General features: G+C 66.4%; 58 protein-coding genes (2 of these 58 running past the window's edge). 27 read left to right on the top strand and 31 right to left on the bottom strand.

The annotated features are described in order from the left end of the window. The 4 genes from lnt to trmB all read left to right on the top strand — a co-directional run. Positions 1-124: the final stretch of an apolipoprotein N-acyltransferase gene (gene lnt, locus AC1DDA_RS21225; protein WP_476797253.1), read on the top strand. Its footprint begins 1469 nt before the window's first position; 124 of the gene's 1593 nt are visible here — the last part of the coding sequence; its start codon lies beyond the left edge, outside the window; it ends in the stop codon at positions 122-124. A 129-nt stretch (positions 125-253) separates the two neighbouring features. Further along, a complete protein-coding gene (locus AC1DDA_RS21220) occupies positions 254-667 on the top strand; it encodes a helix-turn-helix domain-containing protein (RefSeq protein WP_441473720.1) in 414 nt (137 codons plus the stop codon). Between the two features lie 156 nt (positions 668-823). Next, positions 824-2029: a methionine adenosyltransferase gene (metK, locus tag AC1DDA_RS21215; RefSeq protein WP_441510071.1), complete on the top strand. Its 1206-nt coding sequence runs from the start codon at positions 824-826 to the stop codon at positions 2027-2029. A gap of 214 nt (positions 2030-2243) precedes the next feature. Then, entirely contained in the window at positions 2244-2939 is a 696-nt protein-coding gene (gene trmB, locus AC1DDA_RS21210; protein ID WP_441510070.1) for a tRNA (guanine(46)-N(7))-methyltransferase TrmB, read from the top strand. Here trmB and AC1DDA_RS21205 read toward each other — a convergent pair. Beyond that, positions 2914-4002: a DUF2336 domain-containing protein gene (locus tag AC1DDA_RS21205; RefSeq protein WP_476797252.1), complete on the bottom strand. Its 1089-nt coding sequence runs from the start codon at positions 4000-4002 to the stop codon at positions 2914-2916. The genes trmB and AC1DDA_RS21205 overlap by 26 nt on opposite strands. Before the next feature lie 217 nt (positions 4003-4219). Between AC1DDA_RS21205 and rimP the strand changes: the two genes are divergently transcribed. The 6 genes from rimP to truB all read left to right on the top strand — a co-directional run bounded on the left by rimP (position 4220) and on the right by truB (position 11562). Next, positions 4220-4915, top strand: coding sequence for a ribosome maturation factor RimP (rimP, locus tag AC1DDA_RS21200; protein ID WP_476797251.1), 696 nt, complete (start codon positions 4220-4222; stop codon positions 4913-4915). Positions 4916-4920: 5 nt separating this feature from the next. After that, the gene (gene nusA / locus AC1DDA_RS21195; RefSeq protein WP_441510067.1) at positions 4921-6513 is read left to right on the top strand and encodes a transcription termination factor NusA; all 1593 of its coding nucleotides are present in this window, start codon (positions 4921-4923) and stop codon (positions 6511-6513) included. A gap of 14 nt (positions 6514-6527) precedes the next feature. Further along, a complete protein-coding gene (locus tag AC1DDA_RS21190; RefSeq protein WP_476797250.1) occupies positions 6528-7220 on the top strand; it encodes an RNA-binding protein in 693 nt (230 codons plus the stop codon). After that, complete coding sequence (gene infB, locus AC1DDA_RS21185) at positions 7217-10042, top strand: translation initiation factor IF-2 (protein WP_476797249.1); 2826 nt, start codon at positions 7217-7219, stop codon at positions 10040-10042. The genes AC1DDA_RS21190 and infB overlap by 4 nt, the downstream gene beginning before the upstream one ends. Positions 10043-10178: 136 nt before the next feature. Continuing rightward, positions 10179-10622, top strand: coding sequence for a 30S ribosome-binding factor RbfA (gene rbfA / locus AC1DDA_RS21180; protein WP_441510064.1), 444 nt, complete (start codon positions 10179-10181; stop codon positions 10620-10622). Further along, positions 10612-11562, top strand: coding sequence for a tRNA pseudouridine(55) synthase TruB (truB, locus tag AC1DDA_RS21175; protein WP_476797269.1), 951 nt, complete (start codon positions 10612-10614; stop codon positions 11560-11562). The genes rbfA and truB overlap by 11 nt, the downstream gene beginning before the upstream one ends. A gap of 129 nt (positions 11563-11691) precedes the next feature. On the opposite strand, the gene hemA is transcribed toward truB, so the two are convergent. The 5 genes from hemA to AC1DDA_RS21150 form a co-directional block, all read right to left on the bottom strand. After that, positions 11692-12903 (bottom strand): 5-aminolevulinate synthase, encoded by a 1212-nt coding sequence (gene hemA, locus AC1DDA_RS21170; protein ID WP_476797248.1) that lies wholly within the window; start codon positions 12901-12903, stop codon positions 11692-11694. An 81-nt stretch (positions 12904-12984) separates the two neighbouring features. Continuing rightward, positions 12985-14244, bottom strand: coding sequence for an allantoate amidohydrolase (locus AC1DDA_RS21165; RefSeq protein WP_476797247.1), 1260 nt, complete (start codon positions 14242-14244; stop codon positions 12985-12987). Positions 14245-14304: 60 nt separating this feature from the next. Continuing rightward, entirely contained in the window at positions 14305-14820 is a 516-nt protein-coding gene (locus AC1DDA_RS21160) for an invasion associated locus B family protein (protein WP_476797246.1), read from the bottom strand. A gap of 222 nt (positions 14821-15042) precedes the next feature. Continuing rightward, the gene (locus AC1DDA_RS21155) at positions 15043-15789 is read right to left on the bottom strand and encodes an SDR family NAD(P)-dependent oxidoreductase (RefSeq protein WP_476797245.1); all 747 of its coding nucleotides are present in this window, start codon (positions 15787-15789) and stop codon (positions 15043-15045) included. Positions 15790-15963: 174 nt separating this feature from the next. Further along, positions 15964-17076 (bottom strand): AbrB family transcriptional regulator, encoded by a 1113-nt coding sequence (locus AC1DDA_RS21150; protein ID WP_476797244.1) that lies wholly within the window; start codon positions 17074-17076, stop codon positions 15964-15966. Between the two features lie 214 nt (positions 17077-17290). On the opposite strand from AC1DDA_RS21150, the gene AC1DDA_RS21145 reads away from it, so the two are divergent. Together AC1DDA_RS21145 and AC1DDA_RS21140 are read left to right on the top strand one after the other, a co-directional pair. Then, positions 17291-18355: a DMT family transporter gene (locus AC1DDA_RS21145; protein WP_476797243.1), complete on the top strand. Its 1065-nt coding sequence runs from the start codon at positions 17291-17293 to the stop codon at positions 18353-18355. 143 nt (positions 18356-18498) lie between these two features. Further along, positions 18499-19542 carry a GMP reductase gene (locus AC1DDA_RS21140; RefSeq protein WP_476797242.1) on the top strand — a complete coding sequence of 348 codons (1044 nt, stop codon included), beginning with the start codon at positions 18499-18501 and terminating at the stop codon, positions 19540-19542. 10 nt (positions 19543-19552) lie between these two features. On the opposite strand, the gene AC1DDA_RS21135 is transcribed toward AC1DDA_RS21140, so the two are convergent. Continuing rightward, complete coding sequence (locus tag AC1DDA_RS21135) at positions 19553-19687, bottom strand: hypothetical protein (protein ID WP_476797241.1); 135 nt, start codon at positions 19685-19687, stop codon at positions 19553-19555. A gap of 207 nt (positions 19688-19894) precedes the next feature. Here AC1DDA_RS21135 and AC1DDA_RS21130 point away from each other — a divergent pair, with 207 nt between their 5' ends. The 3 genes from AC1DDA_RS21130 to AC1DDA_RS21120 all read left to right on the top strand — a co-directional run bounded on the left by AC1DDA_RS21130 (position 19895) and on the right by AC1DDA_RS21120 (position 23263). Then, entirely contained in the window at positions 19895-20926 is a 1032-nt protein-coding gene (locus tag AC1DDA_RS21130) for an amino acid ABC transporter substrate-binding protein (protein ID WP_476797240.1), read from the top strand. A gap of 133 nt (positions 20927-21059) precedes the next feature. Continuing rightward, complete coding sequence (locus AC1DDA_RS21125; RefSeq protein WP_476797239.1) at positions 21060-22223, top strand: amino acid ABC transporter permease; 1164 nt, start codon at positions 21060-21062, stop codon at positions 22221-22223. Continuing rightward, complete coding sequence (locus tag AC1DDA_RS21120; protein WP_476797238.1) at positions 22220-23263, top strand: amino acid ABC transporter permease; 1044 nt, start codon at positions 22220-22222, stop codon at positions 23261-23263. Before AC1DDA_RS21125 ends, AC1DDA_RS21120 begins: the two co-directional genes overlap by 4 nt. 77 nt (positions 23264-23340) lie before the next feature. Here the strand turns inward: AC1DDA_RS21120 and AC1DDA_RS21115 are convergent, their stop codons facing one another. After that, on the bottom strand, positions 23341-23889 hold the full coding sequence (locus AC1DDA_RS21115) for a GcrA family cell cycle regulator (protein WP_441510052.1): 549 nt from the start codon (positions 23887-23889) through the stop codon (positions 23341-23343). A 542-nt stretch (positions 23890-24431) separates the two neighbouring features. On the opposite strand from AC1DDA_RS21115, the gene AC1DDA_RS21110 reads away from it, so the two are divergent. The 3 genes from AC1DDA_RS21110 to AC1DDA_RS21100 are packed head-to-tail and all read left to right on the top strand — an operon-like array spanning position 24432 to position 27612. Continuing rightward, positions 24432-25652 carry an acetylornithine transaminase gene (locus tag AC1DDA_RS21110; RefSeq protein WP_476797237.1) on the top strand — a complete coding sequence of 407 codons (1221 nt, stop codon included), beginning with the start codon at positions 24432-24434 and terminating at the stop codon, positions 25650-25652. A gap of 38 nt (positions 25653-25690) precedes the next feature. Continuing rightward, entirely contained in the window at positions 25691-26611 is a 921-nt protein-coding gene (gene argF, locus AC1DDA_RS21105) for an ornithine carbamoyltransferase (RefSeq protein ID WP_476780179.1), read from the top strand. Beyond that, positions 26611-27612 (top strand): Hsp33 family molecular chaperone, encoded by a 1002-nt coding sequence (locus tag AC1DDA_RS21100; protein ID WP_476797236.1) that lies wholly within the window; start codon positions 26611-26613, stop codon positions 27610-27612. The genes argF and AC1DDA_RS21100 overlap by 1 nt, the downstream gene beginning before the upstream one ends. Positions 27613-27727: 115 nt before the next feature. On the opposite strand, the gene argE is transcribed toward AC1DDA_RS21100, so the two are convergent. Both argE and apaG read right to left on the bottom strand, forming a co-directional pair. Then, positions 27728-28906: an acetylornithine deacetylase gene (gene argE / locus AC1DDA_RS21095; protein WP_476797235.1), complete on the bottom strand. Its 1179-nt coding sequence runs from the start codon at positions 28904-28906 to the stop codon at positions 27728-27730. Then, positions 28903-29295 (bottom strand): Co2+/Mg2+ efflux protein ApaG, encoded by a 393-nt coding sequence (apaG, locus tag AC1DDA_RS21090; RefSeq protein WP_476797234.1) that lies wholly within the window; start codon positions 29293-29295, stop codon positions 28903-28905. Before apaG ends, argE begins: the two co-directional genes overlap by 4 nt. Before the next feature lie 198 nt (positions 29296-29493). On the opposite strand from apaG, the gene AC1DDA_RS21085 reads away from it, so the two are divergent. The 5 genes from AC1DDA_RS21085 to rfbA all read left to right on the top strand — a co-directional run bounded on the left by AC1DDA_RS21085 (position 29494) and on the right by rfbA (position 34088). Then, positions 29494-30582 (top strand): 2'-deoxycytidine 5'-triphosphate deaminase, encoded by a 1089-nt coding sequence (locus AC1DDA_RS21085; RefSeq protein ID WP_476797233.1) that lies wholly within the window; start codon positions 29494-29496, stop codon positions 30580-30582. A gap of 107 nt (positions 30583-30689) precedes the next feature. Then, positions 30690-31745: a dTDP-glucose 4,6-dehydratase gene (gene rfbB, locus AC1DDA_RS21080; RefSeq protein WP_476797232.1), complete on the top strand. Its 1056-nt coding sequence runs from the start codon at positions 30690-30692 to the stop codon at positions 31743-31745. A gap of 16 nt (positions 31746-31761) precedes the next feature. Continuing rightward, the gene (gene rfbC / locus AC1DDA_RS21075; RefSeq protein ID WP_476797231.1) at positions 31762-32319 is read left to right on the top strand and encodes a dTDP-4-dehydrorhamnose 3,5-epimerase; all 558 of its coding nucleotides are present in this window, start codon (positions 31762-31764) and stop codon (positions 32317-32319) included. Further along, positions 32319-33212, top strand: a complete 894-nt coding sequence (gene rfbD, locus AC1DDA_RS21070; protein WP_476797230.1) for a dTDP-4-dehydrorhamnose reductase — start codon at positions 32319-32321, stop codon at positions 33210-33212. The genes rfbC and rfbD overlap by 1 nt, the downstream gene beginning before the upstream one ends. Before the next feature lie 3 nt (positions 33213-33215). Continuing rightward, positions 33216-34088 (top strand): glucose-1-phosphate thymidylyltransferase RfbA, encoded by an 873-nt coding sequence (gene rfbA / locus AC1DDA_RS21065; protein ID WP_476797229.1) that lies wholly within the window; start codon positions 33216-33218, stop codon positions 34086-34088. A gap of 64 nt (positions 34089-34152) precedes the next feature. On the opposite strand, the gene AC1DDA_RS21060 is transcribed toward rfbA, so the two are convergent. Then, the gene (locus AC1DDA_RS21060; RefSeq protein WP_476797228.1) at positions 34153-34452 is read right to left on the bottom strand and encodes a hypothetical protein; all 300 of its coding nucleotides are present in this window, start codon (positions 34450-34452) and stop codon (positions 34153-34155) included. A 35-nt stretch (positions 34453-34487) separates the two neighbouring features. On the opposite strand from AC1DDA_RS21060, the gene AC1DDA_RS21055 reads away from it, so the two are divergent. The 3 genes from AC1DDA_RS21055 to AC1DDA_RS21045 all read left to right on the top strand — a co-directional run bounded on the left by AC1DDA_RS21055 (position 34488) and on the right by AC1DDA_RS21045 (position 36976). Further along, the gene (locus AC1DDA_RS21055; RefSeq protein ID WP_476780170.1) at positions 34488-34940 is read left to right on the top strand and encodes a hypothetical protein; all 453 of its coding nucleotides are present in this window, start codon (positions 34488-34490) and stop codon (positions 34938-34940) included. Between the two features lie 76 nt (positions 34941-35016). Beyond that, positions 35017-36054: an MraY family glycosyltransferase gene (locus tag AC1DDA_RS21050; RefSeq protein ID WP_476797227.1), complete on the top strand. Its 1038-nt coding sequence runs from the start codon at positions 35017-35019 to the stop codon at positions 36052-36054. Then, on the top strand, positions 36047-36976 hold the full coding sequence (locus AC1DDA_RS21045; protein ID WP_476797226.1) for an NAD-dependent epimerase/dehydratase family protein: 930 nt from the start codon (positions 36047-36049) through the stop codon (positions 36974-36976). Before AC1DDA_RS21050 ends, AC1DDA_RS21045 begins: the two co-directional genes overlap by 8 nt. Here AC1DDA_RS21045 and AC1DDA_RS21040 read toward each other — a convergent pair. From AC1DDA_RS21040 to AC1DDA_RS21030, 3 genes are all read right to left on the bottom strand, one after another. Beyond that, positions 36900-38855, bottom strand: coding sequence for an SDR family NAD(P)-dependent oxidoreductase (locus tag AC1DDA_RS21040; protein ID WP_476797268.1), 1956 nt, complete (start codon positions 38853-38855; stop codon positions 36900-36902). The two genes, AC1DDA_RS21045 and AC1DDA_RS21040, sit on opposite strands and share 77 nt — an antisense overlap. 65 nt (positions 38856-38920) lie before the next feature. Continuing rightward, entirely contained in the window at positions 38921-39517 is a 597-nt protein-coding gene (locus AC1DDA_RS21035; protein ID WP_441510037.1) for a TetR/AcrR family transcriptional regulator, read from the bottom strand. 183 nt (positions 39518-39700) lie between these two features. Further along, positions 39701-41182 (bottom strand): cobyric acid synthase, encoded by a 1482-nt coding sequence (locus AC1DDA_RS21030; protein ID WP_476797225.1) that lies wholly within the window; start codon positions 41180-41182, stop codon positions 39701-39703. Between the two features lie 368 nt (positions 41183-41550). On the opposite strand from AC1DDA_RS21030, the gene AC1DDA_RS21025 reads away from it, so the two are divergent. Continuing rightward, complete coding sequence (locus AC1DDA_RS21025) at positions 41551-42699, top strand: aminotransferase (protein ID WP_476797224.1); 1149 nt, start codon at positions 41551-41553, stop codon at positions 42697-42699. A 16-nt stretch (positions 42700-42715) separates the two neighbouring features. On the opposite strand, the gene AC1DDA_RS21020 is transcribed toward AC1DDA_RS21025, so the two are convergent. The 17 genes from AC1DDA_RS21020 to yidC form a co-directional block, all read right to left on the bottom strand. Next, the gene (locus AC1DDA_RS21020) at positions 42716-44137 is read right to left on the bottom strand and encodes a coiled-coil domain-containing protein (RefSeq protein ID WP_476797223.1); all 1422 of its coding nucleotides are present in this window, start codon (positions 44135-44137) and stop codon (positions 42716-42718) included. 98 nt (positions 44138-44235) lie between these two features. Next, the gene (locus tag AC1DDA_RS21015) at positions 44236-44586 is read right to left on the bottom strand and encodes a RidA family protein (protein WP_476797222.1); all 351 of its coding nucleotides are present in this window, start codon (positions 44584-44586) and stop codon (positions 44236-44238) included. 115 nt (positions 44587-44701) lie between these two features. Further along, entirely contained in the window at positions 44702-45148 is a 447-nt protein-coding gene (locus AC1DDA_RS21010) for a YqaA family protein (RefSeq protein WP_476797221.1), read from the bottom strand. Between the two features lie 52 nt (positions 45149-45200). Further along, the gene (gene coaA, locus AC1DDA_RS21005) at positions 45201-46175 is read right to left on the bottom strand and encodes a type I pantothenate kinase (protein WP_476780211.1); all 975 of its coding nucleotides are present in this window, start codon (positions 46173-46175) and stop codon (positions 45201-45203) included. A 55-nt stretch (positions 46176-46230) separates the two neighbouring features. Continuing rightward, complete coding sequence (locus AC1DDA_RS21000) at positions 46231-46551, bottom strand: phosphoribosyl-ATP diphosphatase (RefSeq protein ID WP_476797220.1); 321 nt, start codon at positions 46549-46551, stop codon at positions 46231-46233. Next, a complete protein-coding gene (hisF, locus tag AC1DDA_RS20995; protein ID WP_441510030.1) occupies positions 46551-47315 on the bottom strand; it encodes an imidazole glycerol phosphate synthase subunit HisF in 765 nt (254 codons plus the stop codon). Before hisF ends, AC1DDA_RS21000 begins: the two co-directional genes overlap by 1 nt. Then, positions 47312-48067 (bottom strand): 1-(5-phosphoribosyl)-5-[(5-phosphoribosylamino)methylideneamino]imidazole-4-carboxamide isomerase, encoded by a 756-nt coding sequence (gene hisA, locus AC1DDA_RS20990; RefSeq protein WP_476797267.1) that lies wholly within the window; start codon positions 48065-48067, stop codon positions 47312-47314. Before hisA ends, hisF begins: the two co-directional genes overlap by 4 nt. Beyond that, a complete protein-coding gene (gene hisH, locus AC1DDA_RS20985; protein WP_476797219.1) occupies positions 48055-48711 on the bottom strand; it encodes an imidazole glycerol phosphate synthase subunit HisH in 657 nt (218 codons plus the stop codon). The genes hisA and hisH overlap by 13 nt, the downstream gene beginning before the upstream one ends. Next, positions 48708-49196, bottom strand: coding sequence for a DUF2628 domain-containing protein (locus AC1DDA_RS20980; protein WP_476797218.1), 489 nt, complete (start codon positions 49194-49196; stop codon positions 48708-48710). Before AC1DDA_RS20980 ends, hisH begins: the two co-directional genes overlap by 4 nt. A gap of 69 nt (positions 49197-49265) precedes the next feature. Further along, positions 49266-49853 carry an imidazoleglycerol-phosphate dehydratase HisB gene (gene hisB, locus AC1DDA_RS20975; protein WP_441510027.1) on the bottom strand — a complete coding sequence of 196 codons (588 nt, stop codon included), beginning with the start codon at positions 49851-49853 and terminating at the stop codon, positions 49266-49268. Positions 49854-50041: 188 nt separating this feature from the next. After that, complete coding sequence (locus AC1DDA_RS20970; protein ID WP_441510026.1) at positions 50042-51238, bottom strand: O-succinylhomoserine sulfhydrylase; 1197 nt, start codon at positions 51236-51238, stop codon at positions 50042-50044. 119 nt (positions 51239-51357) lie between these two features. After that, positions 51358-52098, bottom strand: a complete 741-nt coding sequence (locus tag AC1DDA_RS20965; RefSeq protein ID WP_476797217.1) for a pyrimidine 5'-nucleotidase — start codon at positions 52096-52098, stop codon at positions 51358-51360. Positions 52099-52276: 178 nt separating this feature from the next. Next, entirely contained in the window at positions 52277-53173 is an 897-nt protein-coding gene (argB, locus tag AC1DDA_RS20960; protein WP_476797216.1) for an acetylglutamate kinase, read from the bottom strand. 103 nt (positions 53174-53276) lie between these two features. Continuing rightward, positions 53277-53645, bottom strand: a complete 369-nt coding sequence (locus AC1DDA_RS20955; RefSeq protein WP_476797215.1) for a DUF423 domain-containing protein — start codon at positions 53643-53645, stop codon at positions 53277-53279. Between the two features lie 7 nt (positions 53646-53652). Further along, entirely contained in the window at positions 53653-54318 is a 666-nt protein-coding gene (yihA, locus tag AC1DDA_RS20950) for a ribosome biogenesis GTP-binding protein YihA/YsxC (protein WP_476780157.1), read from the bottom strand. A 147-nt stretch (positions 54319-54465) separates the two neighbouring features. Beyond that, the gene (locus tag AC1DDA_RS20945; protein WP_476797266.1) at positions 54466-55098 is read right to left on the bottom strand and encodes a CatB-related O-acetyltransferase; all 633 of its coding nucleotides are present in this window, start codon (positions 55096-55098) and stop codon (positions 54466-54468) included. Between the two features lie 57 nt (positions 55099-55155). Continuing rightward, positions 55156-55186: the 3' end of a membrane protein insertase YidC gene (yidC, locus tag AC1DDA_RS20940; protein ID WP_476797265.1), read on the bottom strand. 1838 nt of this gene lie beyond the right edge of the window; only the last 31 of its 1869 coding nucleotides appear in the window; the start codon falls outside the window, past its right edge; it ends in the stop codon at positions 55156-55158.

The raw sequence follows: 55186 nt of genomic DNA, 5'->3' as shown, positions 1-55186 counted from the left end.
GGGCGTATTGGATGCCCCGCTCCCGCGCAGCGGGCCGGTGACGCCCTATTCCCGGGGTGGCGATGCCATTTTTGCCGGTATGCTGCTCGTTTTTTTGATGCTTTCTCGCTTCAAAAAAAGCTGATCATCCCATTTGGAACAAATTTTGCGAGAAAGAGTGGACCGTCCGTGACGGCTATAATACACCAACGTTTCCGCGCCGACCAGGATGGCGGCTCCTGGTCATGACGACTGACGTAAGAGCAGGTTAATCATGATCAAGAAAGTCCCCAACCCGGTCGATAAGCATGTCGGTAGCCGCGTCCGCATGCGTCGAATGCTTGCCGGTATTAGCCAGGAAAAGCTGGGTGACGCACTGGGGCTGACCTTTCAGCAGGTTCAGAAATACGAGAAAGGTTCTAATCGCATCAGCGCGAGTCGTCTGCAGCAGATTGCCAAGATGCTCGACGTGCCGGTTTCCTTTTTCTTTGATGGTGCCCCCACGGGCGACATGCCGGCTGGCGGTTTCGCCGATTCCGCGGCGACGGCGTATATTTCGGACTTCCTCGCGACCAGCGAAGGCGTGCAACTCACCAAGGCCTTCACCCGCATCAAGAACGGCCGCGTCCGCAGGCGGATCATCGATCTCGTCGAAGCGCTGGCCGAGCAAGACACTGAAAATGCGTGATTCCGGGATGTTTTCGTTCGTTTTGACGAACGCGCTTTTCGATTAACGGATTTCCCCACTTGACGACGAACGCGTCCGCTGCGATGACGGCGCGTTTGTTGAGGCTGGTGTCGAGCACCAGCCTTTTCCATGTGCTGTTTCAGGGATCCTCCGACCGTGTCACGCCAGAATTATCTGTTTACCAGCGAGTCCGTCTCCGAGGGACATCCCGACAAGGTCTGTGACCGCATCTCCGACGAGATCGTCGATCTCTTCTTCAAGGAGGCGGTCAAGGCTGGCTATGAGCCGTCCAAGGTCCGCGTCGCGGCCGAAACGCTGGCGACGACCAACAGGGTCGTCATCGCCGGCGAGGTCCGCACCCATCTCGACGAGAAGCAGATCAAGTCGAAGGTGAAGTCGGCCGCCCGCAAGGCGATCCGCAACATCGGCTACGAGCAGTCCGGCTTCCACTGGAAGACCTGCAAGATCGACGTGCTGCTGCATCCGCAGTCGGCCGATATCGCGCAGGGCGTCGACGAGGCCGGCAACAAGGATGTCGGCGCCGGCGACCAGGGCATCATGTTCGGCTACGCCAGCCGCGAGACGCCTGAGCTGCTGCCCGCCCCGATCTACTACGCCCACAAGATCCTCGAGACCCTGACGCTCGCCCGCAAGAAGGGCGAGGGCGACGCCGCCAAGCTCGGCCCCGACGCCAAGAGCCAGGTCACCGTCAAATACGAGAACGGCAAGCCGGTCGGCGTGACGCAGATCGTGCTCTCGACCCAGCATCTCGACGAGACGCTGTCCTCGGCCGACGTCCGCAAGATCGTCGAGCCCTATATCCGCGAGGCCCTGCCGGAAGGCTGGATCTCGAAGGACACCGTCTGGCACATCAACCCGACCGGCAAGTTCGTGATCGGCGGCCCGGACGGCGATGCCGGCCTCACCGGCCGGAAGATCATCGTCGACACCTATGGCGGCGCGGCTCCTCATGGCGGCGGTGCCTTCTCGGGCAAGGACCCGACCAAGGTCGACCGTTCGGCGGCCTATGCGGCGCGCTACCTTGCCAAGAACGTCGTCGCGGCCAAGCTCGCCGACCGCGCCACGATCCAGCTTTCCTATGCCATCGGCGTCGCCAAGCCGCTGTCGATCTATGTCGACCTGCATGGCACCGGCAAGGTCGACGAGGCCAAACTCGAGGACATCCTCGGCAAGCTCGTCGATCTCTCGCCGAACGGCATCCGCAACCATCTCGGCCTTAACAAGCCGATCTATGCCAAGACCTCGGCCTATGGCCATTTCGGCCGCAAGGCCGGCCGCGACGGTTCCTTCTCCTGGGAGAAGACCGATCTCGTCGACGCGCTGAAGAAGGCCGTCAACTGAAACGACCTCGCCGGGTCATGAGCAAGAAGGCCGGGGTCAACCCCGGCCTTTTTCTTTGACTTGATAGATGAGGTCGCTGAAACACCGCCGTCATTCCGGGCTTGACGCGGAATCTGTCGGAGCACTCCGGAGCTCTGTGATGGATTCCGGATCTCCGCGTCGCTGCGTCCGGAATGACGGCGCTCCATCGGATAATGCGGTACGAACACGGATCATGACCCACGAACCCGACCACGACGAAAGGGCTTTCTACGGCCGCCGCAAGGGCAAGGCGCTGCGCGACGGCCAGAGCCATCTGATCGAGCACACCCTGCCGCGACTGCGGCTGCCCGAGGGCGAGATTGCCGATCTGAAGGCACTCTTTCCCGGGCCTGTCGAGGCGGTCAGGCTTGAGATCGGTTTTGGTGGCGGCGAGCATCTCCTGATGCGGATGCGGGAGAGTCCGCAGATCGGTTTCATCGGCGTCGAGCCCTTCATCAACGGGATGGCGAAGTTCCTCGCCGTCGCCGAACGGGAGGGGCTGACCAATATCCGCGTCTGGGACGACGATGCCGCGCTGCTGCTGCCGCGCTTGGCCGCAGGTGGCCTCGATGCCATCGACCTGCTCTATCCCGACCCCTGGCCGAAGCGCCGCCAGCGCAAGCGCCGCTTTGTCTCCGAGCATACTCTCGCCCTGTTTGCGCGCACGCTTCGTCCCGGCGGCCGCTTCCGCTTCGCCAGCGACATCGACGATTATGTCGGCTGGACGCTGTCGCGGCTGCTGGCCTCGCCGGATTTCGACTGGACGGACGAGCGGCCTGGCGACTGGCGCACGCCCTATCCGGGCTGGATTCGCACGCGTTACGAGGCGAAGGCGGTCCGGGAGGGCCGAATCTCCAGCTATCTCACGGCTTTGCGTCGCGCATCCTGAGGAAGCCGAGCACGCGCTGGGCGGTGCTCTGCGCGAGGTTGCGGAAGCTCTCGCGGGCACGGTCGAGGGCCGCCTGCGACTTTCCGAAATCCTTCCGCAGCGAGATCAGGGCTGCCGTCGTCTCCCACGACCAGCCGAGGCCGCGCGCGACGATCAGGATCGCTTCGCGGTCGCTGCCGAGGATGACCTGCTCGCTCGCCGGCAGGCTGAGCTGCGCCAGCACCGCGACGGCGCAGATGGCGTGCTCGGTTGCACCCTGCCGCGCGAAATCGCGCACCTTGGCCTCGTCGAGCAGCCCGGCTTCGTTGAGCTCACGGATCTCGACGAGCGCGGCGCTGATGGCGCCCAGTTCGCCGGGCATCTGGCCGCCGGCCGCGACGGCGTCGGCACCGCGTTCGACCGCACCGTCGACGTCGCCGGCAAGCGTCGGCTCCAGGCTCTCGTTCAGGCGCCGGCGGGCGGAATTCTTGGCGGCGGTCATGAGTTGCCCGACCAGCTCCGTTGGGATGTCCCGGCGTAAGCCGAGCGTCGCCTGAAGCGCGTCGTCCTGGGCCGCGCGCATCACCAGAACGCCCATGCCATGCCGCGAGAACCGCGCCGTCTGATTGGCCGCGACCGCATGGGTGACGACCCGTCCGCCGCGCAGGATCAGGAAATCGGTGACGGGTTCCCCGAGATCGGGCCGCTCCGTGATGGCGAGCATGTGGTCGCGGCCCTTGGCCGCCGACACCGCGACGAGATCCTGGTCGGTCAGCCGCGGCGACTGCACCAGGACGGAACGCGCCACGGCGATCTCGTCGAGGGCGAGCTGGCGCACGACCCCGCTCGGCGCGTTCGGCACGGGCGCGATCCGCTCCGAGAGCTCGATCCGGGCGCGCAGCTCGATGGCTCGCGACAGCCGCCCGATGACCGCGTCGAAGACGCCGACCTGCTGTTCGTCCATGTCGATCGCGGTGGCGAGGAAGAGATCCGTTAGACGTGACAGGATGACGGCGCGCTCGTCACCCGAGCCGCGCGCCATCGTCGTCTCGAGATCCCGCAGCAGCGTTGCGACCGTACTCATACTCTGTCCTCGACCGCTATCCCGTCAGCCAGACTGGCAGGCAAGGATGACCATTGGGTTATCGCCGACGCTCGGAGCTTGCATATCGGGGCGATGCGGACTAAATAGCGGCCAACAGCTCTGGTATCGGTTAACGCCGATGATCAAGAGCGGGCCGGCCGGCCCGCTCTTTTTTATTGGCCGCAACCCGCCGGAGGCAGACGGGACGGCCCGGACCATGAACGAACCAAGCGAACCGACAGCAGCGCCCGATCAGGAAGCGCGCCTCGTCGTCGAGAACGGCGTGGCTGCGCGAGTCGCCGCGATCGTCGAGCCGGCGATCGCCGATCTCGGCTATCGGCTGGTGCGCGTGCGCGTCACTGCTCAGAACGGCTGCACCGTGCAGATCATGGCCGAGCTGCCGGACGGCTCGATGACCGTCGAGGGCTGCGAGGAGATCAGTCAGGCGATCTCGCCGGCGCTGGACGTCGACGATCCCATTCAGGCGGCCTATCATCTCGAGATCTCGTCGCCGGGGATCGACCGGCCGCTGGTGCGCGCGAGCGATTTCGAGCGCTGGGCCGGCCACCTCGCCAAGATCGACACGAGCGAGCCGGTCGCGGGCCGCAAGCGCTTCCGCGGCATCCTGCGCGGCGCTTCCGGTCAGGACGCTCTGCTGACGCGGGACGACGCCAAGAGCGAGGAAGAGCGCGAGGTCGCGATTCCGATGCGGCTGATCGCCGAGGCGCGGCTGGTGCTGACCGATGCGCTCGTTACCGAATCGCTGCGTCGCGGCAAGTCCGGCCTGCCGCCGGCGATGCCGGCCGCCGATGAGATCGCAGGCCCGAAGAAGGGCCGAGGGAAATCGCTGGGACCGCGGCCGGGCAAGACCGGCAAGACGGCCCCGCAGAACAACGACACTGAAGAGGAGTGAGCGTCATGGTCGTCAGCGCCAACAGGCTCGAACTGCTGCAGATCGCCGACGCAGTCGCGCGCGAGAAGTCGATTGATCGCCAGATCGTCGTCGATGCCATGCAGGACGCCATCGCCAAGGCCGCCCGCTCGCGCTACGGCGCCGAGACCGACGTCCATGCCGAGATCAGCACCAAGACCGGCGAGCTGCGCCTGGCCCGCCACCTGCAGGTCGTCGAGACCGTCGAGAACCCGGCGGTCGAAATCACCGTCGACGAGGCCAAGCGTCACAACCCGGCCGCCCAGGTCGGCGACGTCATCGCCGATCCGCTGCCGCCCTTCGATTTCGGCCGCATCGCCGCCCAGTCGGCCAAGCAGGTCATCGTCCAGAAGGTGCGCGAAGCTGAGCGCGACCGCCAGTACGACGAGTACAAGGATCGCATCGGCGAGATCGTCAACGGCGCGGTCAAGCGCGTCGAATACGGCAACGTCTTCGTCGATCTCGGCCGTGGCGAGGCCATCATCCGCCGCGACGAGATGATCCCGCGCGAGACCTTCAAGGTCGGCGACCGGGCCCGCGCCTATGTCTACGATGTGCGCCGCGAGCCGCGCGGCCCCCAGATCTTCCTCTCGCGCACCCATCCGCAGTTCATGGCCAAGCTCTTCGGCCAGGAAGTGCCGGAAATCTATGATGGCATCGTCGAGGTGAAGGCGGTCGCCCGTGATCCGGGCTCGCGCGCCAAGATCGCGGTCATCAGCCGCGATTCCTCGATCGATCCCGTCGGCGCCTGCGTCGGTATGCGCGGTTCGCGCGTGCAGGCCGTCGTCGGCGAGCTGCAGGGCGAGAAGATCGACATCATCCCGTGGTCGCCGGACGTCGCGACCTTCGTCGTCAATGCGCTGCAGCCGGCCGAGGTCGCGAAGGTGGTGCTCGACGAGGAGGCCGACAAGATCGAGGTCGTCGTGCCGGACGAGCAGCTCTCGCTCGCCATCGGCCGCCGCGGCCAGAATGTGCGCCTGGCATCGCAGCTCACCGGCTGGGACATCGATATCTTGACCGAGCAGGAAGAGTCGGAGCGTCGCCAGAAGGAATTCGTGCAGCGCACCGAGCTGTTCATGAACGCGCTGAACGTCGACGAGACGGTCGGCCAGCTGCTGGCCTCGGAAGGCTTCCGCAATGTCGAGGAGCTCGCCTATGTCGAACTCGGAGAGCTCGCCTCGATCGAGGGCTTCGACGAGGACACCGCAGGCGAGATCCAGACCCGCGCGCAGGAACACCTCGCCGCTATCGAGGCTGAATTCGACGAGAAACGTCGGGCTCTCGGAGTCGAGGACGCCTTGCGCGAAGTCGAGGGCGTCACCACGTCCATGATGGTCGCGCTCGGCGAGAACGATGTGAAGACCGTCGAGGATCTCGCCGGTTGCGCCACTGATGATCTGGTTGGCTGGACCGAGCGCAAGGACGGCGAGTCGACTCGTCACGCCGGCTATCTCGACGGCTTCGATCTCTCGCGCCAGGATGCCGAAGCCATTATCATGGCTGCACGCATTCACGCCGGCTGGATCGAGGCGCCGGCCGAGGAGCCTGAGGCGGAAGCCGGCGAGGAGGCCGAGGCCTGAGCGGAGCCCTCGCAGTGAAAGCGGCGGCGCAGAAGGAAGGACCGGAGCGGAGCTGCGTCGTCACACGGGCCGTCAAGGCGCCTGACGACTTGATCCGCTTTGTCGCGGGGCCGGACGGCGTGCTTGTCCCGGATCTGCGACGCAAGCTGCCTGGGCGCGGCGTCTGGGCGAGCCTCAGCCGCAAGACTGTTGCCGAGGCGATCAAGCGGAAAGCCTTCGAGCGTTCGCTCAAGGCGAAGGTCGCGGTTCCGGCGGATTTGCCGGATATCGTCGACGGGCTGATGTACCGCGACACGCTGCAGGCGCTGTCGATGGCCAATAAGGCCGGGCTGGTTACCGCCGGCTTCGCCAAGGTTGAGGCGCTGATCGAAAGCGGCCGATGTCTCGCGGTGATCGCCGCGAGCGATGGCGCCGAGGACGGCAAGCGCAAGATTGGCCAGGCTGTCCGCCGGTTGGCGGCGGCGCGCGAGGCCGACGGGCTCAAGGCCCGCGAACTGCCCATCGTCGCGATTTTCGCGGCGGCGGATTTGGAATTGGCGTTGGGGCGCGCACATGTGATACATGCCGCGCTTGCTCCGGGTCCAGCGGCCGAGGGCGTCCTCTCGCGCTGGCGTCGGCTCGTCCGGTACCGGACGGACGATACCGCCGCACCCGACCAGAACGATATTGAAGACACGACCGAACCGGCAGGACCGAACGCGGAATGACCGATACCAAAAACCCGGGCGACAAGACACTCTCCGTCAACCCGCCCAAGACCCTGTCGCTGAAGCGGCCTGTCGAGCAGAGCACTGTTCGACAGAGCTTCTCGCATGGGCGTTCGAAGCAGGTCGTCGTCGAGGTTAAGCGCCGCGCCGCCGGTCACGAGGTGAAGGAACCGGTTGCGCCGCGCGCTCCGCAGGCTCCTGCCCCGCAGGCTGCTCCGCCGCGCCCCGCCCCGAGCCAGCAGGCGCCGCAGCGCCCGGCCGGCAGCATGCTGCTGCGCACCCTCTCCGACGAGGAGAAGGACGCTCGCCAGCGCGCGCTTGCCGAAGCCCGCAGCACCGAGGCCGAAGCGCGCCGCGTCGCTGAAGAGGATGCGCGCCAGCGCGCAGCCGCCATCGAGCGCGAACGCCAGGAGCGCGAAGCCGCCGCTGCGCGCCAGCGCCAGGAAGAGGACCGCCGCCGTCAGGAGGACGAGCAGAAGCGCCGCGCCGAGACCGTCGTGCGCCAGCGCGAGGAGCATGCTCCCCGCCCGCCCGCTCCCCCGGCTGCTCCGCGCGAGGCAGCCCCCCCGGCCCAGGCGCCTGCGCCGCAGCCGACCCAGTATTACGGCCGCCCGGCTCCGTCCGGCCCGCGTGAGTTCACGTCGCGTCCGCCGATGCGCGACACCGGCGCGCGCCCGCCGCGCCTGGATTCGCGCCCGCCGCGTTCCGACTCGCCGCGTCCGCCGCGCATGGATTCCTCGGCTCCGGCCGAGCCCGCGGTCGCCCGTCCGGTGCGTCAGGCTCCGTCGGCCAACACCACGCGCAATCGCTCTGACGATGTCGACGTCAAGGCCGCGTTCCGCCGTCCCGGCCTGGGCGCCGGTCCTGGCCGTGGTCCCGCTCCGGCTGCGCCCAAGACGCCCAAGACCAGCAACGACAAGCCGCGCGGCCGCCTGACGCTGTCGACGGCGACCGGGAGCGAGGACGAGCGGACACGCTCGGTCGCCTCCTTCCGCCGCCGCGTGCAGCGCATGACCGGCCACCGTGCATCGGACGCGCAAAAAGAGCGCGTGATGCGCGAGGTGATCATCCCCGAGACGATCACCATTCAGGAACTCGCGAACCGCATGACGGAGCGCGGCGTCGACGTCATCCGCCTGCTGATGAAGCAGGGCGCGATGCACAAGATCACCGACGTGATCGACGCCGACACCGCCCAGCTCATCGCCGAGGAAATGGGCCACACCGTCAAGCGTGTCGCCGAATCCGACGTCGAGGAAGGCCTGTTCGATACGCCGGACACCGATGAGACCCTGGCTTCCCGCCCGGCCGTCGTGACCATCATGGGCCATGTCGACCACGGCAAGACCTCGCTGCTCGACGCGATCCGCAAGACCAAGGTCGTCACCGGCGAGGCCGGCGGCATCACCCAGCACATCGGCGCCTATCAGGTGACGACCCCGCTGGGCAGCCAGGTCACCTTTATCGACACCCCCGGCCACGCCGCCTTCACGGCGATGCGTGCCCGCGGCGCCAAGGTGACGGACGTCGTCGTGCTCGTCGTGGCCGCCGATGACGGCGTCATGCCTCAGACGGCCGAGGCGATCCACCACGCCAAGGCTGCCGGCGTCCCGTTGATCGTCGCGATCAACAAGGTCGACAAATCCGACGCCAACCCGGACCGGGTGCGCGCCGAGCTGCTGCAATACGAGATCCAGGTCGAGACGCTCGGCGGTGAGACGCTCGAGGTCGAGGTGTCCGCAAAGACCGGTCACAACCTCGACAAGCTGCTGGAAGCGATCGCCCTCCAGGCCGAACTGCTCGATCTCAAGGCCAATCCCGATCGTCCCGCCGAAGGCACGGTCATCGAGGCCAAGCTCGATCGCGGCCGCGGCCCGGTTGCAACCGTTCTCGTCCAGCGCGGCACGCTGCGTACCGGCGATATCGTCGTTGCCGGCGCCGAATGGGGCCGCGTCCGCGCCTTGATCGCCGATACCGGCGCTCAGGTGAAGGAGGCTCCGCCCTCCATGCCGGTCGAGGTTCTCGGCTTCAACGGCACGCCCGAGGCCGGCGACCGCGTCGCGGTGGTCGAGTCCGAAGCCCGTGCCCGTGAGATCACCGAGTACCGCGAGCGTCAGCGCCGCGATCGTCAGGCGGCTCGCGGCGCCGCCTCCGGCGCCGGCCGTTCGCTCGCCGACATGATGCGCGATCTGAAGGAAGGCGCCGGCCGCAAGGAGTTCCCGCTCGTCGTCAAGGGCGACGTGCAGGGTTCTGTCGAGGCCATCGTCGGCGCTCTTGAAAAAGTCGGCAACGACGAGGTGCGCGCCCGCGTGCTGTCCTCGGGCGTCGGCGCCATCACGGAGTCGGACGTTACGCTCGCCCAGGCTTCGGGCGCGGTCGTGGTGGGCTTCAACGTGCGCGCCCACAAGGAAGCGCGCGAGGCGGCCGATCGGGCCGGTGTCGAGATCCGCTACTACAACATCATCTATAACCTCATGGATGATGTGAAGGATGCGATGTCGGGCCTGCTGGCGCCGACCCTGCGCGAGACCATGCTCGGCAACGCGACGATCCTCGAGATCTTCAACGTCTCGAAGGTCGGCAAGATCGCCGGCTGCCGCGTCACCGACGGTACGATCGAGCGCGGCGCCAATGTCCGCCTGATCCGCGACAACGTCGTGGTTCACGAGGGCAAGCTCGGCCAGCTCAAGCGTTTCAAGGACGACGCCAAGGAAGTCGTGGCCGGCCAGGAATGCGGCATGTCCTTCGAGAACTACCAGGACATGCGTGCCGGCGACGTGATCGAGTGCTATCGCGTCGAAGAGATCAAGCGCAGCCTCTGAGAATGGGATGGCTTGTCCGGGCTTGACCCGGGCAGCCTATCCCTGTTTGTCCGCGCTCCCATAGAGATGGCCGGGCCTCGCGCCCGGCCAATGACGTTGGCCCGTCCATCCGGTCCGATCCCGGAACACGAGAACCATGGCGAAACCTGCAAAACCTTCCGGTCCGTCCCAACGGCAGCTGCGCGTCGGCGAGCTCATCCGTCATGCGCTGGCGGATATGCTTTCGCGCGGAGACATCCATGACGATGTGCTGGCGAAGCACGTCGTCACCGTGCCCGAGGTGCGTCTCTCGCCGGACCTTAAGCTCGCGACCGCCTACATCATGCCGCTCGGCGGGCAGGACGTTAAGCCGGTGCTCAAGGCCCTCGAGGCCAACAAGCGCTATATCCGCGGTGAAATGGCCCATCGGGTGAACCTCAAATACGCCCCGGATATCCGCTTCCGCGCCGATGAGAGCTTCGCGGAAGCCGAGCGCATCGATGCGTTGCTCGATACCGAAGAGGTTCGCCGCGACACCCAACGCCAGCGCCTGAAGATCGACCAAGACCAAGAAGACGACGACCTTGACCATGACCACTGAGAGCAATCCCGAAGCTGCGGAGAGCCAGGAGGGCGCCACTCCGGCGCCGCGTCCGAAGAAGCGCGACGTCCATGGTTGGGTCGTGCTCGACAAGCCGATCGGCATGACCTCGACCCATGCGGTCAGCGTCGTGAAGCGGGCTTTTTCCGCCAAGAAGGCGGGCCACGCCGGTACGCTCGATCCACTGGCCTCCGGCCTGCTGCCGATCGCGCTCGGCGAGGCGACCAAGACCGTTCCCTTCGTCATGGATGGCCGCAAGGCCTATCAGTTCACCGTCTCATGGGGCTCGCAGACCGATACCGACGACACCGAGGGCCGGGTGATCGCGACCTCGGAGCAGCGCCCGGACGAGGCCGCGATCGCGGCCCTGCTGCCGCGCTTCACCGGCACGATCCTGCAGACGCCGCCCAAGTTCTCGGCCATCAAGATCGCGGGCGAGCGCGCCTATGATCTCGCCCGCGACGGCGAGGAGGTCGAGCTCCAGGCACGCCCGGTCGAGATCGACGCGCTCTCGATCGTCAGCCACGACGGCGCGACCACGACCTTCGAGGCCGAATGCGGCAAGGGCACCTATGTCCGCGCAATCGCGCGCGATCTCGGCCTCGCGCTCGGCTGCCTCGGCCATGTCGCGCATCTGCGCCGCACCCGCGTCGGCCCCTTCACGGTCGCTGAGGCAGCGAGCGTCGAGACATTGCGCGAGAGTCCGGAGAGCGCGCTTGCGGCCCTGCAACCCGTCAAGTCGGCGCTGACGCTGATCCCCGAGATCGTGATCCACCGCGATGCCGCTGCCCGCATCAAACGCGGCCAGAGCGCCCTGCTGCGCGGTGCCGGAGCGCCGATCGAGCTGAAAGCCGCTTATGCCACCTGCGCCGGCACGCTGATCGCCACCGGTTCGGTCGAGAACGGCGAATTCGTGCCGCACCGCGTCTTCAATCTCTGACATCACGAAGCGTCATGCTCGGGCCTGACCCGAGCATCTCGCCCTGGAGGAAACTCCGGGCGCCCTTCTTGTTCGGCGATTCTCGGGCCTGCGCTTCGCTCCGCCCGAGAATGACGCCTCTGGCAGCCCTCAGGCCGCGCGCTTCAGCCCGTCCCGCGCCCAGATCGCGCCGAGCGCGGCGACCAGATTGTCGATATCGGCATCGGAATGGAAGGGCGAGGGCGTGATCCTGAGCCGCTCCGTGCCGCGCGGCACGGTCGGATAGTTGATCGGCTGGACATAGATGTCGAAGCGCGCCAGCAGCTCGTCGCTGATCGACTTGCAGGCCTTCGCCTCGCCGACCATCACCGGGACGATATGGCTGGGATTGGCCAGATGCGGGATGCCGGCCGCATCGAGCTTGCCGCGCAGTGTCGCGACGCGGTCCTGCTGGCGCTCGCGCTCGGCCGAGCTCTCCTTGAGATGCCGGATCGCTGCGATGGCGCCGGCCGCCACCGCCGGGGGCAGCGAGCTGGAAAAGATGAAGCCGGAGGCGAAGCTGCGGATGAAGTCGCAGAGCGCGGCCGAACCGGTGATATAGCCGCCGATCACGCCGAAGGACTTCGCCAGCGTGCCCTGGATCAGGGTGATCCGGTCGGTCAAGCCGTCGCGCTCGGAGATGCCGCCGCCGCGCGGCCCGTAGAGCCCGACGGCATGGACTTCGTCGAGATAGGTCATCGCGCCGAATTCGTCGGCGATATCGCAGAATTCCTTGATCGGCGCGATGTCGCCATCCATCGAATAGACCGACTCGAAGGCGATCAGCTTCGGCCGGGCAGGATCGAGCGCGGCGAGCTTGCGGCGCAGATCATCCGGGTCGTTATGCGCGAAGATATGCTTCTCGACCCGCGAATGGCGGATGCCCTCGATCATCGAGGCATGGTTGAGCGCGTCGGTCAGGATGACGCAGCCGGGGAGCTTGGCCGCGAGCGTCGAGAGCGAGGCCCAGTTCGACATATAGCCGGAGTTGAACAGCAGCGCCGCTTCCTTGCCGTGCAGATCGGCGAGCTCGCGCTCCAACAGGACGTGGTAGTGATTGGTGCCGCCGATGTTGCGGGTGCCGCCGGCGCCCGCGCCGCAGCCGTCGAGCGCCTCATGCATCGCGGCCAGAACCTTCGGATGCTGCCCCATGCCGAGATAGTCGTTCGAGCACCAGACGGTGACTTCGCGCAGGCCGCTCTCGCCGTGATAGGTCGCGATCGGGAAGCGGCCGGCCTGGCGCGCCAGATCGGCGAAGACGCGATAGCGGCCCTCGCGGTGCAGCCCGTCCAGTTCGCTACGGAAGAAACTCTCGAAATCCATGGCCAGCCTCCTGCGGCGCGCCCCTCCTAGGCCTTTCCGGCCTCTCGCGGAATGGTGCGCGGTGTCGCGGCTGGAATTCTTCTACTTTGACCTTTCGGCCAGTTCCAGAAGCGTTTCGATCAAGATTTTGATGGCGATGCCGGCGTCTGCCTCGCTCATGTTCTCCAGCGGCGAATGGCTGATGCCCTTTTCGTTGCGCACGAACAGCATGGCCGCGGGCGCGATCGCCGCCATGGTCATGGCGTCATGCCCCGCTCCGGACGGAAGCTTGCGGCCGGCGATGTTGCTTCCGGATCTGGCGATGCCGGCCGCCAAAGCGTCCTGCAGGCGCGGCTCCATCGGGACGGCATCGGCCTTCGCATAGGGCACGATCTCGAGACCGACGCCGCGGCGCGACGCGATCTCGGCGAAGCGGCTGCGGATTTCGGCTTCCATCGCTGCGAGCGTCTCGTTCTTCGGCGCGCGGAAATCGATGGTGAATTCGGCCGCGCCGGGAACGACATTGGTCGCGCCGGGCTCGGGCCTGAGCACGCCGACCGTCCCGACGGAGAGTTCATGGCCGGCCGCGATCTGTTCCAGCGCCAGCGCCATCTCGGCGGCGGCCGTCAGCGCGTCCTTGCGCAGGGCCATCGGCACGGTGCCGGCATGGCCGGCCTCGCCGGTGACGCGCACGCGGGCCCGGCTCTGGGCGTTGATCGCGGTGACGATGCCGACCGGCTCGTTCTCCGCCTCCAGCACCGGGCCCTGCTCGATATGGACTTCGAGATAGGCTTGGATCGAGCCGGGCTTGCGCGCGAGCGCGGAGATGCCGCCGGGGTTTCCGCCGAAGGCGACGAGCGCATCGCCAAGCCTCACGCCCTCGCTGTCGCGCGCTTCCAGCCAGGCTGGGTCGTAGGCGCCCGCCAATGCTTCCGAAGTGGACAGATGCGTCGGGAAGCGCACGTTCTCCTCGTCGCCGAAAGCGACGATCTCGAGCGGGAAGGGCAGGCTGATACCCGCATCGCGCAACGCCTGGGCCGCGAGGATGCCGGCGACGACGCCGAGATTGCCGTCGAAGCGACCGCCATCCTTGACCGTATCGATATGCGAACCGATCAGCACGGCCGGTGCGCCGGGCACCGTGCCGTCGCGCCGCCCCTGCACCGAGCCGGCGGCATCGATGAAGGCGGTAAGCCCCGCCACCTCCATGGCGCCCTTGACCCACTCCGCCGCCTGCCGATGCGCTGGTGAAAGGTAGAGCCGAGTTAGCTTGCCGGGCTCGTCGCTGAAGCGGTTGAGGCCCGCAAGCGCGGCGAAGGCGCGGGCACCGAGCACGGCGGCGGAGGGAAGCGTCTGCGTCATGCCCCGACGTTAGTGCAGGATCCCAAAAAACGGGAACCGGTTTTTCGCAAAGGTCCTGTTCTAGCTCTGCGTCGCCCCCGCATCGCAGCGCTGCATCATGCGCGAGGCGGCCGTGACGCCCGCGAGCGAGAAGGTGTAGCTCGTGACGTTGCCCCGGGCGGAGCGCGCCTCCAGCACCATGCTGCTTCCGGCCCGCATCGCGGCGAGCAGTGCCGGCTCGCGTTCCAGCCGTTCGAGCCAGGCGTTGTTGCCCTCCGTCAGCATGCGGAAGCTGTCGTCGCCGATGGTCACGGTGACGACCGAGTTCTTGGCGAAGTCGTAGCCGGTCTGGAAACTTGATTCGGTATTGCTCTCGCGGCTGCCCGTCTGGACGAAGAAGAACACCTCGCCATGGCGCAGGCTGGAAGGTTCCTCGGTCGATGGCCTGCCCATGATGAAGCAACGCTGGTTATCGCTCTGCTCATAGGTCGCAGCGTTCCAGTCGCTGAACTGTCCGAGCGATTTGGCTGTGACGGCCTGAGCTGCCGACGCCGTCAGAAGGACGAGGGCGGCCGTTGAGAGCGCCATCTTGATCATCGCTTTATCTCCTTTTGCCCCTTCAGGGTGAAAAGAGAGCCTTACCGAGGCGTAAACATGATCAAGATATTTGTGCGTCGATCTGGCGCAGGGCTGTCCTGGGCACGTTTAGGCGCCCTTCTGGAGGCGACGCCGGCCGTTTGAGGGGTGTTTTCCACAGCCGGGCGCGGCAGCCAGAAGCCCCGCGGCCGGCTCCACGCCGGGCTGCCGACGCCGCTTCGCCTAGTAGGTCGCCCGCCCGCCCGAGAGATCGAAGACCCCGGCGGTGGTAAAGCTGTTCTCGGCCGAGGCCAGGAAGGCGACCATCGATGCGACCTCCTCCGGCAGCAGGAAGCGCCCACGCGGGATCTTGGCCAGCATGTAGCCGATATGCTCCTCGCTCATCTGGTCGAAGATGCGGGTGCGCGTGGCCGCCGGCGTGATGCAGTTCACGGCGATGTCCTTGTCGGCGAGCTCCTTGCCGAGGGACTTCGTCAGCGCGATCACCGCGGCCTTCGAGGCCGAATAGGCCGAGGCGTTGGGGTTGCCTTCCTTGCCGGCGATCGAGGCGACGAGGACGATGCGACCGTAATTGCGCTTGACCATGCCGGGGATCACCGATCKGCAGCAATGCAGCGTGCCGTCGACGTTGAGCTTCATGACGCGGGCCCAGTCCTCCAGCGGGTATTCCCAGGTCTTGTGGTTGGGGCCGGCGATACCGGCGCTGGTGACGAGGATGTCGATGCTGCCGTGCTTCGCCTCCAGCGTGTCGCTCGCCTTCTGCACGGCGGTTGCGTCCGTCACGTCCACGGCGACGCCGACGGCGCCATGGCCGATCTCGGCGGCGGCCTTCTCCGCCAGGGCGCCGTCGACATCCCAGATCGCGACCGTCGCGCCACTCGCGGCGAAGCGCTCGGCGACGGCCCGGCCAATTCCCTGGGCCCCGCCGGTAACGATAGCGACGCGGTTCTTTAAATCGATTTGGTTCATGTCCGTCAGCCTCCCCGATGTTGTTGCGGTCACCCTAGCTTCGCTGATTGGCGCCGGCCAGAGCGTGCCTCCGTTTCGGTGATTGGCGCAGACCGGGCATGCGAAACGATGAGGGCAACGGCAGAGTCATCGGAGCGGGCGCGCAGTTTGGCCGCTGCGCCGGCAGAACCGGCGCTATTCCGCCGGCGCGGTCTTCTCGCGGCGGTGGCCGATCAGTCCGAAAATCGGCCCGGCCGAGACCATCACCAGGAAGACGCGGATGATGTGATGCGCGGCGACGAAGGCCACCTCGGTATGCAGTGCGAGCGCGATCAGGCTCATCTCGGCGAGGCCGCCCGGTGAATAGGCGAGGATCAGCGGCACATGGCCGTGCACCGAGACCAGCGCTACCAGCCAGGCAAAGCTCAGCGTCAGCCCGAGCAGGATCACGGTCGAGCCCACGGAGAGCAGCAGCACGCGCAGGATGATGCGCGGCGGCGTGCCGATGAAGCGACAGCCGATGGTGACGCCGAGCACGAGCTGCGCGGCATTGACGATCTCGGCCGGCGGCACTGCTGCGCTGAGGCCGGCGACATGGACGATCGCGCTGATCAGCATCGGGCCGAGTAGGTATTTAGCCGGCAATCTCAGCCAATGGCCGGCGATAACGCCGAGGATGCCGCAGCCGATCAGCCAGAGCTCGGAGCCGAGCGGCGTCTGCGCGAAGGACGGGCCGGCGACACGGCCGCCGCCGAGGGAGACGCCGCCGATCCATTGCACGATGAAGGGCAAGGTCATCACCACCAGCAGGATGCGGGCGGAATGGATCAAGGCGATGATGCGGGCGTCGCCGCCCTTCTCCTCGCCGACCGTCACCATCTCGATGAGCCCGCCCGGCATCCCGGAAAAGAACGCCGTGACCGGGTCGAAGCCGGCAACGCGGCGGAAATAGCCGACGCAGCACAGGCCGCAGGCGACCATGAACAGCACGAGGCCGGCCAGCGTCGGCAGCCAGTTCGGCAACTGCGCGACGACATCCGGCTTGAAGGAGGCGCCGAGCATCACGCCGATCACCGCAGTCATTGGCGGCCGGATCACCGGCGGGGCTGCGACCGGAAGCTTGATCAGTGCCGCAGCGGTGCAGAACACCATCGAGCCCAGCATCCAGGGCAGGGGCAGCCGCGCCTGCACGAACAGCCAGCCGCCGAGCCCGCCGAGCGTCAGCGCCAGGGCGAAGCGGCGATAGGGAAAGCGGCTCGGCGCCAGGCCCCGAACTCCGTTCGCGAAATCTTCGAGCAGAACTTTCAAGAGCGTGCTCCGCGGCACAGAAACAGGAGCCCTCCTAGAGACTGTTGGTGCGGTTGCCCACCCCCCGGTAGGGAATGCCGGGTCCGCTCCGGCCGCGCCGCCGGCACAACCCGGTCATGTGACATTGTCATTGGCCGGATTGCCGCGCGTCATCAATGATTTGCACAGAGACAAAACGCGGAGTCGGCCTCAAGGCCGGCCGGGTCGAGGGGCGATGAGTGAGGATCGGCAAGCCGGCCGGCTAAGCCGGGCGGATGTGGAAGGCGAGGCGCCTGCCTGGCAGGAGCCGGCTGCGCCGCCGCTCTCCGGCGAGTTGGTCGCACCCGACGCGCCCGGTCCGATCGTCTTCTCCGAGGTGCCGGGAGGTCGGAGGCGGGCCCTGCGCCGGCTGCGGCATTGGTGGCGCGGCGCCAGCCCCAATCTGCGGGGCTCGGTCTTCATGATTTCCGCCTTGTTGGTCTATGCGGTGATGGTCGCCGGCATCAAGCATGTCGGCCAGGCGATCCCGCTGGTGCAGATCCTGCTGATCCGGCAGGTGATCATGACCGCGATCCTGCTTGCCTTCGCGGCCGGCAGCTTGCGCCGGGCGCTGCACACGGAGCGTCTCGGCCTGCAGATTTTCCGCAGCGTGATCACGCTGCTCTCGATGCTTTGCGGCTTCACCGCCGTGGTCAAGATTCCGCTCGCCCAGGCGACAGCGATCGGCTTCAGCCAGGTTCTCTTCGTCACCATCGCCGCGGTCCTCGTGCTGAAGGAGGCGGTCGATGGCCGGCGCTGGGCTGCGACGATCATCGGCTTCATCGGCGTGCTGATCATGCTGCGACCGAGCAGCGACGGGCTCGATGTCTACGCCCTGCTCTCGGTCGGCGGGGCGGTGTTCGGCGCCGGCATCACCGTCAGCGTCCGCAAGCTGGCGGCGAGCGAGCGCACCGACACCATCCTGCTCTATCAGGGCATCGTGCTGATCGCCCTGCTTGCGGTGCCCTGCTGGCTCTGGTGGCAGCCGCCGACGCCGAACCAGTGGTTCTGGCTGGTCATCCTCAGCGTGTTCGGCACTGCCGGGCAGTGGCTCATCACCCGCGCCTATCAGGTCGGCGAGGCGGCGGCGCTGGCACCGCTCGATTTCAGCCGCCTGCTGCTGGCGAGCTTCACCGGTTTCGTCTTCTTTGCCGAGATTCCGGCGCTCACCACCTGGATCGGCGCCGTCATCGTGATCGGGGCGACGCTCTATACCATCCGCAAGAACGCGCGCCCGCCGGTCTCGCCCGCCTCGGCCTGAGCGCCGGCCGGGCGGCTCGGGATTGCATCACCGGGGACCCGGCGCTAAATGTCAGCGCACGCCTCCTTCGCGTGCGTCGCCCGGGCACAAGCCCTCGGGATTCCCGGCTCGAGCCGGCCAGAACGCCACCAGAGGCCAATCCGATGCGCATCGAGAACGACCCGAAGCTCGACTTCCGTGACGTACTGATCCGTCCGAAGCGCTCGACGCTCGGCAGCCGCGCCGAGGTCGATGTCGAGCGCAGCTTCCACCTTGCCCATACGGGCAAGGAGTGGAAGGGCTTCCCGCTGATCGCCGCCAATATGGACGTGGTCGGTACGATGAGCATGGCGCGGGCGCTGCTGAAGCACGGCGCCATGGTCGCGCTGCACAAGCACTACAGCGCCGAAGAGCTGATCGCCTTCTTCCGTGAACCGGGATCGGCCAACGCCTTCTACTCGCTCGGCACGACCGACGCCGACCATGACAAGCTCAAGGCGGTCCACGCCCAGTCGCCGATCGGCAAGATCTGCCTCGACGTCGCCAATGGCTACACCGAGAAGTTCGTCGACACGGTCAAGGCGACGCGCGCCGCCTTCCCGGGCGCCGCGATCATGGCGGGCAACGTCGTCACCGGCGATATGACCGAGGCGCTGATCCTGGCCGGCGCCGACATCGTCAAGGTCGGCATCGGCCCCGGCTCGGTCTGCACCACCCGCAAGATGACCGGCGTCGGCTATCCCCAGCTCTCGGCGATCATCGAATGCTCGGATGCCGCGCATGGGCTGAAAGGCCTGGTCTGCGGCGATGGCGGCCTGACCGTGCCGGGTGATGTCGCCAAGGCCTTCGGCGGCGGCTCCGATTTCGTGATGATGGGCGGCATGCTCGCGGGCCATGACGAATGCGAGGGCGAGATCCGCTACGAGGAGCGCGGCGGCGAGAAGGTGCCGGTCGCGATGACCTTCTACGGCATGTCCTCCGACACCGCGATGAACAAGTACTCCGGAGGCGTCGCCAAGTACCGGGCCTCTGAGGGTAAGACCGTCGAAGTGCCCTATCGCGGCCCGGTCGAAGGTACGATGCAGGAGATCATGGGTGGCGTGCGTTCGGCGATGACCTATATCGGCGCCGTCCGCCTCAAGGAGATGTCGAAACGTACCACCTTCATCATGGTCGGTGCCCAGCTCAACACGGTGTTCGGCAACTGAGCCCTGCGGTTCAGGCCGGAATGGCCTGGGCCTTCGGCTGCTCGCGCATCAGGAACACCATCGCGCCGGCGCCCAGCGACAAGGCTACGGCGCTGAGCCAGACCGCGTCGTAGCGCGCGCTCATGTCGACGAGATAGCCGCCCATGAAGGCGCCAGCCGCCGCGCCGACCGAATGGCCGGCGGAGATCAGCCCATGGAGAGACCCATCACGCGCGGGCCTCCTGACAGCCTTCGACAGGGTTCAGGCGCCGCGCCGAAGCGAGCTCGTGCCGGGTGCTATCGCTTTCGGTGCGGCTGTTGCATAGTCCCGCTTCCAGCACAGAAGGCCGCCAATGGCTTCGGGGAGACGGATATGACCATCAGAATTTTGAGCGTGGCGGGCGTGCTTGCCGCCGGAATCTCGCTTGCGCAGGCGCAGCAGCTCGCCCCGAGCCCGACGCTGGATGCGGTCAAGGCACGCGGCAATCTCGAATGCGGCGTGCATCTCGGCCTGCCGGGATTCTCCTTCGCCAATGACAAGGGCGAGTGGACCGGTCTCGACGTCGACTACTGCAGGGCGCTTGCCGCCGCGGTGCTCGGCGATGCCACCAAGGTCAAGTACACGCCGACCTCGGTGCAGCAGCGCTGGCCGATCCTGCAATCGGGCCAGGTCGACGTGCTCTCCCGGAACTCGACCATCACCTTCTCGCGCAATGCCACGCTCGGCCTGAACTTCCAGGGCATCAACTTCTACGAGGGCCAGACCTTCGTCGTCCGCAAATCGACGGGCGTGAAGGATGCCGCCGGTCTCGACGGCGCCTCGGTCTGCGTCGCCGCCGGGTCGACCGAGGAGAAGAACGCCGCCGACTGGTTCCGCGAGCGCAACCTCAAGGTCACCATCACCAATTTTCAGAAGAACGACGACGCCATCACCGCGTATGATTCGGGCCGTTGCGATGCCTATACGGCCGGCGTCGGCGCCCTTGCCGGCCAGCGCGCCAAGCTCAAGAATCCCGACGAACACATCATCCTGACCCAGCCGATCTCGAACGATCCTCAAGGACCCGTGACGCGCTGGGGCGACGAGCGCTGGCAGCTCATCGTCCGCTGGGTGCTCAACGGCACGATCGCGGCCGAGGCGCTCGGCGTCACCTCAAAGAACGTCGATGAGATGAAGGCGAACTCCAAGAATACGGAAGTGCGCCGCCTGCTCGGCGCCGAAGGTGGTTTCGGTGCGATGATGGGCCTGTCGAACGACTGGATGTACAACGCGATCAAGCAGGTCGGGAACTACGGCGAAAGCTATGAGCGCACCGTGGGCATGGGCTCCCCGCTCAAGCTCGAGCGCGGCCAGAACCAGCTCTGGACCAAGGGCGGCCTGCTCTTCACCCCGCCCTTCCAGTGAGAGCGTCTTGAAGCACGTCATGGTCGGGCTTTGACCCGACCATCTCGGAAACCAGCCTGAGCGTCATGAGATTCCCGGGTCGGCGCTTCGCTTCGCCCGGGAATGACGCCCGCGACTCCCGATCGAGGCCGGCTTGAGCAGCTTCTTGTCCCTCATCAACGACAAGCGCGTCCGCGACTGGATCTATCAGATCGCCGTCGTCGTCTTCCTTGTCGGCATCACCGTCTTCTTCGTGCGCAATGCCTCGGAGAACATGGTCAAGGCCGGCATCGCCTCGGGTTTCGACTTCCTCTGGCGGACTTCCGGCATCGAGGTGCCCTTCGTCCTGACCGGCTATACCCAGGCCGACAACATCCTCGGCCTGTTCTGGGTCGGCGTTGCCAACACCATGCTGGTGACGGTGATTGCGATCGTGCTGGCGACGCTGCTGGGCTTCGTCGTCGGCATTGCCCGTCTCTCATCGCATTGGCTGATTTCGACCATCGCGGGCGCCTATATCGAGTTCGTCCGCAACATCCCGCTGCTGTTCTTCGTGCTGTTCTGGTATTTCGGCGTCATTGCTGCGCTGCCTGCACCGCGCCAGAGCATCAGCCTGTTCGGCGTCGCCTTCCTCAATAATCGCGGCGTGACCATCCCGCTGCCCGACGGGCTGGAGAATTTCCGCGTCGCCGGGCTCGTCATTCTCGCCTGCGTCCTCGTCTACTGGGTTTTCGCGCTCTGGGCGCGTCGGCGTCGGGAGAGCACCGGCCAGCAGGCGCCGACGCTGGCCGTTGGCCTCACCCTGCTGCTGGCCGCGCCGCTCCTGATGCTGGTTTGGGCCACACTCGCGACGCGCTGGGACGTGCCGGTCCTGCGCGGCTTCAACTATCGCGGCGGCTTTGCCGTCATCCCCGAATTCGTCGCGCTGCTCGCCGCGCTCGTCACCTATACCGCCGGCTTCATCGCCGAGATCGTCCGCGGCGGCATCCAGTCGGTCTCGCATGGCCAGACCGAGGCCGGGTCGGCGCTGGGGCTACGCCCCGGCCAGATCCTGCGCCTCGTCACGATCCCGCAGGCGCTGCGCGTGATGATCCCGCCATTGACCAACCAGTATCTCAACGTGCTGAAGAACTCCTCCTTCGGCGCGGCCATCGCCTATCCCGACGTGGTCAGCCTGTTCATGGGCTCGGCGCTCAACAACACCGGCCAGGCGATCGAGATCATCGCCATGACGCTCGCAGTCTATCTCGTCATCGGCCTTGCGGTATCGGCGATCATGAACTGGTACAACGCCCGCATCGCCCTGGTGACGCGATGAACCGCGCGTCGTCCCTTTCCCTCTGGCGCGAGCGCCTGTTCGGCACGCCCTTCACAGGCTTCGTCAGCGTGGTGCTGGCGCTCGCGATCGCCTGGGTCGCGGTGCCCATCATCCGCTGGGCGCTGGTCGATGCGACCTGGGTCGGCACGACGCGGGCCGATTGCGCGCCCGGCGGCGCCTGCTGGGTCTTCATCCGCGCCCGCTTCGGCCAGTTCATGTACGGGCTCTATCCCGTCGACCAGCGCTGGCGCGTCGATATCGCCGGCGTCGCCTTCGTGCTCGGCATCGCCTCGGTCGTCTTGGCGCCGCAGCGGCTGAAGCTCAAGCTCGGCGTCGCCATGCTCGTGCTGCTGCCGCCGCTCGGCATCTGGCTGCTCTCCGGCGGTTTCGGGCTGCGCTATATCGAGACGCGCGAATGGGGCGGGCTGATGCTCACCCTGTTCATCTCGATCTATTCGAGCCTGATCGCGATCCCGCTGGGTATCCTCTTCGCGCTCGGGCGCCAGTCGCAACTGCGCGTCATCCGCCTGATCAGCATCCTGTTCATCGAGTTCTGGCGCGGCGTTCCGATCATCGCGGTGATCTTCCTCGCCTCGCTGCTGTTGCCGCTGATCCTACCCGGGGGCATCGGCATCGATCGCCTGGCGCGCGCGGTGATCGGGCTCGGCTTCGTCATCGCGGCCTATATGGCGGAGGCGGTGCGCGGCGGCCTGCAGGCGCTGCCGAAGGGCCAGCGCGAGGCCGCAACGGCGCTCGGCCTGAACTACTGGAAGGCGACCGGCCTGATCGTCCTGCCGCAGGCGCTGCGCATCTCACTGCCGGCGATGACCAATGAATTCATCGCGCTGATCAAGAACACCACGCTGGTGCTGGTGGTCTCGATCCTCGACCTGCTCGGCATCGCCCAGGCCTCGCTCGCCGATCCCAACTGGGTCGGCATGAACATGGAGGCCTACGCCTTTTCGGGTGCGATCTACTGGCTGATCTGCTTCGCGCTGTCGCGCTTGAGCCGTTCGCTGGAGAACAAGCGCCGGCTCTGATGGGGGCTTTCTGAACCACGCAACAAAAAACCGGCCCGAAGGCCGGTTTTCTTTTTCTCGGAGATGGTTCTCCTGGATCAGGCCCGCACCTTGCTCCGGTCGCGCCGGCGGTCGGCGGCGGGCTGGTAGGCGATGCGCGAGTGGTAGCTGCAATAGGGCATGCCGGTCTGCGAGCGCCCGCCGCAGAAGCGGAAATCCGGGCTCGTCGGGTCGCCCATCGGCCAGCGGCACATATACTCGCGCAGCTCCATGATGGTGACGCGCTCGGAGAACGGGATTACGACATCCTCGGAAGGCAAAGGCGCAGCCTCTGCCTCGATCTCGGCCTCGGGCGCGAATACCGGCGCCAGGGCGTGGGCGCCGCGCGTGGCATGGGTCGCCGGGGTCGCCATCGGGTGGCTGGGCGAGCGCGGCGGCGCCTTGCGGGGGGCGGCATTGCGCGGTGCGGCCGGCTGGGCCGCACTCTTGGCACGGCCCGAAAGGCCGAGACGGTGAACCTTTCCGATCACCGCGTTGCGTGTGACATTGCCCAGCTCGGCGGCGATCTGGCTGGCGCTCAGCCCGTCGCTCCAGAGCTTCTTGAGCAATTCGACGCGTTCGTCAGTCCATGCTCCGGCTTCGTTCATCCGCATCACCTGTCTTGTCCGGCCAGCCCTTGCGGGGCCAGCCTTTAAGGGCGCTTCGTGACGGAATCCGGGATCAACGACCTTGCCACAGGGGCAATGCCGTTGCTGCCGCAACAGACGGTACAGGGGACGCCGCACGAAATGTCGTATCTGACAAGACCGACCATACAAGCTGCGGTGACTCGCGAACAAGAGTCGGCGAATCCGAAAACAGCTTTTCCCCAGACGATTCGCGATTGCGCCGTCAAGCGAATCCTTTCGGCAACACTGTAGCCGCCGCTTTGAATTGACAGTCCGGGCCGCCTTAAGCATATTTATCCACAAGGTGACGCCGCCCCGTTCGGGCGGCGCTTATGTTTGCGGAATCAAGGCCCGGACGATGCGGATGACGGCGCGACGAGAGTTCAGGAGTTGGGTGCGACGATAACGTCGTAACCGGGTCTTACCGTGGCTGCGCGCCTGCAGCATCCATCCCGGATCGTCGTTCTCAATTCAGCGCCAATCCGTTCTCACCCCGTCCCCTTCGCGAGGATCTTCGCCCCATGGCCCCCGCCCCTGCTTCCGCCAGCCAATCCGTGCTCGTGCCGACCTATGCCCGCGCGCCCGTCGCCTTCGAGCGCGGCGAAGGCCCCTGGGCGATCACGGCTGACGGCACCCGCTATCTCGATTTCGGCGCCGGCATCGCCGTCAACGCGCTCGGCCATGCGCATCCGCATCTGGTCAAGACATTGACCGAGCAGGCCGGCAAGATCTGGCACACCTCGAACCTCTATGGCGCGCCCGAGGGCGAGCGGCTGGCCCGCCGTCTCTGCGAGGCGACCTTCGCCGAGCGTGTCTTCTTCACCAATTCGGGCGCCGAGGCGAACGAGTGTGCCATCAAGATGGCGCGGAAATACCATGCCGCGAAGGGCCACCCCGAGCGCTATCACATCATCACCTTCGAAGGCGCCTTCCACGGCCGGACGCTGGCGACCATCGCTGCCGGCGGCCAGCAGAAATACATCGACGGCTTCGGCCCGAAGGTCGACGGCTTCGACCAGGTGCCCTTCGACGACGAGAAGGCCTTGCGGGCCGCGATCACGCCGGAGACCGCCGCGCTGATGATCGAGCCGATCCAGGGCGAGGGAGGGCTGCGCTCCGTGCCGCCCCGCTTTCTCAAGCTGCTGCGCGAGCTCTGCGACGAAAACGGCCTGCTGCTGATCTTCGACGAGATCCAGACCGGCGTCGGCCGCACCGGCAAGTTCTTCGCTCATGAGATGTACGGCGTCACGCCCGACATCATGTCGATCGCAAAGGGCATCGGCGGCGGCTTCCCGATGGGCGCCTGCCTTGCGACGGAGGAAGCCGCCTCCGGCATGACGCTCGGCACCCACGGCACCACCTTCGGCGGCAACCCGCTCGCCATGGCGGTCGGCAACGCCATGCTCGACGTGGTGCTGGCGCCGGGCTTCATCGAGAACGTCGGCAAGATCGCGCTCAGGCTGAAGCAGTCGCTGGCCGAGCTCAAGGACAGGCATCCCGATGTCATCGCCGATATCCGCGGCGAGGGGCTGATGCTCGGCCTCAAGCTCCACACGCCCAACACCGACTTCGTCAATGAAGCCCGGGCACAGGGCCTGTTGGTCGTCGGTGCCGGCGACAACGTCGTGCGCCTGCTGCCGCCGCTGATCATCACCGAGTCGGATGTCGCCGAGGCCGTGTCGCGGCTCGACAGGGCCGCCGGCGCCGTCGAGGCGACGCTGAAGCGCCCGGCCGCCGAATAAGTTCAACCCATCCACCCCGCGAAGCGAAGGAAGCGCCCGTGACGCGCCATTTCCTCGATCTCTCCGATTTCTCCGGCAGTGAGCTGCGTGCGATCCTGCGCGCGGGCGAGGAGATGAAATCGCGACGTCGTACGCCTGCCGCCGCGGGGGATCGCCTGCTCGAAGGCAAGGTCATCGCCATGATCTTCGAGCAGCCCTCCCTGCGCACGCGCGTTTCCTTCGATGTCGGCATCCGTGAGCTCGGCGGTTCGCCGATGATGGTTGCCGGCCATGAGATCGAGCTCGGTGAGCGCGAGACCATTGCCGATACCGCCCGCGTCCTCTCGCGCTATGTCGATGCGATCATGATCCGCATCCTCGATCACGACTCGCTGGTCGAGATGGCGAAATACGCCACGGTGCCGGTGATCAACGGGCTGACCAAGCGCCAGCATCCCTGCCAGGTCATGGCCGATGTCATGACCTTCCAGGAGCGCAAGGGCTCGATCCAGGGCAAGCGCATCGCCTGGACCGGCGACACCAACAATGTGCTGACCTCCTGGGTCCACGCCGCCGGGCGCCTCGATTTCGAGCTCGCGATCGCAACTCCCGAGGAGCTCGCCCCGCCTCCGGCTCTGATCTCCTGGGCCAAGAAGCAGGGTGCGAAGCTCTCGCTGACCAGCCGGCCCGAGGAAGCGGTGGAGGGCGCCGACTGCGTCATCACCGATTGCTGGGTCTCGATGGGTGACGAGGAAGGTACGCGCCACAACCTCCTGCGGCCCTATCAGGTCGATGAGAGGCTGATGGAGCGCGCCGAGAAGGATGCGATCTTCATGCACTGCCTGCCGGCCTCGCGCGGCGAGGAGGTCACCGACCAGATCATGGACGGTCCGCAATCGGCGGTCTTCGATGAGGCCGAGAACCGGCTCCATGCGCAGAAGGGCATCCTCGCCTGGTGCTTCGGCGGAGTGGCGGCCTGATGGCCGCCGACGACACAGGCGTCACCGCGGAGCTCGACGATCGGGTCGTGCCCTTCGCCGTGCCCGATCTCGATGTGCGCGGCCGCGTGGCGCGGCTGGGCCCGTCGATCGACACGATTCTCGAGCGACACAACTATCCCGCGCCGGTCTCGCGCGTGCTGGGCGAGGCGGCGGCGCTGACCGTGCTGCTGGGCACGGCGCTGAAGTTCGAGGGGCGCTTCCAGCTCCAGACCAAGAGCGACGGCGCGATCTCGATGATGGTGGTCGACTTCAACGCGCCCGACAATTTCCGCGCCGTCGCCCATATCGACGAGGCGAAGCTTGCCCAGGCGATCGCGCTCGAGAAGCTTTCCACCGGCGAGCTGCTGGGCGAGGGCCACCTCGCCATGACGGTCGACCAAGGGACGACCACGACCCGCTACCAGGGCATCGTCGCGCTGAAGCGGCAGGGGCTCGAAGAGGCGGCGCATCAGTATTTCCGCCAGTCCGAGCAGATCCCGACCCGCGTGCGGCTCGGCGTCGGTACGGTCACGACCGGCGGCCGGCCGCAATGGCGCGCCGGCGGCATCCTCGTCCAGTTCATGCCGCATTCGCCCGATCGCCTGCGGGCCGCCGACATCCATCCCGGCGATGCGCCGGAGGGGCATGAGATCCTGAGCGGTGATCCCGACGGCATCAGCGACGACGCCTGGATGGAGGCGCGCTCGCTGGTGGAGACGGTTGAGGACCATGAGCTGCTCGACCCGATGCTGGAGAGCGAGCGCCTGCTCTACCGGCTCTTCCACGAGCGTGGCGCCCGCGTCTTCGAGCCGGTCCTCGTCCGCGAGGCCTGCCGCTGTTCGCGTGAGCGCGTGCTGGCGATGTTGCGCGGCTTTGCGCCCGAGGACCGTCGCGCGATGATCGCCGATGACGGGAAGCTCGGCGTCACCTGCGAGTTCTGCTCGCGGCGCTACAGTTTCGACCCGGCCGAGGTCGAGGACGGGTTGTCGGCGGGGCTTTGACGTCATGCTCGGGCTTGACCCGAGCATCTCATGACGAGAAGGCTGCGTTTCCCGAACCTCTCCGGTGGGAGATTCTCGGGTCCGCGCCGGGCGCGGCCCGAGAATGACGCCCGCTTCAGCCGCTCTGACACTCCGCCATCAGCTTGCGCATGAAGGCTTCGCCGGCCTGAAGCTGCTCCAGCGTGATGTATTCGTCGGGCTGATGCGCCTGGTCGATCGAACCGGGCCCGCAGACCACGGTCGCCAGCCCGGCGTGCTGGAAATGCCCGGCCTCAGTCGCATAGGCGACCGCGATGGTGTGGTTGCGTCCGGACAGGCGCATGGCGAGCCGCTCGGCCTCCGAGCCCGGCTCGGGCGCGAGCCCCGGGACATCCGAGGTCATTTCCGTCTCGATCGCCGCGCTCGGTGCGGTCGAGCGCATGCGCGCCTGAACCTTGTCCGACACGCCGGCAAAGCGTGCGGGACCCGCCTCGGGATCGGAGGTCGGCAGGGTGCGGATCTCCCAGAGGATCTCGCTGTGATCGGCCAGGATGTTGCGGGCGATGCCGCCATGGAACGAGCCGATATGGACGGTGTCGTAGGGCGGGTCGAAGCGGCCGCTTGCATCCAGCTTCTGCTTGGCGTCCTCGGCCATGTGGTCGAGCTCGGCTGCGAGCAGCGCTCCGGCATGGACGGCGCTGGCGCCGAGCTGCGGCTTGGAGGAATGCGCGGCGAAGCCCTTGATCACGGTCTGGAACGTCCTGACGCCCTTGTGCGCGTCGCAGATGTCCAGCGAGGTCGGCTCTCCGACGATGACCGCGCGCGGCCGCGGCAGCGTCTTGCCCATCGCGGCGATGCCGTCGACGACGCCGAGGCAGGTCACTTCCTCGTCATAGGACAGGAAGAGGTGGATCGGCGTCTTGAGGTCGGCAGCGAGGAAATCCGGCACCAGCGCCAGCCCCAGCGCCAGAAAGCCCTTCATGTCGACGGCGCCGCGGCCATAGGCGCGGCCGTCCTCGACATGCAGCGTGAACGGATCACGGCTCCAGGCCTGGCCGGTCACCGGCACGACGTCGGTATGCCCGGACAGCACGACGCCGCCGCGATCCTGCGGGCCGATGGTCGCGAACAGCGCCGTCTTGTCGCCCGCTGCATTCGGAAAGCGCACGGACGGCACTCCCCAGCCAGAGAGATAGGCCTCGACGAAATCGATCAGCGGCAGATTGGATTTGTCGCTGACCGTGTCGAAGGCGACGAGGCGGGCGAGCATCTCGAGCGGCGTGTAGCGCTGCCCGGTTTGAGCGGAGGCGGTCAATGCAGAACCTTCTTCACATAGGGGGAGTCGAGCGGGAAGAGCGGCACTTCCACGTCGAAGATCGTGCCGCTCTCATCCTGCATGGCGTAGAAACCGTGCATCGAGCCGTCCGGCGTCGTCAGCGGGCAGCCTGAGGTATAGTTGAAGCTCTCGCCCGGTCTGAGCACCGGCTGCTTGCCGACGACGCCTTCGCCGCGCACCTCGTGCATCTCGCCGCGCCCGTCGGTGATGAACCAGTGGCGGGTCATCAATTGCACCGTCTGCGTCGAGAGATTCACGATCTCGATCGCGTAGGCCCAGAAATAGCGGCTCTGCGCATGTGAGGATTCCGCTTCCAGGAAGGATGGCGCCACGGTCACACGCACGCCGCGCGTCTGTGCCTGATACATCGTCGAGGCTCCGGCTGCAGCCTGTGACGACGTCTGCCGCCACGGTTCAGTTATCGGCCTGCCAGCGGCAGCGTCAATGCATCTGTGCCGTGATTCTGGCGTGGACAACCCTGTGGCTATTGCCCGCATGCGGTCCGCCGTGCTTGGCCTTTCAGGAGTGCTTCGCTAGCTATGATCGATTACCCCTGCGGACCTCGCATGTTGCCCTTCAAGCCCGGCATCCAGCCAGACAGCTCCATCCGCGCCTTCATCGAGCAGGGCGCGATCAGGCTTGCCCGGCCGCCGGCGGAAGGGCAGATTCAGCCCGCGAGCCTCGATCTGCGGCTGGGCGATCGTGCCTACCGTGTCCGTGCCAGCTTCCTGCCTGGCCCCGAGCGCACGGTGCGCAGCCGGATCGATGATCTCTCGCTGCATGAGATCGATCTGACGCGCGGCGCGGTGCTGGAAACGGACTGCGTCTACATCGCCGAGCTGATGGAGGGCCTGAAGCTGCCCAAGGGGCTGCGCGCCGCCGCCAATCCGAAGAGCTCGACCGGCCGTCTCGACGTCTTCACCCGCGTCATCACCGACCGGGCTCGTGAATTCGATCTGGTCGAGGATGGTTATGAGGGGCCGCTCTTCATCGAGATCTCGCCGCGCACCTTCCCGGTGCTGGTCCGTTCCGGCTCGCGGCTCTCGCAGATCCGCTTCCGCTCCGGTGAGACCCGGCTCGGTGACCGTGCACTCGAAGAGGTTCATGCCCGCGAGACGCTGGTCACGGCCGCCGAACCCTCCTTCCAAGGCGGCGTCGCCGTCAGCGTCGACCTCTCGGGTTTCGACGGGTTGCTCGGCTATCGCGGCAAGCATCATACCGCGCTGATCGATGTCGATCGCGTCGGCGCCTATCGCGCCGCCGATTTCTGGGAGCCGATCGCCGCCGACGGCTCGCGCAGCATGATCCTCGACCCCGGCCAGTTCTACATCCTGGCCTCCAAGGAGGCTGTGCACGTCCCGCCGGACTATGCCGCGGAGATGACGCCTTTCGATGCGCTCGTCGGCGAATTCCGGGTGCACTATGCCGGCTTCTTCGACCCCGGCTTCGGCCACAGCGCTGCCGGTGGCCAAGGCGCGCGCGCCGTGCTCGAGGTTCGCTCCCGCGACGTGCCCTTCATCATCGAGGACGGCCAGATCGTCGGGCGGCTCGTCTACGAGACCATGGCGGCACGGCCGGAGGCGCTCTACGGTGCCGGGCTGAAATCGAACTATCAGGGCCAGGCCCTCAAGCTCTCCAAGCATTTCAAGGCCTGACCGGGACTGGGGCGGCGAACGCGCGATGCTTGACACGTCGTCTCAAGGCTGGTCCTTGCCCTGAGCTTCACGGCTGAAGACACTGGCTTGCTCGGAGGCGCGCAAGAATGCCCTCGCGTTTTCTCGTCACCGGCGGTGCCGGCTTCATCGGTTCGGCGGTTGTTCGGAAGCTGATCGGGGAGACCGAGCATCAGGTCTGCGTGGTCGACAACCTGACCTATGCCGGCAATCTGGCATCGCTGGATCCTGTTGCAGGCAGCAACCGCTACCGCTTCGAGCAGGCGGATATCGGCGACGCCCTGCGGATGAAGGCGATCTTTGCCGATTTCGCTCCCGACGTGGTGATGCATCTGGCGGCCGAGAGCCATGTCGATCGCTCGATCGACGGACCGGCCGCCTTCATCGAGACGAATGTCGTCGGCACCTTCACGCTGCTGCAGGAGGCGCTGCGCCACTATCGGACGCTGCCGGTCGAGGATAAGGCGCGCTTCCGCTTCCACCATATCTCGACCGACGAGGTCTTCGGCTCGCTGGGCGCTGACGGCTTCTTCCACGAAGATACGGCCTATCAGCCGAACTCGCCCTATTCGGCGTCCAAGGCGGCGTCGGACCATCTCGTGCGGGCCTGGCACCACACTTACGGCCTGCCGGCGGTGATGACCAATTGCTCGAACAATTACGGGCCCTATCACTTCCCCGAGAAGCTGATCCCGCTGATCATTATCAACGCGCTCGAGGGCAAGCCTCTGCCGGTCTATGGCAACGGGCTCAATGTGCGCGACTGGCTCTATGTCGACGACCATGCCGACGCCCTGCTCACGGTGGCGACCGCCGGCAAGCTCGGCGAGAGCTACAATATCGGCGGCCATAACGAGAAGACCAATATCGAGGTGGTGAAGGCGATCTGCTCCATCCTCGACGAGCTCAGGCCCGACCCGAAGGGTGCGCGCGAGCGCCTGATCTCCTATGTCACCGACCGGCCGGGCCACGACGCGCGCTATGCGATCGATGCAGGCAAGATCGGCCGCGAGCTCGGCTGGAAGCCGAAGCAGACCTTCGAGACGGGCTTGCGCCGAACCGTCGAATGGTATCTCGCCAATCCGAAATGGTGGGGCGACATCCGTTCCGGCATCTATCGCGGCGAGCGCCTCGGCGCGGCCTGAAAGGGGAACGGAAGCGATGCTGAGCGTCGAGGACACGGCGATCCCGGCTGTCAAGATCGTCACGCCGAAGAAGTTCGGCGACCATCGCGGCTTCTTCTCGGAGACCTGGAGCCGCAAAGCCTTCACCGAGGCTGGGCTCGATCTCGATTTCGTGCAGGACAACCAGTCGCTGTCGGCACCGGTGGGCACGCTGCGCGGGCTGCACTTCCAGTCGCCTCCTTTCGCGCAGGACAAGCTGGTGCGGGTGACGCGCGGCCGCATTCTCGACGTCGCCGTCGATATCCGCGCCTCGTCGCCGAGCTTCGGTCAGCATGTCGCAGTCGAGCTCTCGGCACAGAACTGGAAGCAGCTGCTGGTCCCGGTCGGTTTCGCCCACGGCTTCGTCACGCTCGAGCCGGATACCGAGGTGCTCTACAAGGTTACGGCACCCTACGCGTCCGAGAACGATCACGGGCTCGCCTTCGACGACCCGGCGCTCGGCATCGACTGGGGCGCGCCGCTGGCCTCGCTCACCCTCTCCGACAAGGACCGCAAGCATCCGCGCCTCGCCGAGTTGCTGCGTTATTTCGACTGATGACACTCCGCATCGCCGTCACCGGCTGGACCGGCCAAGTCGTCCGCGCCATGCTGGAGCGCGTGCCCGTCGGCGCCGAGGTCATCGCGCTGCGCCGGCCGGACCTCGACCTCGCCATCCCCAGAACGGTCGCGCCGGCCCTGCGCGCAGCCCGGCCTGACGTGATCGTCAACACCGCCGCCTATACGGCCGTGGACCAGGCCGAGAGCGAGCCGGAGCTTGCCATGCGCGTCAACGGCGAAGCGGCTGGCGAGGCGGCCCGGGCCGCCTCGGCTCTCGGCATTCCCGTGATCCAGCTCTCGACCGACTATGTCTTCGACGGCGCGCTCGACCGCCCCTATCGCGAGAACGACCCGACCGGGCCGATCTCGGCCTATGGCGCCAGCAAGCTCGCCGGCGAGCAGGCTGTCGCTGCGGCGACCGACAACCACGCGATCCTGCGCACAGCCTGGATCTACAGCCCCTTCGGCAAGAATTTCGTCAAGACCATGCTGCGCCTGGCCGAGACGCGCGACGAGGTCGGCGTCGTCGCCGATCAGCTGGGCTGCCCGACCAGCGCGCTCGACATTGCCGATGCGATCTTCACTGTGGCGCGCAATCTCGTCGAGCGGCCGGGCGAGGCGTCCCTGCGCGGCATCTTCCATATGGCAGCCCGGGGCGAGGCCGTCTGGGCCGATGTTGCCGAGGCGATCTTCGCCGAACAGGTGCGCCTGGGCGGCAAGCCGGTCGCGGTGAAGCGCATTGCCACAGTCGACTATCCGACGCCGGCGCGCCGGCCGGCGAATTCGCGGCTCGACTCGACGAAACTGGCAGTGACGCATGGCGTCGGCCTGCCGGAGTGGCAAGGCTCGCTTCGGGCTTGCGTCGAGCGGCTTCTCAAGGATCAGGACTAGACGATGAAGGGCATCATCTTGGCCGGTGGCTCCGGCACGCGGCTGCATCCGATGACTCTGGCGATGTCGAAGCAGCTTTTGCCGGTCTACGACAAGCCGATGATCTATTATCCGCTGTCGACGCTGATGCTGGCCGGCATCCGCGAGGTGTTGATCATCTCGACCCCGCACGATCTGCCGAACTTCAAGCACCTCCTCGGCGATGGTTCGGACTGGGGCATGAGCCTCAGCTATGCGGAACAGCCCCATCCCGGCGGGCTGGCCCAGGCCTATCTGATCGGGGCCGATTTCGTCGCCGGCGAACCCTCCGTGCTCATCCTCGGCGATAATCTGTTCTATGGTCACTCCCTGCCCGAGATGATGGCGCGGGCGGCGGCGCGGACCAGGGGCGCGACGGTCTTCGCCTATCACGTGCGCGATCCCGAGCGTTACGGCGTCGTCGCGTTCGATGCTTCCGGCAAGGCGATCTCGATCGAGGAGAAGCCGCAGGTTCCGAAATCCAAATGGGCGGTGACGGGCCTCTATTTCTACGACGGCCAGGTCGTCGACATCGCAAGATCCCTGAAGCCCTCGCCGCGTGGCGAGCTGGAGATTACCGACATCAACCGCATCTATCTGGAGCGCGGCGAGCTTTCGGTGGAATCCATGGGCCGCGGCTTCGCCTGGCTCGACACCGGCACCCCCGACAGCATGCTCGAAGCCGGCGAGTTCGTCCGCACGCTGGAAGCACGCCAAGGCCTGCGCATCGCCTGCCCCGAGGAGATCGCCTATCGCCAGGGATGGATTTCAAGTGTCCAGTTAAGAGTTCTCGGCGAGGAAATCGCTAAGAGTGATTACGGCCGCTACATCGTTCAGATCGCTGAAACGGGGGCATAGCTCGGCGGGCCAGGGCAACGGAGCCAGCAGCCGAAACGACGATTTGGGAGCGCCAAAAGCCGATTCACACCGGTGCCGATTGCGCCGCCGAGAAGAAAAATACGGCGAGCGCCAGCAGGAAAGCGAAGCTGACGAAGCGAACGGGAGACATGAAGACCTGCGCGGATGGAACGTTGCGCGGGACGATGCCGGCAAGCTCTGAAATCGCGATCAATTCGACAGGTAAAATTGCGTCGATTTGCATAGTTTCGGCCTTTGAGGCTGATGTTTTGGCTTTCGCCCGCTCCCGGAGGCAGCCCCGGCAACGCGAGATTTGTTGGCTTCGCCCCTCTGTCGGGATCGAAATCGCGTTTCGCGGGTTCATTCCTCGCGCTGCCAACCGGGCGCAAGGAGTAGGACATGATCACGATCAGGCACACAGCCGTTTCCCTCGCAGCCTTCATGATGCTGGCTCCGCCAGCCATGGCGCAGTCGGCGCGCTCGCTCGGGCCTTCCACGGGTTCCGTCCGCATCGAGCAGCTTCAGGCGGGCTTTATCGCCTCGGGCGAGGGAGGCGGCGGAACCTTGCGCTTCCGTGGCCGCTCCTATCCGATCACTGTCGGCGGTCTCGGAATCGGTACGGTCGGCGCCTCCCGGACCGTCGCGACGGGGACGGTCTATGGGCTGCGCAATGTCTCCGACTTCCCCGGCGCTTATGTCCAGTTGAAGGAAGGCTGGGCCGTTGGCAATAAGGGAAGCGGCAATGTCTGGCTGCGCAACGACAAGGGCGTGACCCTGCGGCTTGCGACGCGTCGGGAGGGGCTTCAGCTATCGTTTGGCGCCGACGGCGTGTTGGTCGCCTTCAAGCAATAGCCTCCATCGCGGGCTGGCACGGGCCGGCGAAGGTCATCTCGCGCATTAGCCACTAGGCTTTTGCGCAGCCTCGACTATGGTGCGGCCCGCTTTGTCGATCCTGTTCATCCCGTTTGTCGCTCTTTTCGCCGCCGCCTTCCTGGCGGCGTTGCTATGCGTTCGGCTGCGCCCGCTTCTGTTGCGCTATGCGCTGGCTCGGCCGAATGCGCGCTCAAGCCACAAAGTGCCGACGCCGCAGGGCGGGGGCATCGCCGTGCTGATCGGAACCCTCCTGGCCTTGGCCGTGGCGCTCTGGCTCGGCCGGGCGGAAAGCGAAGCGTGGCGGACGGTGCTGATCCTCGGCTCGGCAGTCGTGGCGCTGGCCGTGGTCGGAGCCTGGGACGATATACGGCCTCTGCCGGCCAGCCTCCGTCTGGTGCTGCAGGCCGCCTGCGTCGGCTATGTGCTGTTTGGCGCCGCGCCTGGATTGCGCCTGTTTCCGGAGATCGTGCCGCTGGCGGTCGAACGGGCGCTGGCCCTTCTGGCCGGAGTCTGGTTCGTCAACCTCGTCAATTTCATGGATGGGCTCGACTGGATAACCGTCGCGGGTATCGTGCCGCTTGCCGGGGCTCTCGCGCTGGCGGGAAGCCTGGGCGCGATCGATCCGGTTACCGGTTGGCTGGCCGCCGCGCTCTGTGGCGGGTTGATCGGCTTCGCCCCCTTCAACAAACCGGTAGCGCGGCTGTTTCTCGGAGATGTCGGCTCGCTCCCGATCGGCCTCGTCACGGCCTATCTGCTCTACCGGCTCGCCGGGACCGGCGCCTTTGCCGCGGCGGTGATCCTGCCGCTCTACCACATCGCCGATGCCACCATCACGCTGCTGCGCCGGCTGGCGCGCGGCGAGAAGGTCTGGGAGGCGCATCGCTCGCATTTCTACCAGCAGGCGACGACGAACGGCTTCAGCGTGATTGCTGTGGTCCGCCGCGTCGCGCTCTTGAATGTCGCTCTCGTCGTGTTGGCTGGCATCTCGATCGCCTGGCCGCAGACCGGGGTCCAGCTAGGTTGCCTCGTTGCCGCCGGCCTGCTGACGGGTTTGCTGCTGCGCCGCTTTGCGGCAGGTCCGCGCCATGGCTAGCCCATTGATCCTCGTGACCGGCGCCAGTGGCTTCGTCGGCCCGCATGTCGTTGCAGCTCTGACGCAGGCCGGCTATCGCCTGCGTCTCGCCCAGCGCCGGCCCCATGATGTGCCACCCGGCGTCGAAACCATCCTGACGGGCGACCTGGCGGGGCCGATCGATTGGACGCCGGCGCTCGAAGGCGTCGATCACGTGGTCCATATGGCGGGCTTGGCCCACGCCGGGCCTGGCTTGGACGAAGCGCTCTACGCCCGCATCAACACCGAAGCGACGCTGGAACTGGCACAGGCGGCCGCGGTGGCCGGCGTGCGGCGCTTCGTCTACCTTTCCTCGATCAAGGCATTGTCCGGCGCTTTCGACGGGCCTCCCCTGTCAGAAACAGCGGAGCCTGTGCCCGGCGATGCCTATGGCCGTTCCAAGCTCGCGGCCGAACGAGGGCTCGATCAGCTCTCTCTCGCTTGGGTGGCGCTGCGGCCGGTGCTGATCTATGGCCCAGGCGTCAAGGCCAACATGGCGGCATTGCTCAGGCTGGCAAGCCTGCCGCTGCCCCTCCCGCTTGGTGCCCTAAACGCGCCACGCTCCTTGCTCGCCGTCGAGAACATGGCCGATGCCGTCCGTTTCGCGTTGACGCCCGATTGCCCGGCAAGGCAGGCCTATGCGGTCGCCGACCCCGAGCCGATGAGCGTCGCCGACATGCTGGCGGCGTTGCGCTCCGGCCTCGGTCGTTCGCCGGGGCTGATTTCGGTGCCGGAATCGCTTCTCAGGCGGCTGGCGCGTCTCGCCGGGCGCGAGGAAACCTTTCTCAAGCTGGCAGGGAGCCTCGTCGCGCGGCCCGAGCGCCTGCTCAAGGCCGGCTGGCGGCCGCCTGTAGAGACGGGCGCGGCTCTGGCGCGCCTTGCTGCTGCGCCTCGCGCTGGCTGAAATCGGGGATCGCCTCTTCGAGCACTGCATTGGCCGCGCCACGGTCGTCGGCCTTGATCGCCGCTTCAAGCCGGGTCAGCCAGCCTTGCAGGCGGGCGCGGCCGGCGAAGATCGGCTTGGCGGCCATGACGCCGTCAAGCCCCGTTTCGGCCATCGGCTCGTCCCGGGCAAACAGGATTTCGTTCAGGCGTTCGCCGGGCCTGACGCCTGACACGATGATCTCGATATCCTCGCCCGGCTCGAAGCCGGCCAGGCGGATCATCCGCTCGGCCAGATCCATGATCCGCATGGGCTGGCCCATCTTGAGCACATAGACCGCCGCCCGCTCGGCATCCTGCCCGCCGACGGTGGCGTGCGACGCCGCGGTCAGCACGAGGTCGCAGGCCTCGCGGATCGTCATGAAGTAGCGGATCATGTCGGGGCTGGTGACGGTGACGGGGCCGCCGCGCGCGATCTGCGCCTTGAATTTCGGCACTACCGAACCGACCGAGCCGAGCACATTGCCGAAGCGCACGGCCACGAGCCGCATGTCGGAGGCGGCGGCCACAAACTCGGCATCGCGCGACTGCGCATACATCTCGGCAAAGCGCTTGGTCGCGCCGAGCATGGAGACCGGCTCGATCGCCTTGTCGGTCGAGATCATCACGAAGGTCTTCGCCTGCGCCGCAACGGCGGCGTCGGTCACGTTCACCGAGCCGAAGATGTTGGTCTTGATGCCCTCGCTCCAATTCGCCTCGAGATAGGGGACGTGCTTCAGCGCGGCGGCGTGGATCACGATATCCGGCCGGAAGGCGACGAAGAGGGGGATGATGCGCTCGCGGTCTCGCACATCGGCCAGGACGCCCGAGACAGCCGTGTCCGGGGCCTGGACGGCCAGCTGCTCGGTAATCTGGAACAGGGCGGGCTCGGAGCTCTCGACGATCAGCAGTTCGGCGGCGCCGAAGGCGGCGCAGCGCAGGCAGATCTCCGAGCCGATCGAGCCGCCGCCGCCCGTCACGATCACCCGCTTGTCTTTAAGGAACCCGCCGAGCCGTTCGCGGTCGATGGCGACCGTCGAGCGCACCAGCAGGTCTTCGATTTCCAGCGGTGCAACCTCGGTGTCGCGCGCGCCCTCGCCGAGCGCCTCGATGCGCGAGATCGGCAGGGCGAGTTTACGAGTCCGCGCGAGCCATTTCTCCGGCTGCGCCTCCGGCAACAGCGCCGAGGGCGTGGCGACGATGCGGCGGAAGGCCTCGCCACGTTCGGCGGCCTCGGACGCGATTCCTTCGATGTCGGACAGCAGGCCGAGCACCGGGACGCCGCGGATCGATTGGCCGAGATCGTCGGGGCGGGGCGACAGAATGCCGGCAGGGCGTAGTCGCTTCATCGTTCCGGTCTCGATGGCGCGGATCACCATTTCGACTTCGACGCCGCGCCCGAGGATCAGCGTCGGCAGGGTCGCCTCGCGTCCCGCGCTGGAGCGCGAGCGGGCATATTTCAGATAGCGATAGGCAAGGCGCGGTCCGCCCAGCAGCGAATTCTGGACGAGCCAGTAGAGGGCGATGGTGATTTTGCCGAAATAGAAATTGCCGTAGAAATTGGGCGCGACGAGCACATAGTCGACAGCCAGCAGCGAAACGGTGAGAACCGAGACGGCCTTGACGATATTCGACAGGTCCGGCAGCGAGGCGAAGCGCCACTTCGAGCGATAGAGCGAAAAGAACCAGTAGATCAGCCCGGCATAAGCCACGAAGAACGGCAGGAATCGCGGCAGATAGCGCAGATGCTCGTCGAGCAGCGCGCCTTCGAAGCGGACGACGAAGACGAGCCAGATCGCCAGCGCGGTCATCACGAGGTCGTGGACGACGACCGCCGTCTTCTTCAGATTCTGTTTGGGCAGGATGGCCATGTCAGGCGGGGTATCCCGCTCCCTCGATGGCTTGTCAACGCGCGATGGGCGCTTGCTCAGTTAGCGGGCGGCCTGGCTTCCAGCGCGCTGAGGACGAAGGCGATCATTTCGTCGGGCGATGGGCCGGGAATACACTCGCATTGCGTGATCAGCAGCGGGTGCATGAAGCGAATCATCGCCGTGCGGATGCAGCCCGTCGCATGGGCAGGCTCAACAGGCCGAAACTCGCCTCGGGAGATGCCGTCGGCCACGACACGGCGCAGGACAACGTCGAAGCGCTCGATATGGGCGATGATCGCATCCCAGCTTTCCTCCATGGCCGCGCAGACCATTTCCTGCATGCGGGCATGCCCGGCGAAGCGGGCGGCGTTAAGCCGGTAGGATGTCGCGAGGATATCGCGAAGCCGGTCGGCCGCAGGCCGATCCTCGGCGGCGATCGTGGCGATCGCTTCTTCCTGCTCGCGCTTGTAGCGCTCCAGCACGGCTTCATTGATCGACTTCTTGGAATCGAAGAAGCGGTAGACATTGGCGGGGCTCATCCGTAGGGACTTCGCGATGTCCGCCACGGTCGTCTTCTGATAGCCGATGTCCCGAAAAAAGCGCTCGGCGGTGTCGACGATGATCTGCTTGGTATCGCGTTCGGAATGACTCACGGCGTCGCCGGCTTGTTTGTATTTCAACGAATGCGGTGAAGAATTGATCCTTATGACGAATTTCGTCATTCGTCAACATTATGGTAGATAAAGACTTTTGCGTTGACCTGCATCAATTCTGGCTGAAGTGAAATCCTGACAAGCCGCTGCCATGGCCGATGGGTCGCGATCCGCGGGGCTGCCCTATGCGGTCGGAGATCGCGATTTTGCGATGTCGAGCAGCGCATCGATGTCGATATGGCGCTCGATATGGCCTGCAAGCGCGTCGAGCGTGCTGTCGACGGTGTCGCCATAGTCCAGCGCCGAGGACAGGTTGGCACCTGCGATACGGGCGAGCCAGGCGCTGCGCACTGCATCCGAGGCAAAGATGCCATGCAGATAGCTGCCGGCAACCCGTCCGTCGGCGCTGGCCGCACCCTCGGCCCGACCATCGACCTGGAATGGCGCGCGGGCGGTGTCACCGCCCACGGTTCGGCCGAGATGGATTTCATAGGCCTGCCCGTTGCTGGCGCTGGCAACGTGGCTGAAGCCGACCTCGCGAACGGTCTTCTCGGCATCAAGGCTGGTTTCGACATCGAGAAGGCCGAGGCCGGTCGCCTCGCCGGCAGGGCCTTCCAGGCCGAGCGGGTCGCGCACCACGCGTCCGAGCATCTGATAGCCGCCGCAGAGGCCGAGGATATGCCCTCCACGTCGGCGATGGGCGAGGATGTCGATGTCCCAGCCCTCCCGTCGCAGTGCCCCAAGGTCCCGCAAGGTCGTCTTGGAGCCCGGCAGGATGACGAGATCGGCATCCCCCGGGAGCGCCTGGCCCGGGCCGATCATCGCGAGGTCGACGCAGTCCTCCAGCTTGAGCGGATCGAGGTCGTCGAAATTGGCGATGCCCGGCAGGACGGGCACCGCGATCTTGATGCGCGCACCGGGCTTGCGTCCTGAACGGATATCGAGGCCGTCTTCCGCAGGCAGGCGCGCCGCATCTGCGAACCAGGGGATGACGCCGAGCGAGGGCCATCCCGTGGCCGCCGCTATGGTGTCCAGGCCGGGGCCGAAAAGCCCCACATCCCCGCGGAAGCGGTTGATCGCGAAAGCGCGGATCATCGCCCGGTCGGCCTGATCCAGCACTGCATGGGTGCCGACGAGGCTGGCGATCACCCCGCCCCGGTCGATATCGCCGACCAGCACCGCAGGAACGCCGGCGGCTCGCGCAAAGCCGAGATTCGCGATGTCGCGCGCGCGCAGATTGGTCTCGGCCGGCGAGCCCGCTCCTTCGACGAGGACCAGATCGGCCTGTTCGCCGAGGCGCTCGAAGCTTTCCAGAACGCGGGGCAGGAAATCGCCGCGCCGAGCGAAATCGCGGGAAGTGAGCCGCCCGGCGACGCGGCCTTGCAGGATGATCTGGCTGCCTTGCTCGCCCTCGGGTTTCAGCAGCACCGGGTTCATGTCGGGATGCGGCGCGATGCGCGCGGCGCGCGCCTGCAGCGCCTGCGCCCGGCCGATCTCGCCCGCTGCCGTGGCGGCGGCATTGTTCGACATGTTCTGCGGCTTGAAGGGCGCTACGGCGAGACCGCGATTCGCGAAGAGCCGGCAAAGGCCGGCGACCACCAGCGACTTTCCGACATTGGAGCCGGTGCCGAGGATCATGATGGCGGGCGTGGACGCGCGGGACATCGCCCTGCTTAGCCCGGTTTCACGGGGTGCGGAAAGCCGCCAGCCGGGGCAATCGTCACGCAAGGAAGGTGTTGAACTTTGGTGCCGTCTGCATCGGGCGTTCCCAGGCGGAATACGCCCCGGAAGGATCACCATGCTGACAAGGTTCGCCGGTCCACTGCGGCACCTTGCTACGCCAAAGGGGCGAAGTCGTAACAGGATCCCGCCGAGGACCGGCTGAGACTCAATAGACACTGACCGATGATGAATGTCAACATTCATCACTCGGCACTTGATGCGGGCGCTCCGGCTCGGCACAAGCATCGGGATGCGCGTCGCCATCCGGCATGTTAAAGCCGGCTTCGTCCTCTTTTCTGCCGGCCTCTGCGATGAATCCGATCTTCTCCGCCCTTCCGACCACCGTCTTCGAGACGATGTCGCAGCTCGCGCGCGAAACCGGCGCGGTCAATCTCGGCCAGGGCTTTCCGGACGATCCCGGTCCGGAGGATGTGCGGCGCAAGGCCGCGGACGCCGTCTTGGACGGCTGGAACCAATACCCGCCGATGATGGGCCTGCCGGAACTGCGTCAGGCCGCAGCCACGCATTACAGGCACTGGCAGGGGCTCGATCTCGATGCGAACACCGAGGTGATGGTGACTTCCGGCGCGACCGAGGCGATCGCCGGGGCGCTGATGGCTCTTGTCACGCCCGGCGACGAGGTCGTGCTGTTCGAGCCGATGTACGACGCCTATCTGCCGCTCGTGCGGCGCGCCGGCGGCATCCCGAAATTCGTTACGCTGACGCCGCCGCATTTCGGTCTGACGGAGGAGGCGCTGGCCAAGGCCTTCTCCCCCAAGACGAAGGTCGTGCTGTTCAACAACCCGCTCAACCCGACGGCGACGATCTTCGGCAAGACAGACCTCGATCTCCTCGCCGATTTCTGCGTCCGGCACGACGCCATCGCGATCTGCGACGAGGTCTGGGAACACGTCGTCTTCGACGGGCACCGCCATGCCTCGGTGCTGGGCCGGCCGGATATGCGCGAGCGTACCGTCAAGATCTCCTCTGCAGGCAAGATCTTTTCGCTCACGGGCTGGAAGGTCGGGCTCGTCATGGCCGCTCCGGCGATCATGCGGGTCCTTGCCAAGGCGCATCAATACATCACCTTCACCACCCCGCCGAACCTGCAGGCGGCCGTCGCCTATGGGCTGGGCAAGGGCGATGACTATTTCGAGGGTATGCGTGCCGATTTCCAGCGCTCCCGCGACCGCTTCGCCGCCGGCTTGCGCGATCTCGGCTTCGCGGTGCTGCCCAGCGCCGGCACCTATTTCCTGAATGTCGATATCGCCCCGCTCGGCGAGAGCGACGACGCCGATTTCTGCCGCCGCCTCGTCACCGAAAGCGGTGTCGCTGCGATCCCGGTCAGCGCCTTCTACGCCGAAGGAGCGGTCAAGAACGTCGTCCGCTTCTGCTTCGCCAAGCGCGACGCGACGCTCGATTCGGCGCTGGAGAGGCTTGCGATCCGCCGTCCGCGTTGAGGCGGATGGCTCTTCGTCAGCCGCCGATCAGCTTGGTCGCGACGGCGCCGGCGGCGACGAGCCGCTTCTGGAGGTCGGCAGCGAGCGAATCCCCGCCTGGCGTGCGCCGCGCCGTCTCCGTAGCCGCCATCAGCTGGGCCAGCGCCTTCTGCGCCAGCTCCTTGTCCTTGTTGCGCCGCGCCAGCTGAAGCATGGCTTCGGCCTGGTTGGCGAAGCTGCGTGCCCAGAGCAACGGCACCTTGTCCTGCCGTCGTTCCTGCAGGGCGGCGGCAAAGGCTGCGATCGCCTCCTCGACGACGACCGGTTCGCTGTAGCGTTCGCCCATGGCGGCGAGCACGCTGCCCATCTGGTCCTGCAGCTCCGCCCAGCGCAGCGGCTCGCGGCTGCGCTCCGTCGCCATGGACACGCGGTTGAGGCCGTTGAAGGCGCGCTCTAGCAGCGAAAGATCGCTCCGGCGGCGGCCGAGCGTTGCCCGGGCGCGTGAGATCATATGCTCGGCTTCGAGCCAGCGCGGTTCGTCATCGGCGCGGTCCCAGGCGCTGAGGACGCTGGCATAGGTGGCTATGGCTTCCTCGAGAAGCTCGTCATCCTTCTGGGCGACCCCGAGCTTGACCGCGATGCGGCCGATGCGCAGCTTGAGCGCTCGCCACAGCGGTGGATCCTCGTCGCGGTTGAGATATTCGGCGCCCGAACGGCAATGGGCGAGCGCGGCCGTAAGCAGTTTCGCCTCTCCGGTGAGCCCCGCAAGGCCTTCGAGAGCAGCAGCCAGCGCGTCCTGGGCGCCGGCAAAAGCCACGGTGTCCGCCAGACGGTCGAGACCTTCGAGCAAGCGGCGCAATGTTGCGACGGCCCCGTCATAGCCCTCGCGCCCGCCGAAATCGTCGCTGATGCGTGCCAGAGCCTTGGCCTGTTCCAGCGCCGCCGCACGGCTGCGCTCGACATCGGCGAGGCCGATCAGGGTGGAGGCCTCGCCGTAGCGGGTTGAAGCCTCCTGATAACTCTCGGCGGTCGTGCGCAGGAAACTGAGCGCCGCCCGGTCCGCCCGGTTCTCGCCGATCAGCAGCCGGCGTTCGATCGGCAATGCCGAAAGGTCGGTCGATCCGCCGATGGCATGCAGCTCGGCCTGCGCCAGAGCCCTGTCCGCTTCGGCAAGACGCCCGGTGGCCAGGGCGCCGGCGGCCTCGCGGCGCAGGCGCTGGATCTCGCCGTCGCCATGTTCCATCGCCAGGCGCTGGACCAGGGCCTGGAAATCCGCCGCCTTGCGATCGAGCAGGGCCTCAGTGGGAGGTGTCGAGCCGGGGCGGCGCAGCCAATCCGCGATCATCGCCGCCAGCGCCACCGCCGGCAGGCCGTGGCGGCCGGCGACGCGCGCCAGAAGCGGGACGATCTCGTCGGGTTGACTGATGTTTGCCTCCCGCTCCGGCTCGGCCTCAAGCATTTTCGCGCGAAGTGGATACCGGTTCGCGTGAAGAAAATGCGACAGCACAAAGAGATAGAGCATTCCGCGCGTCGAAGAACACGGAATGCTCCAAATACTTATTTCGCGGCGATGACCGCGATCTCGACCGTGAACTGCGGCGCGGCGAGCTTGGCCTCGACGGTGGCGCGGCCCGGGGTCTGGCCGGCAACGACCCATTTGTCCCAGACGGCATTCATCTCGGCGAAGGTCGACATGTCGGAGAGCCAGATGTTGACCATCAGCAGCTTCGACTTGTCGGTGCCGGCCTCGGCCAGGAGCCCGTCGATGATGCCGAGGATGTCGGCGGTCTGCTCGCCCACGCTCTTGCCGGCGGCCTTGTCCGCAACCTGGCCGGCCAGATAGACGGTGTTGCCGTGCACGACGGCCTTGGACATGCGCGTGCCGACGCCGATACGCTGAATGGTCATAATCTGATCTCCTTGAACGGACGCTTCGCTGGTAGCCCGGCCCGGTCGGTTTCGCAAATGATATGCGCCTGACCTTACGGAAGATGTCGCCAATCCCCCTGCCGCGGCAGGGAGGTCAGGCGAAGCTCGCCCAGCCCGCCCAGAGCGCCGCGTAGCGCCCGGCCTTGCCGATGAGCACGAGTGCGACGAAGCGGCCAAAGGGATAGTTCAGCGTGCCGGCAACGAAGGTCAGGGGGTCGCCGACGATCGGCAGCCAGGCCAGGAGAAGCGACGGCCAGCCGAAGCGGGCGAAGAGGCCCTGTGCCTGAGTGAAACGCTTCGGATCGGGCCGCAGGCGGACCGGCAGCCGGTCGACGCCATGGCGCGCGATCAGCCGTCCGAGCCACCAGTTGAGGATCGAGCCGGCCGTGTTCGCCAGGCTCGCGGTCAGGAACAGCGCGAGCGGGTCGACGCTCTTTGCCGCGAGAAGCCCGACGAAGACGGCCTCGGACTGGGCCGGCAGCAAGGTTGCAGCGACGAAGGCCGCGCCCGCCATGGCGGCGAGTGATGCGAGCGGTTCCATGGGGCTCTCGGAGAGGCTGCTACGGCAAGGAGCGCTCGGTGGCTTGAAATGCTCAAAGCCGCCGCAAGGCGACCTGCTGGATGCGGTGGCTCGCGCCCTTGGTCAGGATCAGGCTGGCGCGCTGACGCGTGGGCAGGATGTTCTCTTGCAGGTTCGGTAGATTGATGCCGGTCCAGAGCTTCTCAGCGATCGCGAGCGCCTCTTCCTCGCCGATCTCCGCATATTTGCGGAAGAAGGAGCGGGGATCGCGGAAGGCGGTCTGGCGCAGCGTCATGAAGCGGTTGACGTACCAGCGATGCAGGTCGTTCTCGTCGGCGTCGAGATAGACCGAGAAATCGAAATAATCCGAGACGAAGGGGATGGCCGTGCCGTCCTTCGGCATCCGGCTCGGCTGGAGAACATTGAGCCCTTCGAGGATGAGGATGTCCGGCCGCTCGACCGTCACCGTCTCGCCCGGCACGACGTCGTAGACGAGGTGCGAATAGACCGGCGCTGCTACCTGCGGCTTGCCCGCCTTCACATCCGACAGGAAGCGCAGGATCGCCGCCCCGTCATAGCTTTCGGGGAAGCCCTTGCGCTGCATCAGCCCGCGCCGTTCGAGCTCGGCATTTGGCAAAAGGAAGCCATCGGTGGTGACGAGCTCCACCTTCGGCGTGTTCGGCCAGCGCGAGAGCAGGGCCTTCAGCACGCGTGCAGTCGTCGACTTGCCGACCGCGACCGAGCCGGCGACCCCGATGACATAGGGCACCTTGACCTCGGACTCGGCGATCAGGAAGCGCTGCGTCGCCTTGAACAGCCCCTGAGTCGCCGCGACATAGAGCGAGAGCAGGCGCGACAGCGGCAGATAGATCGCGACGATCTCGTCGAGCGAGATCGGATCGTTGATCGATTGCAGCTTGGTCAGGTCGTCGACCGAGAGCGTCAGCGGAGCATCGGCGCGCAGATGCGCCCATTCGTCGCGCGAGAACAGGCGGTAGGGCGAGACCAGTTCGCGTTCGGGCGCAGGCGTGACGAGACGCTGGTCCATGACGCGGCCCGCAATCCAGGATTCGAGATTCAACGCGGGTCCATCCTCGCGGTACTCAACGGGGCCGGGCCGCCTTTTCCGCCAGTCCGGAGCGGGCGGTGCGGGCCTCAAGCTGGCTCAAGACGTCCCGCAATGCAACATTGCGCGCCTTGAGCACCACCAAAAGATGATACAACACGTCCGCGCTCTCGGCGATCAGCTCATCGCGATCGCCCTTCACGGCGGCGATCACGGCCTCGACCGCCTCCTCGCCGAACTTCTTGGCGGCCCGTTCCGGCCCCGCCGCAAGCAGCTTGGCGGTCCAGGATTCCTCGGGCGAGGCGCCGGCGCGCTCGGCGATGCGGGTTTCGAGATCGGAGAGCGTGAAGTCGGCCATCAGTCCAGCCTCATCCGAAGCCCGGCTTCCGCCATATGCGCCTTGGCCTGCTGGATCGTATAGGTGCCGAAATGGAAGATCGAGGCTGCCAGCACAGCCGAGGCATGGCCCCTGCTGACTCCGGCGACGAGATCGTCGAGATTACCGACGCCGCCCGAGGCGATGACCGGGACCGAGACTGCGTCGGCAATCGCACAGGTCAACCCGAGATCGTAACCCGACTTGGTGCCGTCCCTGTCCATCGAGGTGACGAGGAGCTCGCCCGCTCCCAGCGAAACGACCTCGCGGGCGAAGGCGACGGCCTCGATGCCGGTGGCGTTGCGCCCGCCATGGGTGAAGATCTCCCAGCGGCCGGGCGAGACCTGCTTGGCGTCGATCGCGACCGTGATGCACTGGGCGCCGAACTTCTCCGCCGCTTCCTTTACGAACTGGCGGTTGGTGACGGCGGCGGTGTTGATCGAGACCTTGTCGGCGCCGGCGAGCAGCAGCGCGCGGATATCCTCGACCTTGCGCACGCCGCCGCCGACGGTGAGCGGCATGAAGCAGGCCTCGGCCGTGCGCGTCACCACGTCCAGCAGGATGCCGCGATCCTCATGGCTCGCGGTGATGTCGAGGAAGCAGAGCTCGTCGGCGCCGGCCGCGTCATAGGCCTTGGCGGCTTCGACCGGATCGCCGGCATCGACGAGGTCGAGGAACTTGACGCCCTTGACCACACGGCCTTCCTTGACGTCGAGGCAGGGGATGATGCGGGTCTTCAGGGTCATGCCGCCGCTCCCTTCGTCGCGCTCCGAAGCCGCGCCAGCGCCGCCGCCGGGTCGATCCGCCCGTCATAGAGGGCACGGCCGGTGATCGCGCCTTCGAGGATGGCGGCATCAACAGCGCAGAGGCGCTCGATATCGGCCATCGAGGCAAGTCCGCCCGAGGCGATGACCGGGATCGAGACCGCCTTCGCCAGCGCGATCGTGCCTTCCCAGTTGATGCCCTGGAGCATGCCGTCGCGGGCGATGTCGGTGTAGATGATCGCAGCGACGCCAGCATCCTCGAAGCGGCGGCCGAGATCGGCCGCCGCGAGCGAGGAGGTTTCCGCCCAGCCCTCAACGGCGACGAAGCCGTCGCGCGCATCGATGCCGACCGCGACCTGTCCCGGAAACGCCTTGGCCGCCTCGCGCACGAAGCCGGGGTCCCGCACCGCCGCCGTGCCGATGATGACTCTGGCGATGCCCTTATCGAGCCAGCCGGCGACCGTCTTCATGTCGCGGATGCCGCCGCCGAGCTGCACCGGAAAGGCGACACGCTTCAGGATGGCCTCGACCGCCGCCCCGTTCATCGGCTTGCCGGCAAAGGCGCCGTCGAGATCGACGACGTGCAGCCATTGGAAGCCCTGGACCTCGAAGGCGGCAGCCTGCGCGGCCGGATCGTCGTTGAAGACGGTGGCCTGGGCCATGTCGCCCTGCTTGAGCCGCACGCAGCGGCCTTCCTTCAGGTCGATCGCGGGAAAGAGGATCATGGCTTCCAGCTCAGGAAATTGGCGATGAGCTTCAGCCCCAGCTTCTGGCTCTTCTCGGGGTGGAACTGCGTGCCGGCGACATTGCCATGCGCCACCATCGCAGTAACTGGCCCGCCATGGTCGGTCAGGGCCAGCACGTCCTGCGGGCGCTCCGCCGCCAGCGCGTAGGAGTGGACGAAATAGGCGTGCAGCCCCTGCGGCCCGGTCTCGATGCCATCGAGCAGCTTGTGCTCATCCTGCTTGTGCAGGACGTTCCAGCCCATATGCGGGATCTTGAGGCTGTCGTCGTCCGGCTCGATCAGCGTGACATCGCCGGGGATCCAGCCGAGCCCCTGGGTGACGGTGTATTCCAGCCCGCGCGACGCCAGCAATTGCATGCCGACGCAGATGCCGAGGAAGGGGCGGCCCTTGGCGCGCACGACCTCTTCCAGCGTCTCGACCATGCCCGGCACGGCATCGAGCCCGCGCCGGCAATCGGCGAAGGCGCCGACGCCCGGCAGCACGATACGGTCGGCCGCGCGCACGATGCCGGTGTCGCTGGTGACGTGGATGGTCGAGGCGATGCCGCTTTCCTGCGCCGCCCGCTCGAAGGCCTTGGCGGCGGAGTGCAGATTGCCCGAGCCGTAATCGATGATGGCGACGCTCTGGCTCATCGTCCGCGGGCCTCCGGGAACAGGCCGATGATCGGCAGCGGTCCGCTCGGGCGGACCATCGGGGCAGGAGCGGCAGGCTCTGCACGCGGCGGTGCGGCCTTGCCGGCCAGCGCCCGCTCGAAATAGCGGCGCTCGGCCTCGGGCAGGCTGCGGGCCTCGACCACGTCGGCGACGCGCCAGCCCTTGCGGAGGAGCTTTCGGACGACGAGGTCGTTGCCCTCGACGCCGAGGAACAGCGCGCTCGACCAATAGACCAGCGACAGCGCGCTCGGATGCAGGCCGAAGCGGCTGCGCAGATAGATCAGCCCGGCCACAGCCAGCGCGAACAGCAGCGTCATCAACCACAGCCTCTTGCCGAGGAGCCAGAGGCCGGTGAGCAGGAAGGCGCCCCAGGAGAAGCTCTCGGGAATGAGGCGCGCCCGCTCGATTTCCTCGCCGCGGCCGCCCGCGGCCGGCGGCGGTGTCAGGACCGTGTAGAATGCCATGGCCGCCTCCTAAGCATTTTCGAGCGAAGTGGCTACAGGTTCGCGTGAAGAAAATGCGTAGACGAAGAATCAGAGAGCGCCCTTGGTCGAGGGGATGCGGTCGCCCTCGCGCGGATCGACTTCCAGTGCCTGGCGCAGCGCGCGTGCCAGCCCCTTGAAGCAACTTTCGGCGATGTGGTGGGCGTTGTCGCCGTAGAGCGTCTCCACATGCAGCGTGATGCCGGCGTTGATGGCGAAGGCCTGGAAGAATTCGCGCACCAGCTCCGTATCGAAACTGCCGATCTTCTGCGCCTTGAACTCCGTGCGGAACACCAGGAACGGCCGGCCGGAGACGTCGATCGCAACGCGCGTCAGCGTTTCGTCCATCGGCAGGTGGACATCGGCATAGCGGCGAATGCCCTTTTTGGTGCCGAGAGCTTGCTTCAAAGCCTCGCCCATGGCGATGCCGGCATCCTCGACCGAATGGTGGTCGTCGATATGCGTGTCGCCCTTCACCGCGACCTTGAGATCGATCAGAGAATGGCGGGCGAAGAGGTCGAGCATATGGTCGAAGAAGCCGACGCCGGTGGCGATCTCGGCCTTGCCGGTGCCGTCGATCAGAAGCGAGACCGCAATATCGGTCTCGTTGGTGCGGCGCTTCACTTCGCCCGAACGCATGCTGGCCTCTCAAGCCTTGGCGGGAACCGGCCCCGCTTTAGCAGGGGCGGGCGGAGATGGCCACTGGCCGCTCCAACAGCCGTCATGCTCGGGCTTGGCCCTAGCATCTCATGCCAGGAGAGGTTCCGAAACCTTATCCTGCTCGCGATTCTCGGGTCGGCGCTTCCGCCCGAGAATGACGGCCAGAGTCAAACCCTCGCCAGCGCCTGCTCCAGATCGGCGATCAGGTCGTCGGCGTGCTCCAGCCCGATCGAAAGGCGGATCATGCCGTCGGTGACGCCCATATCGGCACGGACCTCGGGGGTGAAACGCTGGTGCGTGGTCGTCGCCGGATGGACGATCAGGCTCTTGGCGTCGCCGAGATTGTTGGAGATGCGGATCAGCTTGCAGGCGTTGAGCAGGCGGTAGGCGGCTTCCTTGCCGCCCGGCACCTCGAAGGCGATCAGCGTCGAGGGGCCGCTCATCTGGCGGGCGATGATCTCGGCCTGGGGGTGGCTCTTGTGGCCGCAGAAGATGACCTTGGACGGCTTGGCATGGGCGGCGAGCCAATCCGCGACCTTGGTGGCATTCTCAGCCTGCTGGCGCACGCGCAGCGGCAGCGTCTCCAGCGCCTTGAGCATCACCCAGGCGTTGAAGGGGGAAATCGCCGGGCCGGTCTGGCGCAGGAAGGTCTGGATATCGCCCTCGATCAGCTCCTTCGAGCCGACGACGAGGCCGCCGAGGCAGCGGCCCTGCCCGTCGATATGCTTGGTCGCCGAGTAGACGACGAGATCGGCGCCGAGCTCGAGCGGGCGCTGGAAGAGCGGCGTGGCGAAGACGTTGTCGACGACGAGCCGGGCGCCGGCTGCCTTGGCGATCTTCGCGACGGCCGCGATATCGATCACCTCGAGCGTCGGGTTCGACGGCGTTTCGAGGAAGAAGGTTTTGGTGTTCGGCCGGACCGCCTTGCGCCAGGCCTCGATATCGGTGCCGTCGACCAGCGTCGACTCGACGCCGTAGCGCGGCAGATGGTCCTCGACGATGTAGCGACAGGAGCCGAACAGCGCCCGGGCCGCCACGACATGGTCGCCTGCACGCAAGGGCGCCATCACGGCCGCGGTGACGGCAGCCATGCCGGTCGCCGTGGCGCGGCAGGCCTCGGCGCCTTCGAAGGCGGCCATGCGGCCTTCGAGCATCGACACCGTCGGGTTGGAGAAGCGGGCGTACTGGAAACCCGGATCCTTGTTCAGGAAGCGGGCCTCGCATTGCTCGGCGCTGTCGTAGACATGGCCCTGCGTCAGGAACAGCGCCTCGGAGGTCTCGCCGAACTGCGAGCGCATGGTGCCGGCGTGGACGAGGCGAGTTTCAGGATGCAGCTTGGCTGCGGCGTTGTCCGATGCCGACATGGGGAACCTCAGTCCGTTCTTTATAACGGACAAAGCCACTAGCACTTCCCCTTCTGTTCGTAAAGAAGAACAGAATTTCCTTTTTTGAAAACCGCTCTCGCGACAAACCTTCTGCGGCTTCAGGTGCACCGTTCGGTTGGGCGCCCGAGCGGCTTCAGGAAGCCGGTGAGGTCGGCCGTGACATGATGGACGTGTACGGCCTCGACCGCGACCTGTTCCCAGGTCTCGCGGAAGGGATCGGGCGTCTTCGGCACGATCAGCACGGTCTTCATGCCGAGCGCGCTGGGGACGACGAGGTTCTTCTCGATATCCTCGAACATCGCCGCCCGGCCCGGATCGACGGAATGCTTGGCGAGGAAGGTCTCATAGGTCGAACGCTCGGGCTTGGGCGTGAAGCCGGCCTGCACGATGTCGAAGATATCCTCGAAGTGATGGAGGATGCCGAGCTTGCCGGCGACGTTCTCGGCGTGCCCGCGCGAGCCGTTGGTCAGGATCAGCTTGCGGCCGGGCAGGGCCGCGATCGCCTCGCCGAGATCGGGATTCGGATCGAGCAGGGTCAGGTCGATCTGGTGGGCAAAGTCGAGGAAATCGCCGGGATCGACGCCGTGCTCTTCCATCAGCCCCTTCAGCGTGGTGCCGTAGTGCTGGTAGTAATATTTCTGCAGCGCGCGCGAAGAGAGCCCATCGAGTCCGAACAGCTCTGCAAGGAACAGGGTGATGCGCTCGTCGACCTGCGGCCAGACCTTGGCCTCATGCGAGTAGAGGGTGTTGTCGAGATCGAAGATCCAGTGATCGACATGCGCGAAGCCCTCTGTCGGAAAGGGCGGTGCCCCGGTAGGTCTGTCAGCGAGTATTTTCATAGGACTCCGTGATGTGGCGATCCGGAGTCTGCGCCGCAAGTCCTTGGCCTAGGCTTAATCGCCATAGCGCTTCCCACCGTCATGGTCGGGCTTGACCCGACCATCTCCGAAACCAGTGCTTTCTGGCCACGCGATTCCCGGGTCGGCGCTTTGCGCCGCCCGAGAATGACGGGTGAAATCAGCGCCGGATGATCGTGCCGGCGCCTGTGTCGGTGAAGAGCTCGATCAGCGCGGCATGCGGCACCTTGCCGTCGAGGATGACGACGGCCTCGACGCCCTTCTCCAGCGCGTAGATGCAGGTCTCGATCTTCGGGATCATGCCGCCCGAGATCGTGCCGTCGGCGATCAGGCGGCGGCATTCCTCGACAGTGAGTTCCGGAATCAGCTGCTTGTCCTTGTTGAGCACGCCCGGCACGTCGGTCAGCAGCAGCAGGCGCTTGGCATTCAGCGCGCCCGCAATGGCGCCGGCGAAAGTGTCGGCGTTGACGTTGTAGGTCTGGCCGTCGGCTGCGGCGCAGACCGGCGCCAGCACCGGGATGAGCTCGGCCTTGAGCACGGCGTCGAGCACGGTGGTGTTGACTCCGTCGGGTTCGCCGACGAAGCCGAGATCGAGGACCTCCTCGATCTTGGAATCGGGGTCGACGATCGTGCGGGTCACCTTGCGCGCGGTGACCATGTTGCCGTCCTTGCCGCAGAGCCCGATGGCGCGGCCGCCCTCGCGGGTAATGTAGCCGACGATCTCCTTGTTGACCGAGCCGGCGAGAACCATTTCGACGACCTCGACGGTCGCTTCGTCGGTGACGCGCAGGCCCTGCTTGAACTCGGACTGAATGCCGAGCTTCTTCAGCATCGCCGCGATCTGCGGGCCGCCGCCATGGCAGACCACCGGCTTCAAGCCGGACTGCTCGAGCAGCACGATATCCTCGGCGAAGTCCTCGGCGGTGGCGGCGTCGCCCATGGCGTTGCCGCCATACTTGATGACGATGATTTCCTGGTCGTAGCGCTGCATGTGAGGCAGCGCCTGGACGAGCAGCTCGGCGGATTGCGACGGCGTCAGAAGGGGATGGTCGGTCATTCGGGCAGGCTCCGCGCGGCCGCAGGAAGGGTCCGGGCGCGCTTCTACCCGAACTTGCGCGGTGGCGGAAGGACGTCCGGCGCCGGTCAGGCGCGCCCGGTCGTCAACTCCGCCTGGCTGTCACGGCCGCGACGGCGAGGCCGAGCCAGCCGCCGAGCATGAACCAGCCGCCGATCGGCGCCGCGCGCGGGAACAGCGCCTCGTTGGCGAAGCCGCGGCGGGCCAGATCGGCCGCGAACAGCACCGTACCGAAGATGATGGCCGAGAGCGCGAAACGGGCCAGCGCATCCTGCAGATGCCCGCCCTTGCGGGCGGCGGTGGCGCCAATGACGACGGAAGCGTGGAACAGCAGCATCTGCCCGGCAGTCTGGACATTGGCGGTGCCGGTGACGTGGGCGGCAGCCGCTAGCAGCGCGACGCCCGCCAGGCCCATCAGGGCGGCGAAGGTGAGATGGGTCTTTGTCGCGTTCATGCGATTCTCACAACCGCTCGGCGAGAACCCGGCCGATCGCGGCGCGCAATTCGGGAATGCCCACTCCCTTTTCGCTGGAGGTCAGCAGCACCTCGGGGAAGGCCGCCGGCCGGCGCTTGATCTCGTCATAGGTCGCCTCGCACATGAACTGCTGGTCGCCCGGCTTCAGCGCATCGCCCTTGGTGAGCACCACCTGATAGGACACGGCGGCCTTGTCGAGCGTCTCCAGCACGGCGCCGTCGACATCCTTGATGCCATGGCGCGCGTCGATCAGCACGTAGACGCGCATAAGGTTCGAGCGGCCGCGCAGATAATCGTGGATCAGCCTGGTCCAGGCCGCGACCTTCTCCTTGCCGACGGCGGCATAGCCATAGCCGGGCATGTCGACGATCGTCAGCCGCTCGTCATGGTCGACCTGGCGGAAGAAATTCAGTTGCTGCGTCCGGCCCGGCGTATGCGACGTCCGCGCCAGGGCGTTGCGCCGCGTCAGCGCGTTGATCAGGCTGGACTTTCCGACATTGGAGCGGCCGGCGAAGGCGATCTCCTGCCCGACCATCGGCGGCAGGTCGTCGATCTTGGTCGAGGCCCAGACGAAGTCCCACGGCCCCTCGAAGAGTTTGCGGGCGGCTTCGATCTCTTCGGCGTCATAGGGCTTGGTCGTGGAGGTGGTCATGGCTTCCGCTCTTTCGAAATCAGAAGCCCTCATCCTGAGGAGCCGCGCAAGCAGCGTCCCGAAGGATGCTCCCGCGCGTACCGGAACATCCTTCGAGACGCAGCCTGAGGGCTGCTCCTCAGGATGAGGGCTGAGGATGGCTCGCTCTTACACGGCTGCGCGCAGCGCGTCGATGTCGGCGCCCTGGATCGCGTCGATATGGCGCGCGATCCTGTCGGCGTCCCAATCCCACCAGCGGATCGCCAGCAACTCCGCGACGATCTCGGGCGGAAAGCGCATCTTGACGATCCGGCCGGGATTGCCGGCGACGACCGCATAGGGCGGCACGTCCTTGGTGACCTGCGCCCGCGTGCCGATGATCGCGCCGTCGCCGATCCTGACGCCGGGCATGATCACCGCCTCGCGTCCGATCCAGACATCGTTTCCGATGACCATGTCGCCGCGATTGTTCGGGCCGGGCCGCTTGAGAGCCTCGGGATCGCCGAGGCCGAACATCTGGAAGGGGAAGGTCGAGAAGCCGCCGATCGGATGGTTGGCGCCGTTCATGATGAACTGCGCGGCCTGCGCGATCGCCACGAATTTTCCGATGATCAGCCGGTCGCCGATGAAGTCGAAATGATAGCGCACGCAGCGGGCGACGAAATGCTCCGGCCCGCGCGAGTCGTCATAATAGCTGTAGTCGCCGACCTCGATCAGCGGATGATCGACGACCGCCTTCAGGAAGGCGGTGCCCTTCCAGCCGGGGATGGGGTGGCGCGTCTGCGGATCGGGAAGCGGCATCGCGGGAAGGCCTTGGCCTGAAAAGGCGAAGGGCGGGAAGACCCGCCCTTCGATCACTCACTTCTTGTTGGTGTTGGCTGGCTTTGGC

Source organism: Allobosea sp. 10N428, from assembly GCF_056394545.1.
Note: the sequence above shows the minus strand (reverse complement) of the source record. Positions and strands in the feature narration are given on the sequence as shown.

Excerpts from the sequence above, each read along its gene's own strand:
- AC1DDA_RS21060 (WP_476797228.1), bottom strand. The coding sequence starts at position 34,452 with ATGAACCCGCGAAACGCGATTTCGATCCCGACAGAGGGGCGAAGCCAA.
- AC1DDA_RS21025 (WP_476797224.1), top strand. The coding sequence starts at position 41,551 with ATGAATCCGATCTTCTCCGCCCTTCCGACCACCGTCTTCGAGACGATG.
- rfbA (WP_476797229.1), top strand. The coding sequence starts at position 33,216 with ATGAAGGGCATCATCTTGGCCGGTGGCTCCGGCACGCGGCTGCATCCG.
- AC1DDA_RS21085 (WP_476797233.1), top strand. The coding sequence starts at position 29,494 with ATGTTGCCCTTCAAGCCCGGCATCCAGCCAGACAGCTCCATCCGCGCC.
- AC1DDA_RS21130 (WP_476797240.1), top strand. The coding sequence starts at position 19,895 with ATGACCATCAGAATTTTGAGCGTGGCGGGCGTGCTTGCCGCCGGAATC.
- AC1DDA_RS21055 (WP_476780170.1), top strand. The coding sequence starts at position 34,488 with ATGATCACGATCAGGCACACAGCCGTTTCCCTCGCAGCCTTCATGATG.
- truB (WP_476797269.1), top strand. The coding sequence starts at position 10,612 with ATGACCACTGAGAGCAATCCCGAAGCTGCGGAGAGCCAGGAGGGCGCC.
- AC1DDA_RS21115 (WP_441510052.1), bottom strand. The coding sequence starts at position 23,889 with ATGAACGAAGCCGGAGCATGGACTGACGAACGCGTCGAATTGCTCAAG.
- AC1DDA_RS21220 (WP_441473720.1), top strand. The coding sequence starts at position 254 with ATGATCAAGAAAGTCCCCAACCCGGTCGATAAGCATGTCGGTAGCCGC.
- hisF (WP_441510030.1), bottom strand. The coding sequence starts at position 47,315 with ATGACCCTGAAGACCCGCATCATCCCCTGCCTCGACGTCAAGGAAGGC.
- AC1DDA_RS21160 (WP_476797246.1), bottom strand. The coding sequence starts at position 14,820 with ATGATCAAGATGGCGCTCTCAACGGCCGCCCTCGTCCTTCTGACGGCG.
- AC1DDA_RS20955 (WP_476797215.1), bottom strand. The coding sequence starts at position 53,645 with ATGAACGCGACAAAGACCCATCTCACCTTCGCCGCCCTGATGGGCCTG.
- AC1DDA_RS21030 (WP_476797225.1), bottom strand. The coding sequence starts at position 41,182 with ATGTCCCGCGCGTCCACGCCCGCCATCATGATCCTCGGCACCGGCTCC.
- AC1DDA_RS20945 (WP_476797266.1), bottom strand. The coding sequence starts at position 55,098 with ATGCCGCTTCCCGATCCGCAGACGCGCCACCCCATCCCCGGCTGGAAG.
- rbfA (WP_441510064.1), top strand. The coding sequence starts at position 10,179 with ATGGCGAAACCTGCAAAACCTTCCGGTCCGTCCCAACGGCAGCTGCGC.
- apaG (WP_476797234.1), bottom strand. The coding sequence starts at position 29,295 with ATGTATCAGGCACAGACGCGCGGCGTGCGTGTGACCGTGGCGCCATCC.
- rimP (WP_476797251.1), top strand. The coding sequence starts at position 4,220 with ATGAACGAACCAAGCGAACCGACAGCAGCGCCCGATCAGGAAGCGCGC.
- AC1DDA_RS20970 (WP_441510026.1), bottom strand. The coding sequence starts at position 51,238 with ATGTCGGCATCGGACAACGCCGCAGCCAAGCTGCATCCTGAAACTCGC.
- trmB (WP_441510070.1), top strand. The coding sequence starts at position 2,244 with ATGACCCACGAACCCGACCACGACGAAAGGGCTTTCTACGGCCGCCGC.
- AC1DDA_RS21100 (WP_476797236.1), top strand. The coding sequence starts at position 26,611 with ATGGCCGCCGACGACACAGGCGTCACCGCGGAGCTCGACGATCGGGTC.
- hemA (WP_476797248.1), bottom strand. The coding sequence starts at position 12,903 with ATGGATTTCGAGAGTTTCTTCCGTAGCGAACTGGACGGGCTGCACCGC.
- rfbC (WP_476797231.1), top strand. The coding sequence starts at position 31,762 with ATGCTGAGCGTCGAGGACACGGCGATCCCGGCTGTCAAGATCGTCACG.
- AC1DDA_RS21045 (WP_476797226.1), top strand. The coding sequence starts at position 36,047 with ATGGCTAGCCCATTGATCCTCGTGACCGGCGCCAGTGGCTTCGTCGGC.
- hisH (WP_476797219.1), bottom strand. The coding sequence starts at position 48,711 with ATGAGCCAGAGCGTCGCCATCATCGATTACGGCTCGGGCAATCTGCAC.
- AC1DDA_RS20965 (WP_476797217.1), bottom strand. The coding sequence starts at position 52,098 with ATGAAAATACTCGCTGACAGACCTACCGGGGCACCGCCCTTTCCGACA.
- AC1DDA_RS21135 (WP_476797241.1), bottom strand. The coding sequence starts at position 19,687 with ATGGGCGGCTATCTCGTCGACATGAGCGCGCGCTACGACGCGGTCTGG.
- AC1DDA_RS21010 (WP_476797221.1), bottom strand. The coding sequence starts at position 45,148 with ATGGAACCGCTCGCATCACTCGCCGCCATGGCGGGCGCGGCCTTCGTC.
- yihA (WP_476780157.1), bottom strand. The coding sequence starts at position 54,318 with ATGACCACCTCCACGACCAAGCCCTATGACGCCGAAGAGATCGAAGCC.
- AC1DDA_RS21015 (WP_476797222.1), bottom strand. The coding sequence starts at position 44,586 with ATGACCATTCAGCGTATCGGCGTCGGCACGCGCATGTCCAAGGCCGTC.
- AC1DDA_RS21050 (WP_476797227.1), top strand. The coding sequence starts at position 35,017 with ATGGTGCGGCCCGCTTTGTCGATCCTGTTCATCCCGTTTGTCGCTCTT.
- AC1DDA_RS21165 (WP_476797247.1), bottom strand. The coding sequence starts at position 14,244 with ATGACGCAGACGCTTCCCTCCGCCGCCGTGCTCGGTGCCCGCGCCTTC.
- hisB (WP_441510027.1), bottom strand. The coding sequence starts at position 49,853 with ATGCGTTCGGGCGAAGTGAAGCGCCGCACCAACGAGACCGATATTGCG.
- AC1DDA_RS21145 (WP_476797243.1), top strand. The coding sequence starts at position 17,291 with ATGAGTGAGGATCGGCAAGCCGGCCGGCTAAGCCGGGCGGATGTGGAA.
- AC1DDA_RS21020 (WP_476797223.1), bottom strand. The coding sequence starts at position 44,137 with ATGCTTGAGGCCGAGCCGGAGCGGGAGGCAAACATCAGTCAACCCGAC.
- AC1DDA_RS21120 (WP_476797238.1), top strand. The coding sequence starts at position 22,220 with ATGAACCGCGCGTCGTCCCTTTCCCTCTGGCGCGAGCGCCTGTTCGGC.
- AC1DDA_RS21110 (WP_476797237.1), top strand. The coding sequence starts at position 24,432 with ATGGCCCCCGCCCCTGCTTCCGCCAGCCAATCCGTGCTCGTGCCGACC.
- AC1DDA_RS20980 (WP_476797218.1), bottom strand. The coding sequence starts at position 49,196 with ATGGCATTCTACACGGTCCTGACACCGCCGCCGGCCGCGGGCGGCCGC.
- rfbD (WP_476797230.1), top strand. The coding sequence starts at position 32,319 with ATGACACTCCGCATCGCCGTCACCGGCTGGACCGGCCAAGTCGTCCGC.
- argB (WP_476797216.1), bottom strand. The coding sequence starts at position 53,173 with ATGACCGACCATCCCCTTCTGACGCCGTCGCAATCCGCCGAGCTGCTC.
- infB (WP_476797249.1), top strand. The coding sequence starts at position 7,217 with ATGACCGATACCAAAAACCCGGGCGACAAGACACTCTCCGTCAACCCG.
- nusA (WP_441510067.1), top strand. The coding sequence starts at position 4,921 with ATGGTCGTCAGCGCCAACAGGCTCGAACTGCTGCAGATCGCCGACGCA.
- AC1DDA_RS21000 (WP_476797220.1), bottom strand. The coding sequence starts at position 46,551 with ATGGCCGACTTCACGCTCTCCGATCTCGAAACCCGCATCGCCGAGCGC.
- AC1DDA_RS21140 (WP_476797242.1), top strand. The coding sequence starts at position 18,499 with ATGCGCATCGAGAACGACCCGAAGCTCGACTTCCGTGACGTACTGATC.
- coaA (WP_476780211.1), bottom strand. The coding sequence starts at position 46,175 with ATGGACCAGCGTCTCGTCACGCCTGCGCCCGAACGCGAACTGGTCTCG.
- rfbB (WP_476797232.1), top strand. The coding sequence starts at position 30,690 with ATGCCCTCGCGTTTTCTCGTCACCGGCGGTGCCGGCTTCATCGGTTCG.
- AC1DDA_RS21205 (WP_476797252.1), bottom strand. The coding sequence starts at position 4,002 with ATGAGTACGGTCGCAACGCTGCTGCGGGATCTCGAGACGACGATGGCG.